Origin of the sequence: Acinetobacter sp. BWR-L5 (genome assembly GCF_039655985.1) — a bacterium.
Classification (GTDB): Bacteria; Pseudomonadota; Gammaproteobacteria; order Pseudomonadales; family Moraxellaceae; genus Acinetobacter; species Acinetobacter johnsonii.
Genome location: NZ_JAGFEV010000001.1, coordinates 57,672 through 112,013, shown reverse-complemented (window position 1 = coordinate 112,013; position 54,342 = coordinate 57,672). Strand labels below are relative to the sequence as shown.

General features: G+C 40.1%; 75 protein-coding genes and 1 tRNA gene. 59 read left to right on the top strand and 17 right to left on the bottom strand.

Annotated elements, in window-relative coordinates:
• Positions 1-369 precede the first annotated feature (369 nt).
• Positions 370-1,593, top strand: coding sequence for a site-specific integrase (locus JZ787_RS00625; RefSeq protein ID WP_339400584.1), 1,224 nt, complete (start codon positions 370-372; stop codon positions 1,591-1,593).
• Here the strand turns inward: JZ787_RS00625 and JZ787_RS00620 are convergent.
• Genes JZ787_RS00620 through JZ787_RS00590 form a run of 7 tightly spaced genes read right to left on the bottom strand, consistent with a single transcriptional unit; the run spans position 1,582 to position 4,599 of the window.
• The gene (locus tag JZ787_RS00620) at positions 1,582-1,833 is read right to left on the bottom strand and encodes a hypothetical protein (protein WP_259233548.1); all 252 of its coding nucleotides are present in this window, start codon (positions 1,831-1,833) and stop codon (positions 1,582-1,584) included. The genes JZ787_RS00625 and JZ787_RS00620 overlap by 12 nt on opposite strands.
• Positions 1,830-2,018: a hypothetical protein gene (locus JZ787_RS00615; protein WP_259233549.1), complete on the bottom strand. Its 189-nt coding sequence runs from the start codon at positions 2,016-2,018 to the stop codon at positions 1,830-1,832. The genes JZ787_RS00620 and JZ787_RS00615 overlap by 4 nt, the downstream gene beginning before the upstream one ends.
• The gene (locus tag JZ787_RS00610) at positions 2,015-2,164 is read right to left on the bottom strand and encodes a hypothetical protein (RefSeq protein ID WP_346311409.1); all 150 of its coding nucleotides are present in this window, start codon (positions 2,162-2,164) and stop codon (positions 2,015-2,017) included. The genes JZ787_RS00615 and JZ787_RS00610 overlap by 4 nt, the downstream gene beginning before the upstream one ends.
• Positions 2,161-3,138, bottom strand: a complete 978-nt coding sequence (locus tag JZ787_RS00605; protein WP_346311408.1) for a hypothetical protein — start codon at positions 3,136-3,138, stop codon at positions 2,161-2,163. The genes JZ787_RS00610 and JZ787_RS00605 overlap by 4 nt, the downstream gene beginning before the upstream one ends.
• Positions 3,139-3,156: 18 nt before the next feature.
• Positions 3,157-3,852, bottom strand: a complete 696-nt coding sequence (locus tag JZ787_RS00600) for an ERF family protein (RefSeq protein ID WP_346311407.1) — start codon at positions 3,850-3,852, stop codon at positions 3,157-3,159.
• Positions 3,853-3,865: 13 nt separating this feature from the next.
• The gene (locus JZ787_RS00595; protein WP_346311406.1) at positions 3,866-4,171 is read right to left on the bottom strand and encodes a hypothetical protein; all 306 of its coding nucleotides are present in this window, start codon (positions 4,169-4,171) and stop codon (positions 3,866-3,868) included.
• Positions 4,171-4,599, bottom strand: a complete 429-nt coding sequence (locus JZ787_RS00590; protein ID WP_346311405.1) for a hypothetical protein — start codon at positions 4,597-4,599, stop codon at positions 4,171-4,173. The genes JZ787_RS00595 and JZ787_RS00590 overlap by 1 nt, the downstream gene beginning before the upstream one ends.
• A gap of 187 nt (positions 4,600-4,786) precedes the next feature.
• Between JZ787_RS00590 and JZ787_RS00585 the strand changes: the two genes are divergently transcribed.
• Positions 4,787-5,029, top strand: a complete 243-nt coding sequence (locus JZ787_RS00585; protein ID WP_346311404.1) for a hypothetical protein — start codon at positions 4,787-4,789, stop codon at positions 5,027-5,029.
• Here JZ787_RS00585 and JZ787_RS00580 read toward each other — a convergent pair.
• The 5 genes from JZ787_RS00580 to JZ787_RS00560 form a co-directional block, all read right to left on the bottom strand.
• Positions 5,026-5,226, bottom strand: a complete 201-nt coding sequence (locus tag JZ787_RS00580) for a hypothetical protein (protein WP_346311403.1) — start codon at positions 5,224-5,226, stop codon at positions 5,026-5,028. The two genes, JZ787_RS00585 and JZ787_RS00580, sit on opposite strands and share 4 nt — an antisense overlap.
• Positions 5,227-5,359: 133 nt before the next feature.
• On the bottom strand, positions 5,360-6,307 hold the full coding sequence (locus tag JZ787_RS00575) for a hypothetical protein (protein WP_346311402.1): 948 nt from the start codon (positions 6,305-6,307) through the stop codon (positions 5,360-5,362).
• Positions 6,308-6,510: 203 nt separating this feature from the next.
• Positions 6,511-6,819, bottom strand: coding sequence for a hypothetical protein (locus tag JZ787_RS00570; RefSeq protein WP_346311401.1), 309 nt, complete (start codon positions 6,817-6,819; stop codon positions 6,511-6,513).
• 27 nt (positions 6,820-6,846) lie between these two features.
• A complete protein-coding gene (locus JZ787_RS00565) occupies positions 6,847-7,062 on the bottom strand; it encodes a hypothetical protein (protein WP_346311400.1) in 216 nt (71 codons plus the stop codon).
• Positions 7,063-7,064: 2 nt separating this feature from the next.
• On the bottom strand, positions 7,065-7,775 hold the full coding sequence (locus tag JZ787_RS00560; RefSeq protein ID WP_346311399.1) for a S24 family peptidase: 711 nt from the start codon (positions 7,773-7,775) through the stop codon (positions 7,065-7,067).
• 116 nt (positions 7,776-7,891) lie between these two features.
• On the opposite strand from JZ787_RS00560, the gene JZ787_RS00555 reads away from it, so the two are divergent.
• The 45 genes from JZ787_RS00555 to JZ787_RS00335 all read left to right on the top strand — a co-directional run bounded on the left by JZ787_RS00555 (position 7,892) and on the right by JZ787_RS00335 (position 41,397).
• Positions 7,892-8,140, top strand: a complete 249-nt coding sequence (locus JZ787_RS00555; protein ID WP_346311398.1) for a hypothetical protein — start codon at positions 7,892-7,894, stop codon at positions 8,138-8,140.
• Positions 8,141-8,198: 58 nt separating this feature from the next.
• Positions 8,199-8,699: a phage regulatory CII family protein gene (locus JZ787_RS00550; protein WP_346311397.1), complete on the top strand. Its 501-nt coding sequence runs from the start codon at positions 8,199-8,201 to the stop codon at positions 8,697-8,699.
• A 230-nt stretch (positions 8,700-8,929) separates the two neighbouring features.
• Positions 8,930-9,379, top strand: a complete 450-nt coding sequence (locus JZ787_RS00545; protein ID WP_234951820.1) for a hypothetical protein — start codon at positions 8,930-8,932, stop codon at positions 9,377-9,379.
• Complete coding sequence (locus JZ787_RS00540) at positions 9,376-9,684, top strand: hypothetical protein (RefSeq protein ID WP_346311396.1); 309 nt, start codon at positions 9,376-9,378, stop codon at positions 9,682-9,684. Before JZ787_RS00545 ends, JZ787_RS00540 begins: the two co-directional genes overlap by 4 nt.
• A complete protein-coding gene (locus JZ787_RS00535; RefSeq protein WP_346311395.1) occupies positions 9,681-10,628 on the top strand; it encodes a helix-turn-helix domain-containing protein in 948 nt (315 codons plus the stop codon). Before JZ787_RS00540 ends, JZ787_RS00535 begins: the two co-directional genes overlap by 4 nt.
• A complete protein-coding gene (locus JZ787_RS00530) occupies positions 10,625-10,882 on the top strand; it encodes a hypothetical protein (protein ID WP_339400589.1) in 258 nt (85 codons plus the stop codon). The genes JZ787_RS00535 and JZ787_RS00530 overlap by 4 nt, the downstream gene beginning before the upstream one ends.
• Entirely contained in the window at positions 10,879-11,094 is a 216-nt protein-coding gene (locus JZ787_RS00525) for a hypothetical protein (protein ID WP_346311394.1), read from the top strand. Before JZ787_RS00530 ends, JZ787_RS00525 begins: the two co-directional genes overlap by 4 nt.
• Positions 11,091-11,279, top strand: a complete 189-nt coding sequence (locus JZ787_RS00520) for a hypothetical protein (RefSeq protein ID WP_259233564.1) — start codon at positions 11,091-11,093, stop codon at positions 11,277-11,279. The genes JZ787_RS00525 and JZ787_RS00520 overlap by 4 nt, the downstream gene beginning before the upstream one ends.
• A 28-nt stretch (positions 11,280-11,307) precedes the next feature.
• Positions 11,308-11,685 carry a DUF559 domain-containing protein gene (locus JZ787_RS00515; RefSeq protein ID WP_346311678.1) on the top strand — a complete coding sequence of 126 codons (378 nt, stop codon included), beginning with the start codon at positions 11,308-11,310 and terminating at the stop codon, positions 11,683-11,685.
• Positions 11,682-12,170: a hypothetical protein gene (locus JZ787_RS00510; protein ID WP_346311393.1), complete on the top strand. Its 489-nt coding sequence runs from the start codon at positions 11,682-11,684 to the stop codon at positions 12,168-12,170. Before JZ787_RS00515 ends, JZ787_RS00510 begins: the two co-directional genes overlap by 4 nt.
• 153 nt (positions 12,171-12,323) lie before the next feature.
• Positions 12,324-13,784 carry an AAA family ATPase gene (locus tag JZ787_RS00505; protein ID WP_346311392.1) on the top strand — a complete coding sequence of 487 codons (1,461 nt, stop codon included), beginning with the start codon at positions 12,324-12,326 and terminating at the stop codon, positions 13,782-13,784.
• A gap of 1 nt (position 13,785) precedes the next feature.
• Positions 13,786-14,343: a hypothetical protein gene (locus JZ787_RS00500; protein ID WP_346311391.1), complete on the top strand. Its 558-nt coding sequence runs from the start codon at positions 13,786-13,788 to the stop codon at positions 14,341-14,343.
• Between the two features lie 141 nt (positions 14,344-14,484).
• The gene (locus JZ787_RS00495; RefSeq protein ID WP_346311390.1) at positions 14,485-14,961 is read left to right on the top strand and encodes a hypothetical protein; all 477 of its coding nucleotides are present in this window, start codon (positions 14,485-14,487) and stop codon (positions 14,959-14,961) included.
• Positions 14,921-15,562, top strand: a complete 642-nt coding sequence (locus JZ787_RS00490) for a putative metallopeptidase (RefSeq protein WP_346311389.1) — start codon at positions 14,921-14,923, stop codon at positions 15,560-15,562. Before JZ787_RS00495 ends, JZ787_RS00490 begins: the two co-directional genes overlap by 41 nt.
• Before the next feature lie 59 nt (positions 15,563-15,621).
• The gene (locus JZ787_RS00485; RefSeq protein ID WP_125273674.1) at positions 15,622-16,098 is read left to right on the top strand and encodes a DUF2280 domain-containing protein; all 477 of its coding nucleotides are present in this window, start codon (positions 15,622-15,624) and stop codon (positions 16,096-16,098) included.
• A complete protein-coding gene (gene terL / locus JZ787_RS00480) occupies positions 16,076-17,602 on the top strand; it encodes a phage terminase large subunit (RefSeq protein WP_346311388.1) in 1,527 nt (508 codons plus the stop codon). Before JZ787_RS00485 ends, terL begins: the two co-directional genes overlap by 23 nt.
• A 10-nt stretch (positions 17,603-17,612) precedes the next feature.
• Positions 17,613-18,887: a DUF1073 domain-containing protein gene (locus JZ787_RS00475; RefSeq protein WP_346311387.1), complete on the top strand. Its 1,275-nt coding sequence runs from the start codon at positions 17,613-17,615 to the stop codon at positions 18,885-18,887.
• Positions 18,868-19,752, top strand: coding sequence for a phage minor head protein (locus tag JZ787_RS00470; RefSeq protein ID WP_346311386.1), 885 nt, complete (start codon positions 18,868-18,870; stop codon positions 19,750-19,752). Before JZ787_RS00475 ends, JZ787_RS00470 begins: the two co-directional genes overlap by 20 nt.
• Positions 19,753-19,855: 103 nt before the next feature.
• Positions 19,856-20,284, top strand: coding sequence for a hypothetical protein (locus tag JZ787_RS00465; RefSeq protein WP_346311385.1), 429 nt, complete (start codon positions 19,856-19,858; stop codon positions 20,282-20,284).
• A gap of 53 nt (positions 20,285-20,337) precedes the next feature.
• The gene (locus tag JZ787_RS00460; protein ID WP_346311384.1) at positions 20,338-21,516 is read left to right on the top strand and encodes a DUF2213 domain-containing protein; all 1,179 of its coding nucleotides are present in this window, start codon (positions 20,338-20,340) and stop codon (positions 21,514-21,516) included.
• Between the two features lie 15 nt (positions 21,517-21,531).
• Complete coding sequence (locus JZ787_RS00455) at positions 21,532-22,002, top strand: hypothetical protein (protein ID WP_346311383.1); 471 nt, start codon at positions 21,532-21,534, stop codon at positions 22,000-22,002.
• Positions 22,003-22,008: 6 nt separating this feature from the next.
• Complete coding sequence (locus tag JZ787_RS00450; RefSeq protein WP_346311382.1) at positions 22,009-22,965, top strand: DUF2184 domain-containing protein; 957 nt, start codon at positions 22,009-22,011, stop codon at positions 22,963-22,965.
• 12 nt (positions 22,966-22,977) lie between these two features.
• The gene (locus tag JZ787_RS00445) at positions 22,978-23,346 is read left to right on the top strand and encodes a hypothetical protein (protein WP_346311381.1); all 369 of its coding nucleotides are present in this window, start codon (positions 22,978-22,980) and stop codon (positions 23,344-23,346) included.
• A 15-nt stretch (positions 23,347-23,361) separates the two neighbouring features.
• Positions 23,362-23,841, top strand: a complete 480-nt coding sequence (locus JZ787_RS00440) for a hypothetical protein (RefSeq protein WP_346311380.1) — start codon at positions 23,362-23,364, stop codon at positions 23,839-23,841.
• Entirely contained in the window at positions 23,802-24,242 is a 441-nt protein-coding gene (locus JZ787_RS00435) for a DUF1320 domain-containing protein (protein WP_346311379.1), read from the top strand. The genes JZ787_RS00440 and JZ787_RS00435 overlap by 40 nt, the downstream gene beginning before the upstream one ends.
• A 2-nt stretch (positions 24,243-24,244) precedes the next feature.
• Positions 24,245-24,685, top strand: a complete 441-nt coding sequence (locus JZ787_RS00430; protein WP_346311378.1) for a hypothetical protein — start codon at positions 24,245-24,247, stop codon at positions 24,683-24,685.
• Between the two features lie 7 nt (positions 24,686-24,692).
• Positions 24,693-24,872: a hypothetical protein gene (locus JZ787_RS00425; RefSeq protein ID WP_346311377.1), complete on the top strand. Its 180-nt coding sequence runs from the start codon at positions 24,693-24,695 to the stop codon at positions 24,870-24,872.
• The gene (locus JZ787_RS00420; protein WP_346311376.1) at positions 24,865-25,608 is read left to right on the top strand and encodes a hypothetical protein; all 744 of its coding nucleotides are present in this window, start codon (positions 24,865-24,867) and stop codon (positions 25,606-25,608) included. The genes JZ787_RS00425 and JZ787_RS00420 overlap by 8 nt, the downstream gene beginning before the upstream one ends.
• Positions 25,609-25,677: 69 nt before the next feature.
• Positions 25,678-26,244 carry a hypothetical protein gene (locus JZ787_RS00415; RefSeq protein WP_346311375.1) on the top strand — a complete coding sequence of 189 codons (567 nt, stop codon included), beginning with the start codon at positions 25,678-25,680 and terminating at the stop codon, positions 26,242-26,244.
• Between the two features lie 70 nt (positions 26,245-26,314).
• Positions 26,315-26,593 carry a hypothetical protein gene (locus tag JZ787_RS00410; RefSeq protein WP_346311374.1) on the top strand — a complete coding sequence of 93 codons (279 nt, stop codon included), beginning with the start codon at positions 26,315-26,317 and terminating at the stop codon, positions 26,591-26,593.
• A gap of 13 nt (positions 26,594-26,606) precedes the next feature.
• The gene (locus JZ787_RS00405) at positions 26,607-26,834 is read left to right on the top strand and encodes a hypothetical protein (protein WP_168159650.1); all 228 of its coding nucleotides are present in this window, start codon (positions 26,607-26,609) and stop codon (positions 26,832-26,834) included.
• A gap of 83 nt (positions 26,835-26,917) precedes the next feature.
• Positions 26,918-30,028, top strand: a complete 3,111-nt coding sequence (locus JZ787_RS00400) for a tape measure protein (RefSeq protein ID WP_346311373.1) — start codon at positions 26,918-26,920, stop codon at positions 30,026-30,028.
• Complete coding sequence (locus JZ787_RS00395) at positions 30,028-30,441, top strand: hypothetical protein (protein WP_346311372.1); 414 nt, start codon at positions 30,028-30,030, stop codon at positions 30,439-30,441. The genes JZ787_RS00400 and JZ787_RS00395 overlap by 1 nt, the downstream gene beginning before the upstream one ends.
• The gene (locus JZ787_RS00390; RefSeq protein WP_346311371.1) at positions 30,431-34,042 is read left to right on the top strand and encodes a hypothetical protein; all 3,612 of its coding nucleotides are present in this window, start codon (positions 30,431-30,433) and stop codon (positions 34,040-34,042) included. The genes JZ787_RS00395 and JZ787_RS00390 overlap by 11 nt, the downstream gene beginning before the upstream one ends.
• A gap of 67 nt (positions 34,043-34,109) precedes the next feature.
• Positions 34,110-35,414 (top strand): hypothetical protein, encoded by a 1,305-nt coding sequence (locus JZ787_RS00385; protein ID WP_346311370.1) that lies wholly within the window; start codon positions 34,110-34,112, stop codon positions 35,412-35,414.
• Positions 35,415-35,696, top strand: a complete 282-nt coding sequence (locus tag JZ787_RS00380) for a carboxypeptidase regulatory-like domain-containing protein (RefSeq protein ID WP_346311369.1) — start codon at positions 35,415-35,417, stop codon at positions 35,694-35,696.
• Positions 35,693-36,082 carry a hypothetical protein gene (locus tag JZ787_RS00375; RefSeq protein WP_339400688.1) on the top strand — a complete coding sequence of 130 codons (390 nt, stop codon included), beginning with the start codon at positions 35,693-35,695 and terminating at the stop codon, positions 36,080-36,082. The genes JZ787_RS00380 and JZ787_RS00375 overlap by 4 nt, the downstream gene beginning before the upstream one ends.
• A gap of 9 nt (positions 36,083-36,091) precedes the next feature.
• On the top strand, positions 36,092-37,987 hold the full coding sequence (locus JZ787_RS00370) for a hypothetical protein (protein ID WP_346311368.1): 1,896 nt from the start codon (positions 36,092-36,094) through the stop codon (positions 37,985-37,987).
• The gene (locus JZ787_RS00365; RefSeq protein ID WP_346311367.1) at positions 37,980-38,210 is read left to right on the top strand and encodes a hypothetical protein; all 231 of its coding nucleotides are present in this window, start codon (positions 37,980-37,982) and stop codon (positions 38,208-38,210) included. The genes JZ787_RS00370 and JZ787_RS00365 overlap by 8 nt, the downstream gene beginning before the upstream one ends.
• Positions 38,211-38,274: 64 nt before the next feature.
• Positions 38,275-38,646 carry a hypothetical protein gene (locus JZ787_RS00360; RefSeq protein WP_279687474.1) on the top strand — a complete coding sequence of 124 codons (372 nt, stop codon included), beginning with the start codon at positions 38,275-38,277 and terminating at the stop codon, positions 38,644-38,646.
• A gap of 11 nt (positions 38,647-38,657) precedes the next feature.
• Positions 38,658-39,236: a lysozyme gene (locus tag JZ787_RS00355; RefSeq protein WP_346311366.1), complete on the top strand. Its 579-nt coding sequence runs from the start codon at positions 38,658-38,660 to the stop codon at positions 39,234-39,236.
• Positions 39,237-39,896: 660 nt separating this feature from the next.
• Positions 39,897-40,112 (top strand): cold-shock protein, encoded by a 216-nt coding sequence (locus JZ787_RS00350; RefSeq protein ID WP_004693381.1) that lies wholly within the window; start codon positions 39,897-39,899, stop codon positions 40,110-40,112.
• Positions 40,113-40,218: 106 nt separating this feature from the next.
• Entirely contained in the window at positions 40,219-40,446 is a 228-nt protein-coding gene (locus JZ787_RS00345) for a hypothetical protein (protein ID WP_004693379.1), read from the top strand.
• Between the two features lie 44 nt (positions 40,447-40,490).
• The gene (locus tag JZ787_RS00340) at positions 40,491-40,688 is read left to right on the top strand and encodes a hypothetical protein (protein WP_119062840.1); all 198 of its coding nucleotides are present in this window, start codon (positions 40,491-40,493) and stop codon (positions 40,686-40,688) included.
• 412 nt (positions 40,689-41,100) lie between these two features.
• Positions 41,101-41,397, top strand: a complete 297-nt coding sequence (locus tag JZ787_RS00335; protein WP_346311365.1) for a hypothetical protein — start codon at positions 41,101-41,103, stop codon at positions 41,395-41,397.
• A 96-nt stretch (positions 41,398-41,493) separates the two neighbouring features.
• Here JZ787_RS00335 and JZ787_RS00330 read toward each other — a convergent pair whose 3' ends face one another.
• Positions 41,494-41,814: a GrlR family regulatory protein gene (locus JZ787_RS00330; protein ID WP_346311364.1), complete on the bottom strand. Its 321-nt coding sequence runs from the start codon at positions 41,812-41,814 to the stop codon at positions 41,494-41,496.
• 483 nt (positions 41,815-42,297) lie between these two features.
• On the opposite strand from JZ787_RS00330, the gene JZ787_RS00325 reads away from it, so the two are divergent.
• Complete coding sequence (locus tag JZ787_RS00325) at positions 42,298-42,483, top strand: hypothetical protein (protein WP_259234275.1); 186 nt, start codon at positions 42,298-42,300, stop codon at positions 42,481-42,483.
• Between the two features lie 119 nt (positions 42,484-42,602).
• Here JZ787_RS00325 and JZ787_RS00320 read toward each other — a convergent pair whose 3' ends face one another.
• Positions 42,603-43,022 (bottom strand): hypothetical protein, encoded by a 420-nt coding sequence (locus JZ787_RS00320; protein WP_346311363.1) that lies wholly within the window; start codon positions 43,020-43,022, stop codon positions 42,603-42,605.
• A 767-nt stretch (positions 43,023-43,789) separates the two neighbouring features.
• Positions 43,790-44,005 carry a phage protein NinX family protein gene (locus JZ787_RS00315; protein WP_346311362.1) on the bottom strand — a complete coding sequence of 72 codons (216 nt, stop codon included), beginning with the start codon at positions 44,003-44,005 and terminating at the stop codon, positions 43,790-43,792.
• Between the two features lie 332 nt (positions 44,006-44,337).
• Here JZ787_RS00315 and lepA point away from each other — a divergent pair, with 332 nt between their 5' ends.
• From lepA to JZ787_RS00270, 9 genes are read left to right on the top strand one after another with little or no spacing between them, the layout of a single operon-like run.
• Positions 44,338-46,155 (top strand): translation elongation factor 4, encoded by a 1,818-nt coding sequence (gene lepA, locus JZ787_RS00310; protein ID WP_346311361.1) that lies wholly within the window; start codon positions 44,338-44,340, stop codon positions 46,153-46,155.
• A 20-nt stretch (positions 46,156-46,175) separates the two neighbouring features.
• Complete coding sequence (gene lepB, locus JZ787_RS00305) at positions 46,176-47,003, top strand: signal peptidase I (protein WP_183176183.1); 828 nt, start codon at positions 46,176-46,178, stop codon at positions 47,001-47,003.
• A gap of 21 nt (positions 47,004-47,024) precedes the next feature.
• Entirely contained in the window at positions 47,025-47,399 is a 375-nt protein-coding gene (locus tag JZ787_RS00300; protein ID WP_183176184.1) for a DUF4845 domain-containing protein, read from the top strand.
• Positions 47,371-48,063, top strand: coding sequence for a ribonuclease III (rnc, locus tag JZ787_RS00295; RefSeq protein ID WP_183176185.1), 693 nt, complete (start codon positions 47,371-47,373; stop codon positions 48,061-48,063). The genes JZ787_RS00300 and rnc overlap by 29 nt, the downstream gene beginning before the upstream one ends.
• A gap of 6 nt (positions 48,064-48,069) precedes the next feature.
• Complete coding sequence (gene era / locus JZ787_RS00290) at positions 48,070-49,098, top strand: GTPase Era (RefSeq protein ID WP_168159045.1); 1,029 nt, start codon at positions 48,070-48,072, stop codon at positions 49,096-49,098.
• Positions 49,099-49,133: 35 nt separating this feature from the next.
• The gene (locus tag JZ787_RS00285) at positions 49,134-49,331 is read left to right on the top strand and encodes an NF038104 family lipoprotein (protein WP_004693662.1); all 198 of its coding nucleotides are present in this window, start codon (positions 49,134-49,136) and stop codon (positions 49,329-49,331) included.
• A 10-nt stretch (positions 49,332-49,341) separates the two neighbouring features.
• A complete protein-coding gene (recO, locus tag JZ787_RS00280) occupies positions 49,342-50,052 on the top strand; it encodes a DNA repair protein RecO (protein ID WP_234965875.1) in 711 nt (236 codons plus the stop codon).
• 13 nt (positions 50,053-50,065) lie between these two features.
• A complete protein-coding gene (gene pdxJ / locus JZ787_RS00275; protein ID WP_004980400.1) occupies positions 50,066-50,791 on the top strand; it encodes a pyridoxine 5'-phosphate synthase in 726 nt (241 codons plus the stop codon).
• Between the two features lie 23 nt (positions 50,792-50,814).
• Positions 50,815-51,468 (top strand): tRNA-(ms[2]io[6]A)-hydroxylase, encoded by a 654-nt coding sequence (locus JZ787_RS00270; protein WP_279735878.1) that lies wholly within the window; start codon positions 50,815-50,817, stop codon positions 51,466-51,468.
• 746 nt (positions 51,469-52,214) lie between these two features.
• On the opposite strand, the gene JZ787_RS00265 is transcribed toward JZ787_RS00270, so the two are convergent.
• Positions 52,215-52,290: transfer RNA gene (locus tag JZ787_RS00265), tRNA-Asn, on the bottom strand.
• A gap of 251 nt (positions 52,291-52,541) precedes the next feature.
• Here JZ787_RS00265 and JZ787_RS00260 point away from each other — a divergent pair.
• Positions 52,542-53,000 carry a hypothetical protein gene (locus JZ787_RS00260; protein WP_234303722.1) on the top strand — a complete coding sequence of 153 codons (459 nt, stop codon included), beginning with the start codon at positions 52,542-52,544 and terminating at the stop codon, positions 52,998-53,000.
• A 69-nt stretch (positions 53,001-53,069) separates the two neighbouring features.
• On the opposite strand, the gene JZ787_RS00255 is transcribed toward JZ787_RS00260, so the two are convergent.
• Entirely contained in the window at positions 53,070-53,504 is a 435-nt protein-coding gene (locus JZ787_RS00255; RefSeq protein ID WP_168159039.1) for a PaaI family thioesterase, read from the bottom strand.
• 340 nt (positions 53,505-53,844) lie between these two features.
• Between JZ787_RS00255 and JZ787_RS00250 the strand changes: the two genes are divergently transcribed.
• The gene (locus JZ787_RS00250; protein ID WP_004693653.1) at positions 53,845-54,267 is read left to right on the top strand and encodes a GFA family protein; all 423 of its coding nucleotides are present in this window, start codon (positions 53,845-53,847) and stop codon (positions 54,265-54,267) included.
• The last annotated feature ends 75 nt before the right edge of the window (positions 54,268-54,342 follow it).

The following is a 54,342-nucleotide window of genomic DNA, read 5'->3' as shown; positions in this document are numbered from 1 at the left end:
CCATCTGTTATAATCCTTCGCAATTTCTATTCGGCTTTTGTTGTGCATCGAAATTTGTCTGCATAACGCTTCATTTTGTTCAAGGTAGCCCATGGCGCAAGCTAAAAAATCTGTTGATATTAAAAATATCCGTAATTTCAGTATTATTGCTCACATTTATGACTGACATTAAGAAGCTATAAGACACAACTCGACGCATTAAGCCATGAAACTCAATAAAAGCCTTTAATTAGGCTTTTTTTATGCGTCACTATAAGACACAATGAAACACTAATGGAAACTATGAGCCAAGCTAAATATGTACACAAACGTGTACATAAATAGGAATATGGCACAAGTTTGATGGGTCTAGTGTGTACATGGTGATATATGGCGATTTCAGAAGCTTGGCTAAAAGCTCAACTTGGTAAAGACAGAGAAAAAATAGAAGAGTTCGCCGATCGCGATGCCATGAGTGTTCGTATTACTCCAAAAGGTAAAATCGTCTTTCAACTACGCTACAGGTATAACGGCAAGCAGCATCGACTAGATCTTGGCTCATATCCAAATTTAACATTGAAAAATGCACGCGTAGAATCAGATCGTCTTAGAGCAGAACTTGAAAAAGGGCTTGATCCAAAACAGGTAAGACTGAAAGAGAAGGTGAGTATTAGAGATGCATACACACTAGAGACTTTGTTTTATGAATGGTATGAGAAATTCTGTGTACCCAATAAATCTAGTCATAATGAGATAAAGCGCTCTTTTGAGATATACGTGCTTCCAAATATTGGAAAACAGAATAGTGATGATATAAGCGCATATCAGTGGCTTTCACTACTGGAGGATGTAGCAAAGAAATCACCTTCCATTTCTGCCCGTCTTTTGATTAATGCAAACCAGTGCCTCAAGTGGGGGCAGAAGCGCGGTTTAATCTCAGTCAATCACCTAATGAATGTTTCAGCCAAGCATGACCTGCGTATTGAAAAAGGCGTAAAAGAACGAACGCTGAGTGACAAGGAAATCTATTTAACTTGGTATGCCCTAAAGCGAACCAAGATGACTTATAAAAATAAGCTGTTTCTAACACTATTGGTTATCTACGGCTGCCGTGTGGGTGAGCTTAAGCTTGCTAAAAAATCTCATTTTGATTTAAAAGAGATGATATGGACCGTTCCTCCTGAAAATCATAAAACAGGGAAGAAAAGTAAAAAGCCGATCTTAAGGCCAATTACGGAAAATATTAAACCCTACTTACTAGAAGCAATGGAATTCAGCCAAGGTTCTGAGTACTTGTTTACAATTGATGGGACTACAAGGCCGCTAGGTGAGACATCCCATCTCACAATGCCAAACAACATTTTCCAATGGCTTAAGAGGCATAAAGGTGTTGATCTGGAGCACTGGTCTGTACATGATCTTCGCAGAACTATGCGTACCAATATGTCAACGATTGCACAGCCTCACGTTTGTGAAATCATGTTGGGGCATGCGCTTCCAAAGATATGGGGTACATACGATAAGCATGATTATCTATCTGAGCAGACTGAAGCGTACGAGAAGTGGGTGGATAGGCTGGAATCGATTTGGAAGAATGAAGCGCTAGATAACTAGCGCTTTTTTTTGTAGTGGCCACGACTCATACCAACCCAAAAGTTTGCCAGAATCATAGTTATTTCCTGCGCCTCTGCATTCAGAAAACGGTTTAGGCATAGGGTTTTCGTAAAGTTTGCCATCTTGCCAACGGTTTAGAGTTCGTGACGACCTACCAAATATTTCCTCTAAGTCGGGAGTTTTTAGTACTGGGCGTGAACGAAGTGCCTCCTTAATAGTCATTCCTTCAAACTTATTCATAGTCCCTCCTTATGTTTAACTGTTACTTGATTTGCAATTTTGTCTTGATATCCGAAATGAACAAGACTGTGATAAAGGGCAGAGGCTTGCTCCGCCGTGAATGTTTTGGTTGTACCTGTCTGGCCTATAACGAGTGGAGCAAATTCTTCGGCAAGGTCTTGGGCGATGTGTTGGAGGTTAGTCATTTTCTGTCTCTCCAGCGTGCTTCTTTTAGCTTTGCATTAATAACTAATGCATCAATTTCACTGGCGTTCACCTTGTCAAAAATATGCGTCATTTTCACCCCGAACACTGTGAGTGTTCGGGTTAAGGTGGAGTATTCATACTTCATGAAGCCACCTCACTAGATTGATTCTCCAGCTCAAATCGACGTCGCTTCACAGAGCCCATCAACTTTGGTTGGATCTCAGGGTGGCGGCTATACACCTTAATTTCCAAACAATCTAATTCAGTTAAATCTTTGGCATTTTCGATTTGTACCATCAATGATGGTGGTTGCTCTTCACTACCTGCTGTGGAAGCGCTGAGCTCATTTAAACGATTGTGAATAGCAGTTAGCAGAGGTTTACGTTGCTCTTCTGACCATTCACTGGTGTATCTAACTAGTGCATTTGCTTCTGCAGGTGATTGAGCACTTGCGGCACGCTCCAGTAATCCGTTTAATAGACTTTGATGCTGTTCATTATTGCTATTTTGAGTTTGAAGTAGTTGCTCGGCATTTTGCTGTAATCGCTTAAGTTCACCCACTTGTAGATCATTAGATTCATCTGATGTCTTTTTTTCTACAGGAATTGAGGCTGTATCCGCTGCCTCGAGTTCAGGTTTACTTTCCTCTGCATCCTTTTCTTTGGCTTTACGTCCACGTTTTTGTTTTGGTGGAGCATTCATTTCAGTAAATTCAACAATATCGGCTTGGCGATATTCACGGTCAAAGAGTTTACAGAATGCCTCTGCCTGTAGCTGTGCGTTAGCTAGATCGCGTTGCGCAAAGCCACGTGCGACAGATTGATTTATTGCTTCATGACAGACTTGGTATTTATGGTGATGTATCTCGCCATTGGCCTGAACAATATAAATATCATCACCATGCTCAACTTCATCATCATTTAGTGGTTTTGTAAAAGTAATGCCCGCAACTTCGATAGTGTCGATCTTGATGCAAAACTCATAACCCGGTTTAGCAAAAACAGTGGCAGGGAACTGGTCCAAATCATCAAAAGCGATTAATTCACCTGCAGCGCGGCACATGATATTTCGCCCAGCCATCATTGCTTCAAAAGCTTCAGTACCATTTAAAATGTTCATATTCTTATCCTTCTAAATTTAGTGGTGTAAAGCTTGCTGTTGGTTTTGATTCGCTGGAGTCCAACCCATTTGATCCGCTCTTGCTTGGCAAGCTTTTGAAATACCTGCAAAGTACTGAGTGCCATTAAAGGTCTCTAAAGCTTTATCAAGAGTGGCTGCTTTCTTGGCATGACGAATGGACTCTAAGGCTGCGTTATAGCGATCGTGCAAGCTCGGTTGCTGAGTGTTGTTATTCTGCGACTGGTTGGCTTGTTGTCTGTTTTGGCCTTGTTGCTGTGTCCGCTGCTGGTTGTTGGACTGATTTTGATTTTTGGTGCTGTTGTTGACTTGGTTGTGATATTCATCCGAGTCATAGTCTTTAGTGTCGTCAATCAGGAATAGGCCATTCAAAGCATACTTCCGAGCATATGAACTTGAAGCACCAAAGGTCTGTGCTACATCCATACCTTTCTTGCTAATTTCCACACCTGCATGGGCTTTAACAATGGTCTGTTTGCCGTCTGCATCAGTAAAAACTACATTGGCAGTGACAATCACTACACCGCCAACCTCAGTCACGTCATCGGTGATGACCAGTGTGGCATTATGCTTTTGAAGTAAAGGCTTAACTGCTTCAAGGATGTCTTCGCAGTTTCGGTAGTTGTAGTTACCAAAAGTATTGCGTTTGCTCTTTGGCGCTTTAAGTTCAAGTTGAATCTGTTGAAGTGTAGACATATCAAATTTCCCCTTATGCCCAGAACAGTGAGCCTTTAGCTCGTTTAAATGATTTTGGATAAGTACGTGTGAGTGATTTCTGAAGACGAATAGCCATGGTTTTCCTTTGCTGAAAAGCTCGTTCACGTTCAAAGTTTTCACGGATCCAAGGTTTAGCAGCATGAACCTCAAGCGTGATTAACTGTTCGGTACCATCCTTATTGGCCACATAGATATGGCGACCTTTTTCAAAGTAGGTTGAATGACCGAGACGCATACGAATGTTGCCTTCGTCATCTTGGCTGATGAACTCAGAAAACTTTTGAGTAGAAGTAGTCATTAGCCTGCCTCCACTAAACGGTGTTTTTCGATATAGCCTTTGATGAGGGCATTGAAGTTCTGATGGTCAATGTGATCTGTGAAGTCGTTATATGGATTGCCTAAGGCATCTGAAACGGTCACTTTGTCTAGATTGGTTACGTCTACAGCAGTGAATTCACTACCCGGTACGCCGTAGCTGTCTTCAAATGCTTCAACTTCAAAGCGTGCAGTAACACGGAAACCATCTAAACGAATAACAGCTTCGCCGTGGTTTTCACCAGTCATATGTAATGCAAGGAGTTGATATTCGGATGGGGCTACGTTGGCAACTATTGGTTGTGCAGCTTGTGGTGCTGTTTTAAACCCACAGCTAAGCACGCCTATTGTTACCGCAGCTACACCAAGAGATATCTTGATGGTATTGAAAGGGGATAAGGTTTTGTTCATAATTGATCTCGCAATTTGCAAAAGCCCTGATAGCCGTCCAAAGTCATCGGGGCTTTTTAATGTCTGTGAGATATAATTTAGTATTTACTAAATAATTAGTCAATAGTTATGCTAAATAAAATTAGTAAAAAATTTAGTAAATGATAAGATAGACAAAAGAAAACCCAACATCAAAAAGGTGATGAAAATGAATCTTTCAGATGAGCTACTTGAATGGCGCAAGCAATTTGTTGAAAAACTATTGCTGAATGGCGTGAAGCCTGAGGATTTAGAAAAACAGGTGGATGCGGCAGAAATAGCAATATATGGAAAACAAATTGCTGCCGTAACTCTTGAGGTGCCGTTTAAATACGCAGCAGAATTAAAAGCCATTCTTCAAGATTTCTCAAAGAAGAATGGTTGCTATGTTACAGCTAAGACTTGTGATTAAAACGTGCGCGATCCAGCTGTGGATGGCTTTAAGGGCACTCGATTTTTACTAAGCTCAGCCTTAATTTCAGCAAGGCTTTCGTTGTATACCTTGATCCAAGTTTCAGCACTTGTTTTATCAATAATTAATGGGTCAAAATTTTCAATTGTGGCTTTTGTAAGCTCTAACGCTAGGGCTTCTATAATTTCAGGTTTCATATTTTCTCCGATATTTATGAATGATTGAGAACAATGTTGGTGCAGAGTCTCAACTTCATAATATCAGGGAAAGTATGGATTTTTTAAAAAGAAAACCCACCGCCGGGGTGGGTTGGGAGGAGTTAATAGATTATTAAATTCCTAAATTTTCCTGCTCTTTTTTTATTATTTTGTGTTCAATAACTTTAATTACTTCATAGTCTGATTTGAGTTTGTTGTGAGCAATTGTTTGCACGGTTTTTAACTTAACTTTCAAAATATCACCTTTTCCAAATCTCAACTCTCCAGAATCAATTTTTGCAAGGAAGTCTTCATCCGTAATGTTTGCATTGAAGAAAAATTTACCGTTACTGAATTTCCATTTGTTCTTTTCTTTAAACGAAACTGATTCAATTTGAATATACGTTTCTGAAATTTCAAAATTCAAATCATCTTCAATTTCTTGATACTGGAAGAAATCAACATCAGCTTTGTCGATGAGTAATTCAACCTGATCTTTGTCTTCATCTCTGACAACGTAAAAAGAATCAATACCATCTTTTGATAGCGGCTCAAGCATTTTATTAATGTCGGACGCTATAGCCTTATTTCGATATAATCTCAATACGCGCTTATCAACTAATTCAAATTCAGTTTCAGAATAATAGACTTTAACACCATCTACATCCTCCTCAACTTTAACCGGTGGTTTTCCTTTTAGGTTTTGATAAAGCTGTATAAGCCCAGACTTAGACCCTTTAAACATTCCAATTAAAGCCAATAATCCGCCAGCATTTGCAAGTGCTGTAGCATTTGGGCCAGTAAGAATGTCTCTAATTTGGTGATACCAAGTTAAAATCTCATGAAACTCAATACCGAAGCTTCCAGCTTTAAAATTAGCTTTAACTTTTAGCTCTATTTTTAGCTTATCACCATTGATTTCCTGATTTGCATGAATAAGAAGGTCGCTAATAGCCATCATTGCAGGTGCAAGATCTCGCACATCCATGAGATGCTCATCTAAGGCACTACCATCATAAACAACATGGAATTTCTCTGTCATATCTTCATCATCAATCAGTTCTGCGCTGGTTATTGTCATAGTTTAACAGTCTGCATTTTTAGTTTCATTATGAGTTTGACAACAGTTGTCGCACCCTTTCATCCGATCTCTTCTAAGGAGCTGCGTCGGGTTCGCAATTTAAAAAATCATTGAAGCCCAACAAAGGGTAACAGCAACAAGGAGCATACCTAGTTTCATGTAGTCAAATTTATTCATCTTAGGTTCTTCTTATTAACCTTAAATCACGCTTGGGTTTCAGAATATTTTCCTAAAAAGTCATCTATCCAACCTTGCGCCGCTTCAAGATTGGTTATATCAGCTAGTTTTAGATTAGTGCTTTCTGCTTCGTTAAAGCCTTCAATAATCGCTTCAAAGATATTCACTTCACCAATGACCTCGTGTGCTATTTCCGCAGGGTCGTAGCTTTGTTTGGCTTTTTTGAGCGAGGCGATTTGTTTATCAATTCCTGCACCAATTTTTTCTAATGCTAATTTAAATTCTTGACGATTAATTGTTAGCGCAGTTTTGGATTTATTAAGTGTTCCGATCATTATGCTTTCCTTCTTTAAGGGTTTTTATTACACAAAAAGCTGAATTCTTTTAAATTTCTTATTCATCTCAATTTGGCTTTTATAGAATTTATCTTTATCAATTGCTTCAATAAAATCTTTAAAGGTACTAGCTTCAAGAAGTCTATAAATAAACCTCTCACCAGTCCTAAGCACTACAGTTAATAAGAAGTGTTGATAAAGCACGTAGCTGATATTGCGAGAATTTACTTCAATTCTTTGCATGTTTAGTATTTGAACTTCCTATTGTGAGCGACAACAACGCCAATAATTGAGATATCTATTTGATTTGAGTTAAGCGTTGGGAAGTCTGGATTTAATGGAACGAGCTCAATGACATCAACGCCAAACTCATTGATACCAATTACACGATATTTTTTAAAGGTTGTTCTTGCTTCGCCGTGTTTTATCTCTTGAGCAATGACAAGGGCACCCGGTTTAGCTTCAAGAGAACCATCTACCACAATCTCATCACCTGGTTGGAATTCTGGAGACATGCTTGTCCCTTCAACCTTTAGAGAAAACACACACTCAGGACGCGCACTCTTATATGTTGTCCAGCTAGTACCTAATGGATTTAAGCCATCATAACCAACATCATGTAACAAACCAGCCTGAACATAATCCAACAAAGGAATTGCCTGTAAAGGGGTATCGAGTGGGGAAACATTGCTCTCAAATTTATTACTTATAGCTGAACTCGTCTCAAGATCTTCTGAAATTTCATCAAGTAACCCCTCAGCCCATCCCACCTTTTTTTCGAGGTTTCTCGCTGCGCGTTCCCCAAAGCTCCCATGCCCATTTATGAGCTGAGAGATATGACTAGCATTTAAATCATAATGCTCGCAAAAAGAGACATCTGACTTAAAACCTAATTTTTTATTAGCAGCGTCAATAGCTGTGCGCAAGTTTCTGCGTCTAAGTGCAATTTTATCCATATTTAGTATTTCACATAGTTTTTAGTAAAAAGTAAATTCGTAAAAACTAAAGATTCATTGACAGGAGTAGTAATTAAAATTAGTATTTACTAAATATATTTATTAAGGAGATTATTATGTCTTCCTCAAATGTTGTGCTGCTTAAAAACTACCTTTTGGGACTCACATCCGAAGAACGCGAAGCATTTGCCAAAGAGTGTTCAACAACTGTTGGAAACCTTCAACAAATTATTTACGTGAACAAAAAATGTGGCGCACCTCTAGCAATTCGCATTGATAAAGCTAGTAAGGGAAAAGTCCCTTGCGACTTGTTATGCCCAGAAGCTGACTTCGACTATTTAAGAAATCAACCTATTTCTGCATAACCAATTATCACTCGGTTAAAGTTTTATAGAAACGTGAAACAAATCAAGGATTTCACAAATGCAAGAAATAACACTAAGCCGTGAAGCTCAAACGGCAATTTTTAAAATGATTAACCAGACGCAGGGGATTTCACCAAAGGAAATTGCTCAGGTCACTGGTGATTCGCATAACACCATATGCAACTACGGAAACGTTGGGATGCCAAATCACTTACCGAGCTTAAAGAAGCTTGAAACTATCATGATGTATACGCAGAACCCTGAAATTTTAAAGGTGTGGGCGCATCAGCTGGGTTATGCACTTGTGCCAGTGGATTGTGATGCCAGCAAACATCATGAACTTTCAATCTTTGAAGCAATGATGCAGCACAACATTAAGAGTGGGAAAGCAAACCGAGTTGTGTATGAGGCTTACGAGGATGGGGTGATTACACCAGCGGAATACGAAGAGATCCACCAAATTACCCAGGGCTTGATCGAGTTGATTACCGCCGTGGATCAGGCAGCACTTAAGCAAATGCAGAAGTACACGGCAAATGCTCAAAAAGAAAAAGCCTGATCTTGGGGACCAGGCTTTTCATATTCATCAACTTTAGAGGTGTTAAATGAATAGTTTAAACTTAGCACAATTTTTAACCAAAAAAAAGCCTGAGTTTGACGTCAGGCTTTTAAAGATATCCAACCATGCGGAGTCAGATATGTATTTGAATCTAGCACATAAATTGGGCAAAAAAAGCCTGATCTTGGGGATCAGGCTTTTTCAGCATTCATTACTCTAGGATGGAATAAATGAACAATCAAAATTTAGCACAAGATTTAACTAAAAAAAAGCCTGAGGCTCGACTCTCAGACTCTCTAGTTCAAAAACATTCTAGTGGAATTGAACATAGATCTGAATCTAACACACCAAACAGGCAAAAAAAAGCCCGAGAGTTGAGATCGGGCTTTAGTATTCAATTCAGAGGGTACACTTTCATGAATGACGCGAATTTAGCACAACAAGCCCTTGAAGACAATATAGATTTTTTAATCGGTGATGCTGTTGTACTTAATGAAGTCATAGGTAACTTCGATGAAATTTATAACGTTGTGGAAGTCTATGAAAACACCGTGGATGTGTATATCGGTATTGGCATTTTAACCCTAAACAAAAAGCTTGTTCGTAGTGCTTCAACTATTGAGCTCAATGCAAAACGCCGTCTCACTCTAGCTGAACAATCCTTAGCGGAGGTTCCATGATTACCAACAAGGCCATTCAAAAGAAGCCTGAGCATAAACAGGTGATTGAGCTCCAATCATGGTACGAGCCAGCACTACGTACATTAGATGGATTGTTGGAGATCCGTAGGGCGAACCTACGCAAAATCAAAGGTGATGAAAAGAATGCTGCCGTCACCCGTGACGAATTTATAGAAATGCTGATCAATGAACATCGCATTTCAGCTTGGTATGCAGGTGAAATCATTTCAAGCCTGCATCGAGCAGGACTGATTTTTATGTTTGGGCGATTCATTCAGATGAATGAAGAGGTAGGTGAATTGTGAGCTTAGATGCAACGATTTGGGTGTGGAAAGTACGCCAGAAACAAAAGAAAGGCGGCAGTTTAAAACCACTTAAAAAGCTCGTTCTTTTATCACTTGCCGACCGAGCAAGTGAAGATCATTGTGCCTATCCAAGCATGGCGCGGTTGGTGGAAGATACCGAAATGGACCGTAAAACTGTGCTTAAAATCATCGAAGAGCTGATAGAAGATGGCTTAATAGTCGATACAGGTGAGCGAAAAGGGCGCACAAAACAGGTCAAAGTTTATCAATTATTGGGTGTAAAGGGTCGGGAAACTATCCCAACAACGGTAATCTTAAACACTGAAGATAGTGATTTAAAGAGTCCCAACAGTGGAACAGTTCCAACAACGGAACAGTTCCAACAATTCCATGAAAGAGTCCCAACAATTCCGCTAAACAGTCCCAACGTTGGGACACGGAATCTTTCAAAGAATCTCTCATTAGAATCTAAAAATAAAAAAGACTGGCTTTGCTCAAAAAAACTTCGTGAAGAAATTACTTTGGCCGATGACAGCATCGAACCAGAAACCCTCATGACAGCGAAATGGGTGGAACGAGAAAAACGCGCCTTTGAGATTTACAACCAAGATAAAACCATTTGCGATGAACTTTTGAATTTCTACTTTGCCGATTGGCTGCTGCATGCATACCGAACCAAGTACTCCCAAGAAACCAAAACGGGATACGGTAAAACACCTGCAGCAGAACCTAAGCAGCTCACTGAAAAACAAATCTCGGCGTTTGCACAGAAACTTGCCCATCACCCAGAGTTTGCGAGTAAGCACAGCGCACCGGGTGATTCATACGAACAACTGGCATCACGAATCAAAATCAAGTTGATGAACCCAGCACAGGCGAAGAAATGGGAAACATACCTCAAGCAGGTTGGCTTTACTGGAACGCTTATGGGGGCTACAGCATGATCAAGCCTATTCGCAAAAAGCTGAAGTTTGTACACGCCTTTGATTGCTTTGCTCAAATCATTGGACTAGCACTTAAAACAAATGGGCGAATTTGGTCAAAGGAAGTAAGTGAGCAAACGGGTGTATGTATTCGCTCAGCACAACGTTATTTGGCTCAACTTGAAGATTATGGATATTTGTACAGCGATAAAAATACGCCATGCGGATATCGGCCTACCGCGAAAGCCAAACAGTTGTTTGAGGTGAAGGGATGAAATTAAAAGTTGGTGATTTGGTTGTTCCTTATGACGAGGCTGAAGCAAAAAAACTAGCTAATTGGAATCCTCAAGGTGATTTGAAAGTCATTTTAATAAGTATTGGTAAACGGTCTAAAGAAACGATTGTAACGGCAGCGGATGAGCGAGGCGTTCGATATTACTCATTACATATGGCGTTCAAAAAAGTAAATGTTGCGGGTGGTGTATGAGCGAATTCGAAGAAGTTGGGAAATGGTCGTGGGAGGTTCAGGTGGAACAACAAGCCAGAATTGATGAGTTGCAAAAGCGGATTGATTCAGCATTAAAGATTACATCAAAAATGGCAGCTGCCACTAATGCTACAGCTCTGTGGGCATATGACTTGGATAAAGCCCTCCGAGGTGCCAGTGAGTAGCAGCTACTCCATTGCTGAATACAAAAAGATGATCGGTGCGAATAAACCTAAAAGAGGCTCTAAGCGCCCAAAGTTTAAAGGTGAAAAGGTACAGAGTGAGGGTGAGGTGATATTGGCCACAGCCCTGAGGGCTTTAAAGATTGAGTTTGAGCAGGAGTTTAAGTTTCACCCTACACGTAAATGGAGAGCTGATTTTCATTTGAAGGGTAAAAAGATATTGGTCGAAGTGGAAGGCGGGATCTGGAGTAATGGTAGGCATACAAGGGGAAAGGGGTACTTAGCAGATTTAGATAAATACAACGCAGCAACAATGATGGGTTATCAGGTAATACGGTTTAGCACCGAGCAAGTGAAAAGCGGCAAAGCGATTGAGCAAATAGAGAAGATGGTAGGGGATTTGGGATGACGGCAGCAGTAACGATTATGCAAGCGACAGATTGGTCGAAATACAGTTTTGAAGAATGGTGTCGTCAGCTTGGAGCTTGGATAAATGGCGACAATGAAACCTTGGTAATGGTTGTTAAAACTATGCCAACAAAAAGAATAACGCAGCAACAGCGTGAACGTCTGCTTGCAATGTATATGTCCGATGAGACTCTTAGAGATCGCCTATGCGTACGCCGTAAAGGAACATGCTGCCAATTAGACTGCAACGAAGCACGTGCAATTCAAAGACTCTTTCTTGATATTCAACTTGTAGAAGATGTAATCCTTCAGGAGTGGATATCATCAATTTGGTCTCATCATGTGATAGGCAATTCATTGCGCGATATAGCTGTGAGTAATGAGACATCAGTGAACCAAATTCGCCAAGATTTAAAATGTGGACTTGCTTATATCAAAAGCAGACACCCGCATTTTGTATTTGAAACTTTTAAAAAAACCGCTTGAGTGTGCGCACGGGGTATGGCATATTTATGATACGTTGGAGAATTTATATATTTTAAATAGCTTCAAAAGCTCCAATTGGAGCTTTTGTTTTGACTAAAATAGAGACTATAAAATTATTATCATAATCTAGAGTAATGTTATCGGAATTTTTTTATGGTAGCATCACCTATATGCAAATGGGTGTTTTTTAAAAAAATTATGAAATTTCAAGTTGAAGTTAAAAATTTCGGTAAAATTAAGGATGCTCGTGTCAATTTGGCTCCTTTTACTGTAATTTCTGGAACTAACTCTTCAGGTAAAAGTTTTTTGTCGAAAGCTTTATACACATTTTTTAGTACTATTAATAAAGATTATGTGACACTTGAAGTTAAAAAATTATTTAACTCAATTTATGGTCTTTCACACTATGGTTTCCATGTCACAAAAGATCCAAGTTCTAGAATTAAAGAAATTAATGAAATTTTGGAAAGTCAACTGTTAGCCTTAGATAATTCAATTAATTCCACTTTTGGTGGAGCAACTTTTTTGGAGCAACATGCTAATAATTTAAATATTGCTAGCAAGGTTGAGTTAATTGAAGACACAATACAAGAATTGCAGCTAGAGTTAAAAGATAAAAAGAAATATTCTGATTATTTGGAAAGAGTTTCTTTATCATTAAAGCAAATAAAAACCCTTAAAGAAGCTGTAAAAAATCCAGCAAGAATTCTTACAAGAAAGCTTGATGAAGAATTTAAAAATAATTTGAAAGAAAACTTTCAGGTTTTATCGCTTATAGACTTGATATCAAATAACTCAAAAGATGAATTAATTGAATTTAAGATTGATGGATTGGGTGAAATTAAAATTGATAAAGAAGCTATTAACTTTAATTTAAAGTCTGATGCAATTGCGGAATTTCAATCTTTACATAATGTAGTTTTTGTTGAGTCTCCAATATATTGGAAGTTGCGCAAACCCTTGATGGAGATTCAAAGACGAGCAAGAGGAAATTCATTATTTAGCTTTAAACAACCTCAATCTGAACTAACAGGTGTTCCAAAGTTTTTTTATGACCTTATGGAACTTTTGAGTTTAGATATCAAGGCAAATGAAGAGGTTTCCAGCTTTTCTAATGTTATCCAAGATAAAATAAATGAAACTTTATCAGGAGAGCTTATTATCTCTGATACAGGTGAAATTTATTTTAAAGATAAAGGGTGCTCTAAAAATATTAATTTAAACCTAACCGCAACTGGTGTTACTAATTTAGGCATAATTGGTTTGTTGGTAAAGAAGAATATTATTGCTAAGGGCAGCTATGTTTTCATTGATGAACCTGAAGTAAATTTACATCCAGCTTGGCAAAAAATAATGGTAGAAAGCCTTTATGATTTAAGCACAAATGGAATAAATGTAGTTATCGCTACTCATAGTATTGATATGATTAAATATATTGAAAATATTATGGGTGACTTGAGTGATGAACAGATTAATAAGCACTTTGCAATTAATAGGTTGTCTAATGATGGGATATCTATTTCAGAAAATCTAACACCCAAGGACTCACTTTTAAAAATTAAAGATGATTTGGGTGAATCATTCTATAATATGGTGCTGGAGTCAGGGTGGTAGTATGCGTTGCATTAGCACTTTTTTAGAAAGTATAGATCATGAAATGCCTAGATTTAATGAACTCAATGTTAATAGGGAAGCGTTTAAGATTGATGGGAATTGCGGGATTAAAGTTCATTGTGAGAAGAGGGAGTTAAAATCTGTTGATTATTTTGATAACCACCCAAGAAATGGATTTTTGTATTTAGAGTTTAGCGATTTAGTGGCTAACGATGAGTTTATTGCTAGTAAAATTCAATCTATTGAAAATGCTGAACTTCCATTAAAGTTAACAAAAGAACTTAGAAAAAATTATTGTAATGCAATTCACAGAGAGTTGGTTCAGAAAATCAAAGATACACTACATTTGAAAACATTAATGAATACTTATATTGAGAATATTCCCGATTATTTTCAAACCTTAGGAAAATTTGTAATTGTAATAGCTCCTGTGGAAGAGGGAAAACGGGCTGATGTAGCGATATGTGTTGATCGATGGAAAACAGCAATCATGACAAGCATGCCAAAAGGAATGTTTGGTGAGGTTATGTTTGTAACATTAGATGATTTCTGTGCTTAAATATTAAGAGTTACTCTTTAGTATAGTTTTTACTTTTTTATTTTCAATATTTAGGTTTACATTGACTAGCCTGAAATAACTTTAATAGTAAGAATTTTTAATAAAAACCACCTTCGGGTGGTTTTTTAATGGGCGCAACACATGAACGCAGACGACTATTTTTGGAAAACCAAAAAGCGCCCACCTAAAACGAAACCACGCTCTAAACCTTTACCTAAGGCAAAAGATGCATATTTAGAAGCGGAAGAAGAATTTGAACATGCTTTAGGTGTGCTAGGCATCAAATATGAAAAGAAATTCCAATTTAAATCTACCAAGCACTGGCGTTTTGATTTCCATTTAATTGAACATCGAATCTTAGTTGAGATTTCGGGCGGGCCTTGGTCTGGTGGTCGTGGTGGGAAATTGGCGAATAAGGCTTGGAGTTTAGACCGATACGATGACGCTGCCGAGATGGGATATACCGTAGTTCGTATTGAGTCAGCCAATCGTTACAAAATTGATGAATTTGGGCCGCTTCAGATTGAATCTAATTTCTCATCGCAATGGCTGAAAAACTTAAAGAGACAGATATTCAATGGAACAGATCAGACCATTCCCACCGACGGATCTCATTGATCAGGCTGAGGAAGAAGAAGCAATTCGCCTTGCGCCCGCCGTGGAATTAAAAGAATGGGTGATCAAAAACTATTTGACCATTGGTGGCCAGCTCCACAATCCAGATCATGACCATCTCTCTGAGTTACTTCATGATGATGAAACTTTTTTAGCATTTGCTTGGGCATCATCTGCATGCATGGCTAAAAAGCGCATGGTACTCGGTCAATGTGAAAAAGTAATGTTTAACCAAGGTGGTTGGAAGAAAGCCCGGCAGGAACAGCAGATGCGCGACTGGTTTGGTTGTGTGCCTGTTTATCTAATCACTATAGATGCATCATTCTGTGAGCAAGCTTCAGATCATGACTTCTGTGCCTTGATAGAGCATGAGCTTTATCACATTGGTGTAGAACGTGATCAGGACGACGAAATCATGTATAGCGAAAATACGGGCTTACCTAAACATTACTTAGCTGGTCACGATGTTGAAGAGTTCTATGGTGTCGTCAAACGCTGGGGTGCAAGCGAAAGTGTTAAGCGCTTAGTTGAAATCACAAAGAATGCGCCGTTTGTATCTGATTTTAATGTGTCTGCGTGTTGTGGGAACTGTGTGATTAATTGAGCCTTTGGGCTCTTTTTATTTGGCCGTCTTCTTTGACGTACTTTGACGGATAGAAGGAAATGGCTACTTTAAATAAAAAGCAAAAACTCTTTATTGTGCGGTCACTTGCACAGTTTAATACACCTCAGGAAACCGTACTGCTCGTCAAAGAAGAATTTACGATTGATGTAAGCCGTCAGCAGTGTGAAGCTTATGACCCAACCAAGCGCGTTGGCAAAGACTTAAGCGCTGAACTAAAAGCTGAATTTGAGGCTACCCGTAAAGATTTTTTAGAAGCGCCGCAAAACATTCCAATTGCTAACCTGACTGTTCGATTGCAGAGATTGGAAAACCAATACCAAAAGCATGGCAAAAACCGAGTAGCAGCGCTAAGCATTCTCAAGCAAGCAGCTGAAGATATGGGTGGTAAATATACCAATAAGCAAGAAATTACAGGCGCTGGTGGTGGCCCATTGCAGAGTGAAAACGTCACTCCTGTGACCGCTACTGATGAGCAGATAAGGCAGGCAATAAATGAACTCGAGAGTGAATATTGATCCTGTAAAACTTAAAGCAAAGCGTATGAAGTGCGAGGATGAGCACCTGTTTTTTACACGTGCATTCTTTAAGCCCCGCATGGGATTTAAGTTCTCAGTCAATTGGCATCATGAATATATGGCTTGGGCGATTGATGAGGTTATTGCGGGGCGGATTGAAAACCTCGTAATTAATGTTCCTCCTGGTTCAGGTAAAACCGAACTGCTGACCAACTTGATCCCGCGCGGTATTGCACGGAACCAGCGTTCAAGATTCTTATATTTGTCATTCTCGCAATCACTTGTAGAGGATGTGTCATCTACAGCACGAAACATCGTTAAATCGGCAGATTTTCAAGGCTTATGGCCAGTGAAGATCTCAACCAATACCGATGCTAAGGCCAGTTGGAAAACGACTGTAGATGGCTATGAAGCAGGGCATGTTTATTCTGCTTCGATGGGTGGTCAGGTTACGGGCCGCCGTGCAGGTACATTGGCTGATAATGGATTCACAGGTGCAATTATCCTAGACGATCCGCTCAAGCCTGAGGATGCATTCAGTAAGACGGCACGTAACAAGGCTAATCGTAAAATCCTAAACACGGTCAACTCACGTAAGGCTAAGTCATCAACACCAATTATTTTGATCATGCAGCGTCTACACGTTGAGGATCCGACTAACTTTGTGATGACGGGCAACGTGCCAGGTAAATGGCATCAGATCTCTATACCGGCATTGATTGATGACGATTACATTGAGCGTCTACCTGAGCACATTCGCAAAAAAGTTCCATTAGATGTTGAGCGTGATGAAAAGGGCCGTCAAAGCTATTGGCCACTGAAAGAATCACTGCAGTCACTGCTGCAGTTAGAGAAAGGTGGACAGGACAAAGACGGTGCTACGGTATCTCGTTACACATTCAGCAGCCAGTATCAGCAAGAGCCTAAAAAGCTCGGTGGTGATCTGATCAAGTCTGAATGGTTTGGGCGTTATGCTGAATTGCCACCATTGCGCTGGCGTGCGATTTGGGCTGATACCGCGCAAAAGGTTAAAGAGCATAATGACTTTTCAGTGTTTTTATGTGGTGGTCTTGGTTATGACGAGAAGTTCTACATCATCGATGTACGCCGTGGTAAATGGCTAGCCCCTGAGTTGATTGAGGAAGCTGAACGATTTATCAAGAAACATCACGTAGATACGCCAGCACTCGGTGCATTGCGTTATATGGCTATTGAAGATAAAGCCTCAGGCACAACGCTAATTCAAACTGTATCCCGTAAGACTACATTACCAATTCGTGCCATTCAGCGTAATACAGACAAGCTCACTCGAACTATGGATGTTCAATTTTATGTTGAAGATCAACGTGTAGTGCTGCCTGTTGATGCGCCGTGGTTGTTGACCTACCTTGAAGAAGTTGAGGGATTAACAGCGGATATGACACATGACCACGATGACCAGTGGGATCCAACCATTGATGGTATCAATGACACATTGGTGAATGGTTACTCGCTTTTAGATTAGGAGATTCAAATTGACAGAGCAAACAACTCAAGTTGATGTGATCGATGGCGCTTATGTCAATTTTGTATCTAATTTAAATACAGATCGGGACAAAGCAAGCCATGGTACATTCCAAAAAATTAGTGTACCTGATGACCAAATTGAAGCGGTTTATCAAGATTGGTTGGCTAAGAAGATTATCAATCGCCCTGTGCAGGATATGCTGCGAGCAGGGTGGTATTTCACTGGAATTGATGAGGACCAAAGCCTTACTTTACAGGCTGAAATGGCACGGGTGAAATTGGTTGATCGCCTATACAAAGCGCTTATCTGGATGCGTAAGTATGGAAAATCTTATTTATTGCTTGGTATGGCAGATGGTAAGCCATTAGATCAACCTTTAGATTTAAGTGTCTTGAGTCGCGGACAATTACAGTTCATCACAGTACTGAAGCATAGCGAGGTAAGTGCGTTGACCCACGAATACTTACCACTCGAATTAACTGCAGGTGAGCCATTCCAGCCGAAATACTTTGAATATAAGCAACGAAACAACAGCAAGATCAAAGTACATTCTTCACGCTTGATTAAATTAGCCAACGGCGAGGAAGAGGAATCAGCGCTATTGCCGATTTACTACACACTAAGAAACTTTGCTTCGACGAATGCTGGTGCAGCAAGTTTGGTGCATGAAGCTAAGATTGATGTGATTAAGTTCCCTGGTCTGATGGATGCTATTAAAACCCGAGCCAAGGACGTCTTGGAGCGTTTTGGTGCGGCAGCATTAATGAAAAGCTTAAACGGCATGCTGGTGATTGATGCAAACGAACAGTATGAATCCAAGTCATACACCTTTGGTGGTTTGCCTGATCTCATGCGCGAATTCTCACAGCAGACTGCAGGCGCAGCCGACATGCCTTATACGATTCTTTTTGGGCAAACCACATCAGGTCTAAACAATTCCGGTGAATTTGATTTACGTAGTTACTATGACCGTGTAAATACCGAACAAAACTGGATGTTGACGCCTTTGTTGGATCTGTTAATGCCGGTGCTATATCGAAATATTTATGGTCAAGCACCATCAGGTATGAAGATTCTATTTAACGCTCTTTGGCAATTGGATGCTAAAACACGGTCTGAGATCGAGAAGAATAATAAGGAACGTGATGAGGCTTATTTAGAGCGTGGAATCATCACAGATGCACAGGTTGCTAAGCAGCTTCGAGAGGATAAGGTGTATGACTTCCTAACGGATGAACACATCAAAGCATTGGAGCTAACGAATGAAGATCCATCTGATTAGCCCATTGCTCACGCAAGCAGCTCAGAAGAAAAAGGGACGTAAGGCCAAAGCAAAACCAATCATTCGATCTAAGAAGATTGAAATTGAATACTTAAGCCAGTTATTGGGAATCACAAACCAATGCCATAAAAGCATTATCGATTCAATTGTCCCAATCCTGAGGCAACAAAGAATTAGCGATAGTCAAAATATCCAAGTGTCTGATGGCATCTTGGATATTTTTTTAAGTGCTATGGCTGCGCTACGCTCAAAAATGAGTAGTGTGGTCGATACCGTTGCATTGGACATTGCTAGACGTGTAGTGGAGCAGAATAAGGCCAGCACAGACAAGCAATTGGCTTTGATTATCTACAAATCAACAGGCATTGATCTATCAAGCCTGATGAATAGTGAGGATTTAGCTGAAGCAGTTGTAGAAGCCATTGCTGCCAATGTTGCTTTGATTAAATCACTACCATATGAGCAATTAGATCAGGTAGAGAAGATTGTTTTAAATGGCCTGCAATCAGGTCAACGTGCTGAAAGCATGGTTGAGGCTATCATGGCACTCGGAACCAAAACTGAACGCCGTGCTGCGCTAATTGCACGTGATCAGGTGGGTAAGATCACCAGTCGTTTAACGCAGATCCGTCAGCAGAAGATGGGGATCACGCATTATTACTGGTCATGTAGTCGAGATGAGCGTGTTCGTCCGTTGCATTATGCGCGGCATAATAAGTTATTTGCGTGGAGTAACCCACCAGATGATGGACATCCCGGTATTCCTATCAATTGTCGATGTGTAGCGATTCCATATATTGCACACTTGTTTAATCCAAATGCACCAACACCTGAAGAGATCATGGAGTTACAAATAGCGGCTTAATGATATAGGTTGGTACGATTGAATTGATCAGTATTATCGACATAAGCTTCAGAAAAAATAAGTTATTATTGTTTCAGGAAAAAAATTAACCTAAGGATAAATAATGAAATTAACTGAAATAAAAGACCTATTGACATTAAATGACCAGTGGCACCAATTTGATGACTCTACGTTATATCACCCAGATGATATTTATCTGGGAATTAAATTAAAAGATCTAAATGATGGGGAGCCGGTTTCTGAAGTCATTAGGGGATCCACAATTAATTTGATCAAAGAGAGGGTTAATTACAGAAGAATGTCTAAAAAGATGGCTATAGTCGAATATGATGGTCGGCCACTTTTTCAATTCAAAGTGTTCATTATCCATATTGAAGGAAGAGATAAGCACAAGGGAGTTTTCTCTGAGATCTATATTCCCGAATCTGAAGACAACGCAAATTATAAACGACCAGAAATATCCAATGCTATTTTAAACATTAACACGTCAGAACTAGCGGAATTGGTTTGGGCGCATCTCAAATATAAGTAACATTCAATTGAATAAAAAACCCACCATCTGGTGGGTTTTTTATTGGGCAAAATATGAAAAAACTCTTTCATTTAAAAATTGGTGACTTTGCTCCCTCGCAATCATCCCGAACCCTCTCTCAAGAGGGTTTTTTATTGTGTGTTGGAGCTAAATTAGCCAAGGCACCACAGGTTCGCAATTATTACCCAGAAGAATTTGGCGGTATCGAAGGCTTTAAAGAGGGATTTGCCTTTGGGGTATATACCTCAGCAGAAGAGCTCTTTAGTAAAGCAACGATTTCAAGTGCTGAAGGTAAAGACGCAACAAACTCACATCCACCTGGTAATCAAGTCAATGCTGCAACTTGGCAGGGCTACAGCATTGGGGATCTAACCAATGTTCGTGAGGAAGATGGCTATTTGGTGGGTGATTTACTTATCAAAGATAAGAATGCCATCGAGCAGATTCAAACCAATGAAAAAATTGAATTATCACTTGGTTATGCAGCTGAACTGATTATTGAAACAGGTGTGGCACCTGATGGAACGCCGTACCACGCTGTATTTAAAAACATACAAGTCAACCATGTTGCGCTTGTTCACTATGGTCGATGCGGTGGTGATTGCCGTGTTGGCGATCACAATCCAAACCCGGAGAAAACAATGAAAATCATCGTTGATGGAATTCCATTTGATGTTGCAGACAATGAAGCATTAGCTGCTGCACTCAAGAAAGAGCAGGATCAATTGGCAAATTTAAAAGCGGCCAAATTAAAAATTGGTGATCAGGAGTTTTCAATTGCGACCGAGCTAGATGCCGTACAAGCTGTGGCCGATCAAATGGTCACATCCAACAAACAGATGGCTGAAAAAATTCCAGAGCTCGAAGCCAATCAGGCAACACCTGAAAAATTGGAAGCAATGGCAGCTGATCGAGCAGCCGTGATTCAGGATGCTAAAAAGTTAGATCCAAATATCAAAACAGATGGTTGCACGTGTGAGCAGATCAAGCGTGAAGTGATCAAAGCGAAAGCAGGTGATGCACTTGTGACTGCAGTACTCGGTGGTGTTGCTGTAGGAGATGCAGCAGTTGATCGCATTGATACCGCTTTCCGCGCGTTAGCTGCAACTACAGGAACGATGAATCCCGCAAATCAATTGTTCCAGCCAACATCAACACCAACACAAGTTGGTGATGAAAACAAAAACACTCAGCCAAAATTAGAAAAATGGCAACAACCACTTTCACCTTAAAAGAGGGAGCCTGATATGGTTCAAAAAATTACCTCACGCCCAGGTCAAGAGGCGTATTTAACAGGGCCAAATGAAACCCTTTCCATCCCAATGATTGGCGCCAGTGTTATCTCTGATGGTGATGTGGTTGTTCGTACCACTGATGGTAAATCAGTTGCACTAGTTTCAGGTGCTACACCGACACGCTTCGGAGTAGTTGTGCGAAATGGTGTAGGTAAATCAGGAAAAGATACTGCTGGAAATGAGGCCTATCAATTAGGTGACATTCTACCTATTAAAACCATTGGAACGATTTGGGTGAAGCCTAACGCTCCTGTAACGGACATTACCGCAAAGGTATATGTCAAAACAGCAAACGGTACCACTGGTGCACCTTTAGGTTCGCTTTCAAGCACAGCGGCAGATGGTACCGAATTTCCTAATGCATCATGGGAAACCGTGACTAATCCTGAAGGTTTAGCAATTCTTCGTCTTCGCGGGGCATAAGACAATATGAAAAATTTACAAGCACGTTTATCGCCAGTTGCTGGTGTGATTCAGGCCTATGTTGGTGATGCATTTAATCTGCAAAATTTGGTCAACTTGTTTACTCAGGTTGAGACCATTAATGAAACTGATGCCCAGCTTGCTGAGGCTTCAGAGTATGAAAAATTCATCCCTACCAAGCCCACTAATAATGTTGTGGGTGGTGGTGAGGTCCTAAAGCGCCAGCGTGGTATCGGAAAAGGTAAACGACACGCGGGTACAGGTACTGATATTCCTTTGGCAGAGGTTGAATACGATAAGGTATCGCTTGAGGTTATTGGCGGTACGATTGGCTATCAGTATTCAATCTTTGAAATTGAAACCGCGCTTAAAGCAGGTATTCCACTAGACTCAGATAAAGCGCAAGCAGCTCAACTCGCATCTAAAAAGCACTTAAGCGATGTTGCTTGGGAGGGTGAGGGTCAAGCGAAAGGGTTTTACAACCAAAGCGGTGTAACAGTGATTGCGGCTCAGCACGATTGGGCAACAGCGACAATTGATGAAGTGCTTGAAGATGTGAACGCTGTGCTTACACCAGCGCTTACTGCTTCACAGTTTGATGATCCCGCAACACCGGACACATTCTTGTTACCAGCTGCTCAATTCCTCATTCTTGCAGGGCGTTTCCGCTCAGCAACTTCTGATAAAACCTTCCTTGAGGTTGTAAAGGAAAAGAATGTCTTTGCGATTGCGGGTAAAAAGCTCGAATGGGGCTCAACAGATCGTATTGACGGTAAAGGCTTAGCAGGTGCTGACCGCGCGATTATTTATCGCCGTGATCCATCATGCATTCGTTTTCTTGCTGATGATGTGCAGTTCTTGGCTGCTCAACCTGTAGGTGTCGATATCAAGATCCCTGGTCATTATAAATATCAAGGCGTTTGGTTAAAGCGTATTGATTCAATGAAATACTTGGACATTTAAGGAATTAATCACATGCCAAAATATACATACAGCGATATGTTAAAAACCTCTGATCCAGCTGCATTGGTACTCCCAACCAAACCACGCATTGTTTTAGACAAAGGCGTAGAAACCGAAGTTTCCCAGGAAGATCACGACAAGCTTGTGAAGCATAAAATCATTGGTGCGCTGATTTCATTGGGTGAAATTAAGGTGGAAGGCGCGAAAGCGCCAAAACCTGAAAAAACAGCCGAAGAAATCACTGCTGAAGCGGCTGCAAAAGAGTTAGCCAAACAGTTAAAGGCTGTACGTACTGCCTTGACGAAAAAAGGTGTTGAGTTCTCTGAAGATGAAACATTGGAAGAACTTGAAGCCAAACTTGCTCAGTCAGATACCGCTTAATAACAGGCAGTTCATATGGTCACTATAAAGACAAGCATTGATGTGAGTGACGATGGTTCGTTAGATCGATTTATTAAAAATGCTGAAAAGATTGGTGGCCATGTTGAGGTTGGTTGGCTGGGCAATAAAAACCACATCAGCAAAGGTGATGGAAAGCGAACCATTACCATGGCTGATTTGGCTGCCATACATATCTACGGCACTGATCATATTCCAGCACGTGATCCTCTTACACCTGCCATTGAGCAAAACCAAGATAAGTACCGCAACATGATTGAACGTAGCGTAGTACCAATTCTGGAAGGCGCGATGGATATCAGTAGTCTATGGCAGTTCATAGGTATGGAAGCACAAGCGGATATTCAGCAGTACATGGTCAACGGTAAATTTGCACCGCTGAGTCCAAAGACTATTAAACGTAAAGGTAGTAGCAAGCCGCTCATTGATTCAGGTCAATGGCGTCAGGGTACAACCTACATTGTATCGAAGGATTAATCATGACTTACATTGACCGAACGGACCTGGTAAATGCTTTTGGCGAGGTGGAGATCTCACGTTTGGAGTTCAACATCACCAAGAGCAATGAACAGGTTGAGCAGGCAAAGGCTTCTACAGCAGCAATTATTTCAGCCTCTAATGAGGCTGATAGCTACTTGTCAGTTAGCTACGATCTGCCTTTACCCAGTGTCCCAGATTCACTTAAAACCAAAGTGTGCGATGTGGCTCGTTATTTGATGTACAAAGATAGGCCCACTGAAGAAGTTGAAGCGCGGTACAACAAGGCAATTTCTTACTTTAAGGACTTGTCTGCAGGCCGAGCTAAACTTGTATTCCCAATCCCACCTGCAGGTGATCAAGGTAAACCTTCGTTCATCTCAGGCATTTTTGTGGTGTAACTATGAGTGAAAGTTACTTTGCGCTTGAACCAGTAATTGTGAAAGCGCTCCAGGACAACATCCCTGAAATCAAAACAATCCATACACCATTCAATATTGAAGAAATGCTCGGAATTACCAACGAAGAGGTTGCTCTGAGCGTTATTTATTTTGATGACCGGGTTGCTGGGAATGCAGGTCAAGGGCAAGTAAGTACGATTTATCAGCAATGGTTAGTCGTATTGAGTGTTCGAGATGCTTCATCGCAATTGCAGCAAACAAATGCAATTCGTGAATTAGCAGCTCCGCATATCCAAAAGGTTTTAAAGGTTATGAGTGGCCTTGATCCTGAAATTGCTGGATTTGACGTTTTTAAGCGTACTAATAGTCCTGTGCGTAGCGGCGGCCAAACTGGTCACTTTTATTTCCCTATGATGTTTGAATGCTTAATGTTTAACAATTAGGAACCTTATGAAAACGCAATATAAAGCCCTAAAGCCGATTGGTCCTTGGGTGAAAGATCAAATTGTGGGCGATCTTCCACAAGAAAAAATTAAACAGCTTTTAGAGGATGGCGTGATTGAAGCAATCAAACCTGAGGCAAAAGTAGAAGCTAAACCAAAAACAAAAGAGGTGCCTGCGAATGGCTAAGAAGTATATTTCATTGCGTGGTAAATTCTCTCTTGCCCCAATTGTTGAAGGTGTTGTGGGCGCAATGCGAGAGCTTGGCAACATCCCTGACTTTACGCTCGAAATCACTGCTGACAAAATTGAGCATACCGAGTCCATGTCAGGTGATGATACGACTGATTTAGTGCTATACAACACTACCGCAGTTTCGTTCAGTGGCACACTTGAGCAGGTTGATGCTGATAACCTGGCATATATCCTGTCAGGTAAAAATGTCGAAGTTACGACCAAAACCGTAGCTGACCATGATTTAGGTGCGGTCACCAAAGGTCAGAAGATTAAGCTTGATGGTTTTAATTTGACTGTACCAACCGTGACTGATGGAGCATCAACACCAGTTCCTATTGAATCAACGAAATATAAGCTAGATGCGGTTTATGGCACTATCGAATTCCTTGATGATCTGCCAAAAGTTGTGATTGGCTATACCACTGGCGCCGTGACACATACTACGATCGCATCTGACTTTGGTGCTGAATATGCATTGTTCTTTGAAGGTATTGATAAGATCAGCAAAGACAAAGTGTTCTTAGCTCTACATCGCACAGTAAAAACACCAGATTCAAGCTTTGGCTTGATTCATGAAGAATTTGGTTCTTACGAAATCAGCGGTGATGCCTTGGGTGATCTGACCAAAGACAAAGATGGTGCACTTGGCTTATATGGCTATTACACCCAAATCCCTAAAGCTGCATAAACACATACAGGCACTTAAACAGGATGTATTAAGCATTTTTTTTGTGCCTGTACTTTTTGAGATTTCATCATGAATGATTTTTTTATAGCTTCAAATCGGCCTGTCAAAGTAGGTGAGCTACCCGTGCACCAGCTGCAGATGCATAACTTTGATGAGTGGTCGGGTGAAGCGCAGGTCATTAAAGATTTTTTGAATAATCATCCAGATGGAACCACACAAATGATCTTTGATGCTCATTCGTTTGAATCGACTCAATTGATAGCCCATTGTTTGCAATACAGTATTGAACAGGTCATCGATCTATTTAAGAAAGAGGGCTCACTCAATGTCTTGTTGTTGGATGCTGTGATCAAAGTGAATGATGCATTCTTCACCGAGCCGAAACCTAAACATCGGGACGATGTAGATCCGCGTAAAAAGAGTAGTTGGTTTGATGTATTTCAGCTTCTCGTATCCAATGGCCACTCACATGAAAGCATCATGCAAATGAGCTATGGTTCATTCCGACACTACCTTAAAGCAGCTCAAAAAGCCGAAAGAATTAAGATGCGTAATTTAGCGATCGCAACTAGGGCGCAGAACGCAATCAATAAGAAGTTCAATGAATTCATTAAGAGTCTTGAGAAAGAACAATAATTTTCACATTGTGATGTGAATTTGAGCACGTTATGATTTAGCCGTTAAATATAAATAACTGGGTAAATTCATGAAAAAATTACTAATTACAGCTGCTTTGATGTCTGTTTGTACATTAGCAAATGCGAATTTAGCAGGGGCAAGCATTAACGGTAAGCAAGTTCGTAAAGGCCAAAGCTATGGCGAAGTCGTTGCAGCCGCAGGCCAGCCAGTATCACATTTTGATTATGTTAAAAATGTGGGTGGTAAAGACGTTTCAGTGCGTGAATTAAGCTATGTCGATGGTAGTAAAACTTTCACTGTTGTAATTGAAGATGGCAAAGTTACTACTATTCGTAGTGGGCGTTAAGGGGAATACTGAAATGGCAACTAAAGTAGCCCAACAAATGATGTTTTGTAAGTCATGCGGTAAGCAAACCCTTCATCAAAAGAACATCAAAGAAATGAGTTGGCTGATGCATCTAGTCTTAACAATATTTACCGGAGGGATTTGGTTAATTATCTGGGTATTCATACTTCTATGGCATATGATTGCCAAACCAGCTTCAGCCGTAGCAAATCGTTGGGTTTGTTCTCAATGCGGTAAGTAATCAAGGCACCTCAGGGTGCTTTTTTAATGCCTATATTTAACCACCTCAAGGTGGTTTTTTTATACCTGAAAATTGAGGTCATGATGTCTGGAAAAAACTTAACTTTTAAACTCATCATGGATGGTGATAGCAGGGGGCTTATTGCTGCTGCCAAGCAGTCTGAAAGCGTTACTAAAAAGGTTTTTGAATCGATTAAAACTGAGGCAGATCAATTGAAGCAGTCCAGTGCTGCTACTGCTCTTGCTCTTGGGAATATTGTTCCAGAGAAAAGTAAAGAATTGGCAGATGGCCTAACCAAATCTTTAAGCGGTGCAACCCAGATTATTCGTGATGCTGGAGATAACGCTAAAAGTGCTGCAAGTAACTTTACTGATTTTGGTAATAAGTCTGTAAAAGCTTTGGCATTCTTAAAATCAGATTTAGAAAAAGCAAAGATTAGACTTGAGGCCTTTTCAAAAACAAAAGCTACTCCTGCAGATATTGAGATTGCTCAAAAAGAAGTAGATCAACTTGAGAGAGAGGTTCAACAAGCTGAAAGTGCATTTATTGATTTTCACACAGAAGTAGGTAAGGCAAATAATTCTTTAAAGCATACGGATATAGCAGCGCAAACCGCACAGAAGGGATTGAATGGTGCAAAGTTTGCTGTAAATGCTCTTGCTGCAGGTATGGCTACGCTAGGTGTTGGGGTTGGAATACGTGAATTAAGCCAAGTATCAGACTCCTACACCAATCTTTCTGCAAGAATCAATATTGCGACTAAGGATGGTGGTGACTTTAGGTCTGCAATGGTTGGCGTGCACCAAGTTGCTTTGATGACAAACTCAAGCTTGAGTGCTACAGGTGACTTATTCACGAGATTAAACGCTGTTGGCAAAGACTTGGGGATGACCCAGCAGAGTTCCCTTGATTTAACCAAGACCATCAATCAAGCAATTCAAATCAGTGGTGTATCTGCACAAGCTAGTGAGGCATTTACACAGCAATTCATCCAGAGCATGCAGCAAGGTACGCTTCGTGGTGAAGAATACAACTCCATGATGGAAAATGGTTTTGGAGTTGCGGAGGCGTTAGCCAAGGGTTTGGGTGTCACCACTGGTGAACTTAAGAATATTGCTGACAATGGAGAGCTTGGCGCAGAGCGTGTCTATAAGGCCCTTTTGAGTCAAAAGGATGCAGTTCAACAAACCTTTGATCAATTCCCAACAACTATTGGAAATGCGTTACAGCGTATCTCCACTAGCTGGGAGATCCTCATTGGTAAGATGGATCAGTCTAATGGTGCGAGTGCAACAGTTGCGGACTGGTTAGTCACTATCGCAGACAATATGGATGTTGTTGAAAGCTTATTAAATGATATTGGGATAGGATTTATTTGGGTTGGTAACCAATTTAAGAGAATTGATACAACTACGATTATTGCCTTAAAAACTGCCCTAACCAGTATTTATGAAGCAATCAAAACACTAGGTGAAACCTTGGGTGAAGCTTTTGTTATGACTCTCGATATCCTAAATGATGTACTAAGCGGCTTATATGATTTCAATAACGGAATCGATGAGGCAAGTTCTAAAACGAATGGCCTTACCAAGGTACTTCAAACTTTTAATGTTGCCATTGGTTTTGTTAGTGATGGGTTTAAAGGAATTCAAATTGCTGCAAATCTATTTGTTGGAATTATTTATGATTTAGCAGCTGCTTGGGTGCAGTTAGTTTCAAAATTCACATGGGGTGATGTTAAGCAGCAAGCTATTGCTGATATGGATGCAATGGCGACTAAGGCTCAGGAGTACTACAAGAAAGCTTCAGATGGTGCCTTAGAGTTTAAATCCAAAGGTGTGCAAGCTCTTGATGAGATCGGTAAAACCCAAGATCAGAAAAACGCAGAAAATCTGGCTCAATCCAAAGCAACCTTGGATCAAATGCTTGCTAATCAGCAGTCCGACTTGATTGGCAAGAAAGTCACCGAAGATGAAAAGTTAAAGGCCGTTACGGCTTATGCTGAAGCTGCTATTGCTGCGAATAAAGGTGTCATGGATGGCATGATGCAGGCGGATCTAATAGCGAAAGGCTATATGGTCACCATGGATCAAGCTGGAAAAATTTCAGTACAAGCGTTCAACCAAGCCGCTGATAGTGCGAATAACACTGGTAAAGCACTCGTACAAGCACGTAAAGGTGCTGAGGCTTTGGGTGTTGATCTTGATATTGCCCTCAACCGTGTTTCTGAAAAATTTGCTTCTAACCAAAATCACTTGACCAATTACGCAAATGGATTTGATGAGCTAGGTTTAAAAGGCGAGCAGGCAACCAATGCACTTTACGCAGGTTGGGAAAAGTGGGTAGCGGGTGCTAAATCACAAGTCGAGCTTGATGCAGCCAAAGCTAAGCTTCAATCGTTTGGCGAACAAGGCAAATTATCAACATCACAAGTTGAGATGGGCTTGCAAGCCATTAAGCGTGCTAGTCAGGAATTGCCTGCCGCTCTAAGTCCTGCTGAAGCAGCAATGGAGCGACTTGGAATTAAATCCAAAGAGCAACTGAAATTGGCTGCGGAAAATGCCTTAACTGACCTCGATACCGTAATGAAAAGCGGTGAAGCAACTCAAGAGGGTTTGCAAAAAGCTTATGAAGAAACTGTGCGATTGGCTCAAGCATCTGGTAATGCTCAAGTCATGGCTGCTGCGAATGCCAAAGCTGCTTATTTAGGTCTTGAAGTCCAACTAGATGCCACAGGAAAAGCCACGGTTACTAAACTGGGTGAGATCCAGAAAGCAGCAATCGAAACTCAGCGCACTGTGAGTCAAGTCAGCCAATCTACCGCACGGGAGCAACCGGAAATCAGTGCTGAGCAAAAAGCTACCAATGACCACTGGGATGATTTCAAAGCCAAGATGAAAGCGCGTACGGATGAGCTGAATACCAAATCACAAGCTCGTGGTTCAGGTGGTGGTAATGCTTCATTACTGTCGAACGGTGGTGATCCTGTTCAGCAAATTCCATTAATGCCTGATGCCCCACTTATTGCGACTTCATTCGATATACAAGGAATTGAAAACATGCAACCGACTGAGAAGAAAGTGCTTGAATTGCAATCTGGTGGTAAAGCGGCAGAGCTACAAGGTACGCCTGAAGCAGTAGATAGTGTTGAAGAGATGCTTCGTGAATTTGAAATGCTTAAACGGAGTATGTAATGAAGTTAATTCGTAAAACTACAGGAGAAACCATCCAACTTGAGGATGGTTTTTTTTGGTCTGATGAAAACTGGTCTGAGATCGAGCAGAACCAGGAGTATGCCATCAGTGGTGCCTTGATTATTCAAGAGGGGCGCAAGCAAGCAGGTCGACCAATCACATTGCAGCCAGCCAATAAAACTAAAGGCTGGATCAAGCTGGTCGACCTGAACACGCTTCGTTTATGGCAGAACCTGCAGGAGCAATTCAAGCTTCAGTTTGAGTGGCCACATGACCAGCGTGAGTTCAATGTGATTTGGAATCATAAAGATGGTGCGCTTGAAAGCTCTACAGTCAAAGGCACCCCAGCAACATCACTTGATACTTATTTTAACGTCACCATGCGATTCATTGAGGTAAGCGATGACAATTGAAACCAATAATTTAAAGCTCCTTGAGTCAGAACGCATTCGTACAGATGCCGATGATGGCGGGGGTAAATACTCAGGCCGTGAAATTGTCGACGGTCAGAGTAATAACCTATTCAATGATATTTCAGAGATGGATCGAACCACGGGCCGTACTTCTATCCAAAAGATCTATGCTGCGGTGGATACTGCTGATACCGATGCATTGATGGGGGCGACAGTATTCATCTCTCAAAATGCGCAAGATCCGAATGTGTCCGCCGTGTTATTCAGTACGGATAGCTGGACGGATGAGCGTAAAGAGGCGCAGAACCGCATTGAAAACTATAATGCCAAGGGTGCACAGATTGCCGGCACACCGTTGGACACGCATTGGAAAGGTATGAAGTCACTACAAGTGGCCATGTTTCCCCAGGAAGCGGAAAGCGCTATAGGTACATCAATTGTATTGATCTCAAATGAGGGTAAAGCCTTAGAGATTGAGCAATTCCTGCGGATCACTGAGGTGTCGACAAGAACAGCTTATGTGATGGTCGATGGCAAACAAGTGGAATATAAGATTGCCACTTATGGCCTCAGTGATGCATTGAAAGCCGATTTTCTGGGGTTATCTGCGAAGCAGTGGTATAGCGGGGAAAAGAGCACTACCATCATCCGTGACACCATTGTGGCCGATACAGGTAAGTATTACTCCAGTGCGAATCTCAAAGAGACAGCACAAGTCGGTGATTATTCGGTGGTTGCAGAGGATGTGTATACGCAGTTGGTTCCCTCGGCTCAGACTGAAACCCCCATGGTGAATATCAATGCCGCAGGTGATTCTGTGGCATTTGTTAAAGCTAAAGATGGGGTTCTGTCCAAGACTTTTAACAATGTCACCATTAATACTCTGTCGAGCCTATATCTCGGCTCATCCATCATGCCGAAGTCAGTAGAGTTTACTTTATTTGGCTCAGCGATTAGCGACGTCGGTGGTGAACTTAAAAATGCCGCAGGTACATCCATTGGTACCATCAACTATCAAAACGGTTCGATTGCGTGGAATGCAAGCGCGGGGACAGGAACTACCAACCTCACGATTAACTTTATGCCTGCAGCAGCGGTGACAGCCCCTGTTGAGTCTGATCTGATTTATGTGAATCAGGAGAACATCGGTTTTAACTGGATCCGTAACCTGGTCCCATTGCCATCACCGGGTAGTTTGCAAGTGTCGTACCTGGTGCAGAATCAGGTCTACACGCTTCGAGACAATGGTGCAGGGCAATTACGCGGTGCAGATTCATCCTTCGGATCAGGCAGCATTGATTACGATACCGGTACCATGTCACTCACTACGGGTGAACTTGCAGATGTCGGCAGTTCAATCTTGATGACGTGGAGCAATATGATCACGGCTCAGGAGCGCTCAGGATTAACCATCAACAAAGCCTATATTGAGATCCCTGTGAATGACTCGATTGTGGCAGGCTCCCTAACCGTTGACTGGTTATTGAATGGGGTGACTAAGACAGCAACGGATAATGGCCAAGGGCAATTTACAGGTGATGCCACAGGGACCATTGATTATGCGGATGGTATCGCCAAGCTGATGCCGACCTTATTACCCAATGGCGGTACCACGTTTAATGTATCAGGTCAGAAAGGCACTAAGTCTTCAATTCAAGTGACTGCAGTACCCACCAGTGGCAGCATTTCAATTGAATTGGACAATGGCTCTGCTGCGTTGATCCCTAAGTCTGTGAAAGTCCGTGTACCTGTCAAGTATATGAACTATTTAGGTGAGGTTGAACTGCGTGATATGCCGATCAATGCGACCACAGGGCGTTTAATCAATGGTGCAGGTCAGCAACAAGGCACGATCAACTATGCGTCTCGTAGCATGAGTATCACTCCAAGCACATCACTTGAAGCGATTGAGCGTGAGAAGATTATGCAGCCGTTTTATGGCAAATATAATACCTCTCAAGAAGCGATTGCCGCAGGTATGTTGGGGATGACCATTAAGTATGAAAATACCAGTGAGACGCATACCCTAAGCCTGAATGAAGTGGCGACTGCGGTGACAGTAAGCGTCTCGTATCGAGATAGTTCAGCGGCTCAGTCGTGGTCGGATACCGTCATTGGTTCTGTGCTAAAAACGGATTTAACAGAAGGCTTTGCTGAGCAGATTCTTGCAGGTTCGGTTCGCTTTACACTGGCTGATTCAACCTATGTCGATAAACTTGGATCACTGTATCGTAATCCATCAGTGACCACGGGTGCGGGAACAGTAGCCGGCCAGATCCACTATGGTAATGGTGCGGTCGAATTATCCGCTTGGGATGTGGGCGGGGCGAATAATCCAACCTTAGAGACCTTGGTGACTCAACTTGAAAGTGTGCAGACTAACCAAGTCTCATACCGTGCACCAATGATCCCGATCCGAGCGCAGTCCTTAACGCTGTCTGCAACCAAGGTGGAAGGTGGTGTGTTGAATATCATCCCTGATGGCTCGGGTACCATTGATACAGCGGAATGCGATGGCTTCTTTAACTTTGACCAAGGTTATGGCCAGTTTGTTTTTCGACAAAAGATTGAAGTGACCAGTGCTAACCGTGCTGAAATTATGGCGCAGGATTGGTATGTAGCTGAGCTGGAATATAGCAAGGATGCCAAGCAGTGGATTCATAAGCCTATCATGGTTCTACCTGAATCCATCAAATATAGTGCAGTCGGTTATAGCTATATCCCAATTGATGCTGAGTTGTTGGGCCTGTCTGCTGTACGTCTGCCGATTGATGGTCGAGTACCAATTTTTCGATCAGGAGAGATTGGGATTGTGAGTGCAAGCAAGTCGCAGGAATTACCTGATTATATTGCTGGCCAAACCTATCCATTGAATGATGCACGGATCTCTTGGTGTGAACTTGAAGATGCCGATGGCATTAAAATTCCATTTGATATGTACACAGTGGACTATGACTACGGCAAAGTGACTTTAAATGGTGATTTTGCCTTAGGTAATTTAACCCCACCCATTTCAATACTATATCGCTATCAAGATATGGGTTTAGTTCGTGATGTCAAAATTAATGGTCAAGTGACTTTTACCAAACCACTAACCCACAACTATGATCCAGATCACACCATCGTCGGATCAGCACTGGTGATTGGTGATATGCAAGCGCGTTACACCCGTAAGTTTGTGCAATCGACTTGGGATAGCATTTGGACAGATGAGGCGGTGGGTGCAGCTATCTCAGCCAACTACAACGACACACTTTATCCGATTGCCGTCACCAATCAGGGCAATATTCAGGAGCGTTGGGCGATTGTATTTACAGGTAATACGTCCTTCCGAATCATTGGTGAAACTTCTGGCCAGATTGCTACAGGAGTCACGACTGAAGACTGCTCCCCAATCAACCCCGTCACTAATGCACCGTACTTCACTATCAAAAAGGAAGGTTGGGGCAATGGTTGGGCAAGTGGCAACGTACTGCGTTTTAATACCATTGCAGCCAATCACCCGATTTGGGTGATTCGCACGGTGAAGCAATCGGAACCTACCGTATTGTCTGATTCCTTCCAGATCATGCTGCGCGGTGACATTGACCGCATTATTTAAAGTATAGCTGCTTAACTTTTAATTCAAATATGACCGCTTTGGCGGTCTTTTTTTATGGGTAATCATAATGGTCGCAAGTACAGATATTAAGTTTTTCGTACATAGTAATAACAATGCACCACAACTACAAAATGCCTATGGTTCAATGATTGGTGTTTTGGATGCATGCTTGGTCAATGGGTTGAGTCTTGGACCAGTGTCGACACTGACAGCGGTTGGCACCACAGTAACAGCAGTATTTAGTACTGCTCACAACCTCATGCAATATCAGGTACTTAAAATCACTGGTGCGAATCAAGCTGAATACAATGGAGAGCATCGAATTTTAACAGTACCGAATGAAACGAGTGTGACCTTTCAATTGGCAACCGCTCCCAGCTTAACAACAGCTACAGGTGCAATGACTGCAACACTGCCGCCATTAGGTTGGGAAAAACCGTTTAGTAGTGTGAATGAAGCAGGTGGTGGAAAAGCAGCTTATCGCTCGAAGAATGTATTGCTGGCTAGTCGACCTTATTTACGCGTGGTAGATGAGCTGGATTCTGCATATTCAGCTACCTATGCCAAATATGCCAAGGTGGGCATTGTTGAGGATATGGCTGATATCAATACCTTGCTTGGGGTTCAAGCTCCGTTTGACGCAACCAGCCCTGATAAAAATTGGCAAGGTATCAATGGTGGCACAACTGCGACATCCTTTAATGGCTGGGCAAAGTGGTACTATGCCAGAGGAAATCATGCGGGCGTGTCTGGGAATCAGTTTGATATTACAGCACCTATTACAGGCATTCGATCATGGATGGTGATTGGAACTAAAGACTATTTTTATATCTTACCTTCACTGACTGGAGTGAATACCAATCAGGTGCTCTATGGCTTTGGCGCATTTGAATCACTCATAAACCCAGATAGTGCAAATAACTTTTTAGTTTGTTCAGATCGATATTTTTCTATATCAACATCTAATGGACCAGCAGCAAGTCTAGGAATGTATGCAACAAATACCGTAAATCAAGATTATTCTAATTTGCTGGTCCAACGTAAATATGACAATTCAGCAAAATACAACAATGCTCGATGCGGAAGCTTTTATGCACTCAATAGCTCATTTTACTCAGCAAGCCAAAACTATGTGGAGCCGTTTAATGGCGACGTCATTTTTTCACCCATCTATATTTTTGATTATTTTGAATATGGTGGAAACAAGGTTGTCACAAGAGGTAAGGCTCCTTTAATTAACTGGATCTTTAATACGAGTCCATATGTTGATCTTAGCTTTATTGAAAAAAATGGGAAAACCTATATGGCGAAGAGTCTTGCTGTGTCAGGTAGTACGCTTGGCCAAATCTTATTTGAGATTGGGGAGGTGTAAATGCTGGATCTAATACTCAGCTCAGCAAAATCGCAGAGCATTAACTACAGTCAACTCAAAGGACTCAGTATAAGGGGACAAGTAAAGAAAAAAAATGTTCCCATTCCTTGCCGAGTTCGCTTGCATGAAAGGCTCACAGGTTTGCTACTTCAAGAAAAAGCTACGGATCAAAATGGATATTATGAATTCGACCATCTGGTGAATATCAAATATTACCTAACGTCTTTTGATCCTAATGAGCAATTCAATGCCGTTATTCAAGACAATGTGGTGCCGAAATGACAGAACCCTCACATATTGTAAAAATGGTCATGCTACAGGCGATGGCGGCAAACTTAGATCAAGGCGATGGACATGCAACCATGGTGTATTACGATGGGGTTCGACCGGCATCTGAAGAGGTAGTTACTGATCCATCGGCACGTTTGGTTACGTTGACCTTGCCTAAGCCCTGTGTAAAGCAAGTCAATGAAAATTCAATTGAGCTCTACCCAAGCAATACAGCAATGGCAATTAAGACCTCCACCACAACTTGGGCACGTTTATACAATGCAGCAGGTCAAGCGGTAATTGACTTGGACATGGGGGGCGAGATTGAGCTAGATAGTTATGAGATTGTTTTGGGATCTACCCAGCAATTGGATGCGATATTTATTGAACCTGAGTAGAGGTGGTCAATGTCGAACTACACACCACCTGATGCACACAATCTAGAGTTAAATTTCACAGACGAGCAAAGTCCAATTGATAGCCATCATTTGGTTTTAAATTTTGGTGCTGACACGACGTTTTCAATTGCTCGAATCAAAGTCAAAACAGCTATTAAGTTTAGATCTACAGGAACCAATCTACGTCCAGTTGATAATCATGGCCGAGCAAAAATTCCAATCAGTTGCCGACTAAATCCGCGAATCTTGGGTTCATTTGATATCAATCATCTTCTAGGTGTGTCAAAAGGATTTCAGCATGTTTTTAAAAAGGCAGCACTTCGATTAATAAACGCAGAAACACCTTGGTTTAAATCAATTTTAAGAGTCTCAAATGAGGCTCTTTTTTTTGATCAAGGATTAGTGGTCAGTCATGGCAATGACATTGGCTTTCAGCGTGGACAAACTTTATCTGAATCCATCCATGCGGCGTTTGACCAGGGCGCGAATCTCAGTCGCAACCAAAGTGTGCGCTGGGAAGAAAACCTGAAGATTCGAATTGCGTGTGATGTGTATTTTGATGAATCGATCAAACTTCGATTGAACCGTGAATTCTCCCATCAGGAGATGATCCGAAAGCGGCGCAACATCTCTTATTCACACCAAGTCGCACATGTGTTTGAAAAGCATTTTAGCTTTGATTGGGATAAAGGCTTAGAGCTGGTCACGCAGGACGAAATTCCTTGGGATAAGGCCAAATCCATTCATTATCGCAAGCATCCGATTGAACCATGGCCAGAGCCTGAAACTCCTGAATATGAGGGTACAGGAGATCTTAATTTCATATGCCTATGCCATGAAGTGGATTCGCATGATGTTGTTCTCAACTTTGGTGCGGATGATTGCATCCCTGGCATACCAAATCGTAATTGGTGGTACATATTGAATAGTTTATCTGTGACACGCCTAGACAATGGCGTAGAGATTGAAGTTTATGACGGGAATTACAGTACCGATCGCAGTTGCTGGTGCTGGTCCTATAGTTTGACCGTACCGGCTGCTGAGATTGGCAAACTTGAGCCGATCAATGGCCAGCCTGTGATTTTAAAAATTATCGTGAATGGTACTGAGCATCAAATGTTGCTTGAGAACCGCCGCCGTTCTCGTAAGTTTGCCCAAGACACCTATACCTTAATTGGCCGCAGTCAAACCGCACTGCTTGCGGCACCCACTGCACCTTTACGCTCATTTTTACAAGAGAACGATCGAACCTCAGTCCAGTTATGCCAAGCAGAGCTTGATCGCGTGTTTAGCGATACGGTGCTGAATTGGCAGTTGATCGAAGCGCTGGGCTGGATTGTTGAGCGTGAATGCTTAAGTTATTCCAATTTAGCGCCGATGGATGCCATCAAGATGGTGGTTGAAAGTGGTGGTGGGTTTATTTATAGCGAAAAGGGCAGTAATACCCTGGCCATTAAACCGCTTTACAAAAAGACCTTCTGGGATGTGTTGTCGATCGTTGAATATGATCGTTTATTGCCTGAGTCTGTGGTAGTGAGTCAGTCCACGGATTATCAGATCTATCCTGATTACAACGGCATTACGCTGACCAATGACCGAAAGGCGCTGGTGGCTCAAGTGAAACGTACTGGAACCAGTGCCGATACCTTACTTCAGCCTGAAAACAATCCATTGTTTAACCATGTCAGCATGGGGGCATATGGCAAAGCCAAGCTTGCCAAAGCAGGGATGGTTGAAACTCATACCTACAGCATGCCGATTTCACCTGAAGTAGGTGAATGTGTGCCAGGAGAAGTGCTTGCCTTTAATACAGAGTGGTGGGGCATTGTAGATAGTGTCAGCGTGTCGTTCAGCCATGCGTTGGTCAATCAGACTGTGAAAGTGGAGCGTGTGAATCGTGAGTAATGCATTACAGCGTTTAATTGATTTACTGCCTACAGCTGCAGAGTTTGTAGGAACCATTACCAGTGTGGATCATCCCAATTACAAAGTGTTGGTAGTAGGTGGGTCAGGTTTAAACCTTGTCACCAGCTCAACACGTTACAACTTAGGAGCAACCGTATTTGTATCTGATGGTGAGATTAAACGACTCGTACCATTGGGTGAAGTGATTCAAATCGAAGTTTAAGTTTAGAAAAAGTGTATGGCGCTCATTAGAGCGCTTTTTTATTACCAAAAATTAGGAGTGGTCTATGAATGACCCATTAAGCATCAAGGGCCTACCATGGCTTTTTAAAATTATAGCTGCAGTGGTTGGGGCAATCTTTGCCCTGACATTATCAGGGGATATCGACACTGAAGGACGAATTAAAATCACCATGGGTGTGATTATGAAGTTCACCTTTAGCGTAGCAATTAGTCTGTATGGTGGTTCAGCATTCATTGAATATTATGGTTGGCATATCTACTCACATATGACGCAAGGTTTTGTGATGTTGATCTTTGCAATCTTCGGAATGTTGTTGATTGGCATCTGGTATCAAGCAATCCAGCTGTTACGTGGTAAAACCATTGGTGAATTAATCTTTGAAATTCGATCAGCTTTTAAAGCAATGTTTAAGTGAGTAAGTGAAAAATGAAACAGATATTTGATTTTTTAAGAAAGATCAGCGGCGGGACACTTACACAAAAACAAGTTGATGCTGCGAATCAAGTGATTGCAACGGCTACAGATTCAGTAGTGGCAGATATGTTGGGGCTTGCTATTGACCAGATGGCCGTTAGTCCTTTTGGTGTGGATCTCATCTGTGGTTTTGAGGGAAAGCGGCTTACTGCCTATGACGATGGGGTGGGAGTATGGACGATTGGTTTTGGTACCACGGTTTACCCGAACGGCATTAAAGTCAAGAAAGGTGATACATGCACTGAAGCACAGGCTAAGGCATACATGGCGTATGATTTAAAGAAATTTGAATCATCTGTAAATAATGCGGTGACTTTACCGCTTAATCAAAATCAGTTTGATGCACTGGTATCACTTGCTTATAACATCGGGACTAATGCATTCAGAGAATCGACTTTAGTTAAAAAGCTGAATGCCAATGATATTCGCGGTGCTGCGGATCAGTTCGATGTATGGGTGAATGCGGGCGGTAAACGCATGCAAGGGCTTGTGAATCGTCGAGTTAGAGAAAAGGCTTTGTTTCTATCATGATCAAAGTCTTAATGCTGTGCATCCTGCATTCAGGCTGCACAGCGCATTCGATTTCGACAAAAGTGTATGTCACTGCTTGTGTGCGGTGTGTGAATTGAAAAAGCTCTCTATCTAAATGATGGCTTTGGTATAAGTTTTATCGTGAGCGAAATAAGCGTTCTTAATTAATATATTGATACGACTAAAAATGTTTAAGCATCTGATTGATTTTGAATTTAATTACTTATCAATAGATGCAGTAATAAAGTTTGCAGGGTGGTAGGAGCTTTGTATATGGGAAAAAATCATCATTCCCGAAACTAAAAAAACTAGAATTGTTATTACAGAGTTATAAAATCGCATTCATTACTTATCAATATTGCTGAGCTTCAGAGTAACAACATCTTACTGTATTTACAATAAAGGTTTAATTTTATTGTAAAAATCAAGAAATATAAGGCAAATAAATATATATATAAGAAAACTTGATTAAATTAATTTTTAGTGTATAGTTAACTTAACTAGAAAAAAGTCTTGTTTCGGTAAATCTTCTTTAAGCATCGCAGTTTTAGTCATAATCCTTCGTTTTTTCAGATTTTAAGTCTCAAAATTTATTATTTTCAAAGTTATAAACAGTCAATCAAATGACTCACAATTATTAAAAAATCAGTAGGATTTATTATGTCAAACTCGAATGTTGTTAAAGGTACTGTAAAATGGTTCAACGAAACTAAAGGTTTCGGTTTTATCCAGCAAGAATCAGGTCCAGATGTTTTTGCCCATTTTAGCGAAATTGCTAATTCAGGTTTCAAAACACTGTTTGAAGGCCAAATGGTTGAGTTTAGTGTAGCTCAAGGTCAAAAAGGACCAAATGCTGTAAATATTGTTGCTATCTAAGCAATAATTGACAGTAATAAAAAGCACTAAACAGTGCTTTTTATAAATTGAAAGTTAGTTTTAAAGTTTTTTCAAATCGAGAAAACCTCCAGAAATAGGATACAAGTTGTTAAAAATAAACGATTTAATTGCAAAATCAAAAAATGGTACAGAAATTATAGTGTCGCTCATCCCTTTAAATAAAATACAAAATACTCGTAATGGGTTAAAAACTATAGAAGTGGGTAAGCGAATACTTCTTCAATCAGGTAAAGAAGTTGATTTGAACCTAGATGGAAGAACTTTTTATACGTCTTTAAATCAGATGTTTAAGTTAAATTATAAAGTAATTTAATCAAGTTATATAATTTCTAAATAATTTAAATTAAGGATCCATCTATGTTAAAAAAAGAAGTCACCGTAAAAGATCAATTTGGTACTGAATATAATATTCAAGCAACAGTTGATAAGTCTATTGTAGACCTACAAGATCACTCAAATTTAAAATATATTACTTTTGAAGGTGAGGATATTCGCCCTAGTTTTGAAATGTTTTTTCAGAGCCTTGAAAGTAGTAAGATTTTTAAGTTAATTTAATGGTTATGAACAAAGAAAATTTGAATTTTTTATTTGATTTGAAATATATGAAAGCTGTTTTTTGCATTTTAAAATCATATATTTGGGTTTTTGTTTTATGTGTATCTATTATTTTAACTAGTATCATACACAATGATGTTGTTGATACTATTTTGACTATTTTAAACTTTTTTATTGTTTTTAGAGTTATTTTTGTGCTGCATGTAAAAATTATAAAGTCCATCTTCGAAATTTGTAGCCCTTAAAAAGCTCCTGTTTTCAAGCATCAATAGAATCACGAAACCATGACATATCACTCCCTCTGTCATGGTTTTTTGTTGCCTCTTCATAACTCCTATACATGTTTATTATTATATTTCACTTCCCAATTTTTAGAAGTTTACGCACATAGACTTATCCCTGTTTATTCTTTATGATCATCGCTCAAATAACAACCCAACTAAGAATAAAAATGATTTCAAAACAGTTTAGGATCGTCAACGCGGTACTCGCAGTCATTGGCATTGCTGCCTTCATCTTTTTCCAGTATCAAATGAGACAAGACAAACTTGGTGGCTTTAAGGAAGGCACAAAAGAGTATTACGGCTATCAATACGCACATGATAACAACCTGAAGAATGTGGATCAGTGCGATGACGAGAAAGATGATCCTAAAATGAATATAAATGAAGCATTTATTAAAGGGTGTAGGGCATACTTTAAGAAATAAGTGTCTGCCGTACTGTAGTAATGTAAAAGCCCTTCAAGTGAGGGCTATTTTTTATAAGTATTACGATTTCAAATTGCATGTGTGATGATTTAAAAACTATGGTATTTGGCCAATGAATTTAGCCTTGACTACTAATGGGACTGTTTGTAAATTCTCAACATTTCCTGTTAGTAGATATCCTCCCGATGCTGAGTGAGAGATCAAATTTAGTTTAACTTTATCATGATCTCCAAAAAATGAATGTGCTCTAGAAGTATGTTTAAAAAGATTTATAATAATTCTATTGGATTCAATTACCCCCTGATAAGAATAAAAAGAATCACCTCCATAAACTACTGGATCGTTCAATATTAATAGTCCAGTGCCAAAATCTTTATTTTGGCTTTCAAATATGAGAAAATAAATACCATTATTCATAATATACTCAATATGTTGGGGCTGAATTAATCGGTACAAATATAGTGATTTATTAACTAATATCTTAATTGTGCAATATTAGTAATAATCCATAATGCTACTTATTCCTGAAGTTTTTTTTCACTTTCAGGTAAATTGACATTGGAATTTTTAATATTTTCTAGATTTCATGGTTTTATAGCAGTAGTGAGCTACCAAGCCAATACCTATTAATGTTAATATTTTCATGGGATTTCTCGAATTTAATAAAATACTAATCTCAATTGATAACAGTTATTTTTATTTATTAGTATGTTTTTTTGTAATTGGCTAATGGTGCTTAAAAAATAATTATATGTGTTTTATAAGGCTATATTAAATATAAATATTTAACTTTATTTATTGTTTAAATATGTTTTGATACATTATGGGTGTATCTTAATTAGTATTATAGGCACATGATGTATCTGTCATTAATACTAATGACAAATAAGGATTATAATTATGTCAAATACTACTAACCAACCTGGCTCGAATCAGGGTCAGCAAGCACCAAAACAGCCTGATAGTGATCAGGGAAACCAAACCCAGAAACAGCAACAAGGCGATCAAGATCAGGGTAAAAATGGGTCAAACCAGAAACAACCCAATCATAATAAAGAACAACAGCAAGATCAAAAAAATAACTAATACATCTGCTGACTTAAGATCTTGATTGTAATTAAAGGGGGGAACCCCTTTAATTTTGTTATTTGGAATTTAGTTTGTAATTAATATGTTGTTTTTCAATTATGATTTAATTTAAAAAATCATATAATATCAGAATCAGACAGATCCTTAGAAATGTTTAGATTTATCTGAAAATTCCCATCAATATCATCTGTACCCCAATCGCCATATATTAAGGCTTGGACATTAATACCTGATTCCTCCTTCAAATTATTTAACTTTAAAAGTCTCATAAATTTAATCGCATCTTCATCAGAAAGGTATCCTAATTTTAAATCATTAACTAAAACCATTACCGCACATTTTTGGTCTTTACTATTGAAGTCTCTAACTAAAAATGCAGTTACTACCTTTTCTACAGAACTGTCTAATTTAGGGCCAATGATTTCGATGAAAGATCCCTGATAAAATGCACCATCATGAATTTCATGTTGAAATTTATTTTTTTTTAAATGTTTGAATTTGCCAGATAATTTGAAATTTTCGTTCGAGTTAACCATAACAAAAAAAAGTAATTGCTATAATCAACAGGATAGAAAAAAATAACCACATTGTTTGCTCTTTACTAGATATTGTGGGCTTCCTTTAATTTTATCACTAAAATGCTATAAAAATTCAAGTTTACCAAGATCAGCCATTTGTTGAATCACAAACACCAAGAATATGTGTTAAGCAAGGGATACTTAATTTCTAATTTAAGAGCTATTCGGAATATCTTATATAAACCTCATTGACCAGCCCATTCATTCACCATATCAGCCTATTCATAAGCAAATCATTTTCTGTTTTTTTTGATGTAGGACATTAGATTTCAATTCCCAGTTTCTTAGACATTTGAGCACTTAGACTTATCCTTTCCAATTTTTATAACCAATGCTTAAATATTAGTCTAACTAAAGACATTGGTCATCTTCAAATTTCTCTTGAAAATCAATGTATTTTGAATAAAATAAATTTTAGTGAAATAATCTTGCGATATAGGTATTCAAAAGAAAGGGGTAATAGAGAACATGGAATTTTCCGGGGTGGAATGGAACAAGCGATTACAAGTTGTTAATATACAAAAAGAAATGAATAAAAAATACAATTTGGAGATTTCCTATAAGCACGAGGTTCTTTATCAACGCTACCTGACAGGTCAGATAGACCATGAAGAGTTCAAAGAAGAAGTAATGTCGTTAAATAAGTAAATAGATCTTAATAAAAGTATTATTACATGAGCTATCTAGCCATTACTTCTTAATGGCTTTTTCAAATGATCAAAATGTCAATTGAAATCAGCTCCCAATTTCTTCTCAATGTAGCACTTCACTACAGCTTCAATTGCAGTATCACCAACTTGTTCCGCTTCTCGAATGTCTGCACGTGGGCCAACATAAAAAGCAGTCCACCTTGAGTACGAACGCACCAAGCTAATTTTTTCATTTTCGATTAGCTTTCCACATAACTCCCAATCAATGACTTGTGTTGATTTAACTTTCATTGCTTGAGCGAGAGCGTACGGTCATTGACCTGGTGTTAGATCTGATACATTCATATTTAATGAGTTCCATTTATCAACCACAAAAATTACGATGACATATAAGTAAAATCAAAACGAAAATTGCATGCGGACGTGTGGATAAGGGCAAAGCTTTAGCTTTTGGTCAGAGTTGTATTCAGTTTGTTCTGTAAGATAGTTTTTCTCAATCACAATATATATTTTTAACACTTATCTGCTTATACTGTGCGAAGTTTTTAGCAACATTCTTTTTGCACGTCGTTTGTACTTTTACAGTTGAGTACATGATTGTGTACATATTTTTAGAGTAGTTTATGGCAGTTGTAAAAAAGTCTGTAAATATCAATAACATACGAAATTTCAGTATTATTGCTCACATTGACCACGGGAAGTCAACGCTCGCTGACCGCTTTATTCAAACCTGTGGTGGTTTGCAAGATCGTGAAATGCAAGCACAAGTACTTGACTCCATGGAACTTGAACGTGAGCGTGGTATTACCATTAAAGCTGCGTCGGTTACTTTGTATTACACCCATCCAAATGGCCAAGAGTATCAATTGAACTTTATTGATACACCAGGGCACGTCGACTTTTCATATGAAGTGTCACGCTCATTGGCGGCTTGTGAAGGTGCATTGTTGGTTGTAGATGCAGCACAAGGCGTGGAAGCACAGTCAGTTGCGAACTGTTATACCGCAATTGAGCAAGGCCTCGAAGTCCTTCCTGTACTAAATAAAATTGATTTACCACAGGCTGAACCTGAACGTGTGATTCAAGAAATTGAAGACATTATTGGTATTGAAGCAACTGAAGCGCCAACCTGTTCGGCAAAAACAGGTCTTGGGATTGATAGCGTTTTAGAAACCCTTGTTAATGTCATTCCTGCACCTACTGGTGATCGTAATGCGCCATTACAAGCTTTAATTATCGACTCTTGGTTTGATAACTACTTAGGTGTTGTTTCTTTGGTGCGCGTGAAAGAAGGTCGTGTGCGTAAGGGCGACAAGATGTTGATGAAATCAACAGGCCAAACACACATCATTACTTCTGTGGGTATTTTCAATCCTAAGCACACAGAAACAGACATCCTTGAAGCGGGTGAAGTTGGTTTCGTAATTGCAGGGATTAAAGACATTTTTGGTGCGCCAGTCGGTGATACGATTACCCTTGCAAGTACACCAGAAGTTAAAACCTTACCGGGCTTTAAAAAAGTGAAGCCGCAGGTTTATGCTGGTTTGTTCCCAATTGATTCAAGTGAATTTGAACCGTTCCGTGAAGCTTTGCATAAACTTCAGATCAATGACTCGGCGTTATTCTTTGAACCTGAAAGCTCAGATGCTTTAGGTTTTGGTTTCCGTTGTGGTTTCTTAGGCATGCTACACATGGAAATCGTGCAAGAGCGTTTAGAGCGTGAGTATGATTTAGACCTCATTTCATCTGCACCGACCGTGATTTATGAAGCGGTGATGAAGAATGGTCAAACGATTTATATCGATAGCCCATCTAAAATGCCAGATGGTTCAACAGTCGAAGACTTACGTGAGCCGATTGCTGAGTGCCATATCCTTGTACCGCAAGAGTATTTGGGGAATGTCATGACTTTGTGTGTGGAACGCCGTGGTGTTCAAAAAGACATGAAGTTTATGGCGAACCAAGTTTCAATTACCTTTGAAATTCCAATGGCGGAAGTGGTGATGGACTTCTTTGATAAATTGAAGTCGTGTTCACGTGGTTTTGCATCGTTAGATTATAACTTTGTACGTTTTGAAAGTTCATCATTGGTAAAAGTCGATGTTCTAATCAATGGTGATAAAGTCGATGCTTTGGCAATGATTTGTCACCGTCAAGATGCGCGTCACCGCGGTATTGCATTGGTTGAAAAAATGAAAGATTTGATTCCACGTCAAATGTTTGATGTGGCAATTCAAGCAGCGATTGGTGCGCAAATTATTGCTCGTTCAACCGTAAAGGCAATGCGTAAAAACGTATTGGCGAAATGTTATGGTGGTGACGTTTCTCGTAAGAAGAAACTGCTATCGAAGCAAAAAGAAGGTAAGAAACGCATGAAGCAAGTGGGAAGTGTAGAAATCCCACAAGAAGCGTTCTTGGCTGTGTTGAAAGTAGAAAGATAAAAAGGTAGGAATATAAGCCCATGGATTTTGATTTTAATTTGATACTTGTTCCTGTCACACTGATTTTCTTTTTGGTGTGGTTGCTCGATAAGTTTGTATTTAAACAACGAGCGACAAAAGGCAAGGGAAATGAAAATTTTGTCATTACTTGGGCTTATGATTTTTGGCCAGTCCTTGCGATTGTTCTATGCTTACGTTCATTCTTTTATGAACCTTTTAATATTCCTTCCGACTCGATGGTGCCGACATTAGAAACTGGTGACTTCATCTTGGTCAACAAGTTTGACTATGGTGTACGCCTGCCGATCGTGAATAAAAAAGTGATTGATGTGGGTGAGCCTGAGCGTGGCGATGTGATAGTCTTCCGTTATCCACCGCAACCGACGATCAGCTATATCAAACGTGTAGTTGGTATTCCTGGCGATCACATTGTTTTTGATCATGGCCAATTAACCATTAATGGTCAAAAAATTGCTAAAGTGTCTGTAGAGTTTAGCCGTGAAAAAGACAGTTTAGATACGCCTACTTCGATATATCATAAAGAAACCATTGGCAAGCATACCTTTACCATGCGTGAGTTAGAAGGTGTTAATGTTGCACGCCAAGCACCGTACATTAACTTTGTAGAAAATGGTAAATACTCTGCTGAAAATGGTTTATATTGGGAAGTGAAAGTAAAAGAAGGTGAGTACTTTGCGATGGGGGATAATCGCGATCAAAGTGCTGACAGTCGTTTCTGGGGAATGGTTCCTGAACAGAACCTAACAGGTCGTGCATTTTATATTTGGATGCATAAAGAACCTGGCTTTAAGTTGCCGTCATTTAACCGTAACGGTAGCATTGACTAATATCGATTCGGAAAATAAAAAATGCGCAAGAATCAACAAGGGGCATCTTATATCGCCATTTTATTTGCAATCATGGGGTTTGCATTTATGGCGAAAGTGGCAATTGCAGTTTGGGCTCCCTATTTTGATGATCGGATGATCAATAGCCAAATTGAGGAAGTGTTTCAAAGCAGCCCGAAAAATATTCAGCCCGCGGAGTTTGAAAAGCAACTTTCAAAACGTCTGGAAATGAATGGTATTCGCGATGTGAAGATTAAAGAAATTATGCAAGTCACCAATACCGAAGGGTTGCAGGTGAAAAAGGAGTATGAGGTAAGAAAACCCTTCTTGCTGAATATAGATTTAGTATTAAAGTTCGAGAAAAGTTTTGATCAAAGCTCAGTCCAAGCTAAGTGAAGCCCGCTTAGCGAGCCGTATCGGTTATCAGTTTAAACAACCTGAGTTACTTCAGCTTGCACTGACCCACCGATCGGTGAGCCACAAATACAACTATGAGCGCCTAGAGTTTCTAGGCGATTCTTTGTTAGGGATGATTATTGCAAATTATCTCTATAAAGCTTATCCAACTGAGAACGAAGGCCGTTTGACGCGTATGCGTGCAACCTTGGTTCGTCAGGAAGCTTTAGGTAAAATTGCAAATGATTTAAAACTGAGCCAGTCACTCATTTTAAGTACAGGCGAGTTAAAATCAGGTGGACATCATCGCGAGTCCATTCTTGCGGATACAGTTGAATCGATTATTGGTGCAATCTATATGGATTGTAGTGATTTAACGGTGTTGGAGCCGATTGTGTTAAAATGGTACGAGCCATATTTAGACCATATCGAGCCAACCGATCAACTTAAAGATCCTAAATCTCGTTTACAAGAATATCTTCAGGCACGAAAAAAAGCGCTCCCTGTTTATGATGTAGTGGATATTCAAGGCGATGCACCCAATCAGCATTTCAAAGTGGAATGTAAAGTGGATGGATTGTCTGTTGTAATGGGTGAGGGCACCAGCCGTCGTTTTGCTGAACAAGCTGCCGCGGCGGACATTTTAAAACTTTTGGAGCAGTAATCTGCCATGTCAAATTCTTCCGATCACATCGATGCTGATCACGAGTCGCAAAGCGACAGTAATGATTTAATTAGCCAGTTTTTTAGCGAACAAGGCACAGAAATTCCAACGGATTTTCGTAGCGGCTTTGTAGCAATTGTCGGTCGTCCAAATGTAGGTAAGTCTACGTTGATGAACCATTTATTGGGTCAAAAATTATCGATTACTTCACGTAAGCCGCAAACTACACGCCATAAGATTGTGGGAATTGATTCACGTGAAAAATCTCAAGCGGTATTTGTTGATACGCCAGGGATGCATAAAAAAGAAGTACGCGCCATCAATAAAATGATGAACCGTGCTGCGTCTTCTGCATTGCGTGATGTCAACTTGGTATTGTTTGTTCTGGATGCAGACAAGTGGACTCAAAACGATGAGCTCGTTTTGGAAAAACTCAAAAATGCTGAGATGCCAGTGATTCTTGTGATCAATAAAATTGATACACTTGAAAATAAAAATCATGCACTACCGTTAATTCAAGAACGTGCAAAATTAATGAATTTTGCTGAGATTGTTCCTGTTTCTGCACTCCGTGGTGCAAACTTAGACCATCTGCGCGATACTATTGAAAAATATTTACCTTTCCAGCCACCGATGTATTCATTGGATCAACTGACAGATCGTTCTGAGCGTTTTTTGGCATCAGAAATTATCCGTGAAAAGATTATGCGTCAGTTGGGTGAAGAGCTACCTTATGATTTAACCGTGCAAATTGAGTCGTTTAAGACTGAAGAAGCAACGGTGAATGAAAAAACAGGTCGTCCAAAACCAGCGTGTACATACATTGATGCAACGATTTTTGTAGACCGTCCAGGCCAGAAAGCGATTGTGATTGGTGAAAAAGGCGCCAAGCTTAAAAAAATTGGTATGGATGCCCGTATCGATATGGAAAAAATGTTTGAACAAAAGATCATGCTGACGCTTTGGGTTAAAGTGAAAGGTGGCTGGTCTGATGATGAGCGTGCATTGAAAAGCTTAGGTTATAGTGATATCTAAGTTTTAAGAAAACAAATTTTTATAGGGATGGTGTTATGGTCAAAGTGTTCGCAGTAATGGCTTGTATGTTGTTTTTGCAAGGTTGTATACACAAGATCGTCACTGTTCCTGTAAAGATTGCGTATAAAACCACAAAAGGCGTGGTGAAAGGAACCGCAGCAGTGGTTGGTGCTGTTATCCCAGATGGGGATGATGAAGACAGCGAACAGAATGATAAAGATAAAAAAGATTAGTTAATTTCTCATGCGCAATGAAGTACTGCATGGTTATTTAATTCACCATAGAAAATACCGTGAACGTAGTCATATTGTGCATTTATTTACCCAAGAGCATGGGCGAGTTGATGGTATTTTAAGACAAACCCCGCCGCCACAATATCAGCCGATTTGTTTACAAGCTTCGGGTAAATCTGAACTCAAAAATTTTACAAAACTTGAAATTGTCAATCAGCCGATTTTTTTCTTCGGGGATGCTTTTTTTTCAGGTTTTTATCTCAATGAGATCCTGCTCAGGCTGTGTCCGCTCGAAGTACAAATGGGGCAAAGTTTTGCTCAATATGCGCATACGCTAACGCAATTACAGCAACTGGCGCAGCAAGCAAATCCTAATCTGTTTTTAAAACAAATTCTAAGGCAGTTTGAGCACGAACTGCTGGAAGATTTGGGCTATGCCTTAGATTTTTCGACCGATGCCAATCAACTTGAAATTCAAGCATCGCTCAACTATATATTCCAGTTGAATGAAGGCTTTATTCCTACTGCACAAGCTTCGCGAGCGACCTTAAATGGACAGCAAATTTTAAGCATGTGCCAATATGAAAAGGGTAGGGATTTTAGTTTGGAACAGTTACAATTGCTGACTAAGTTGTATCGACAAATGATCAGTTCATTGTTGGGCGATCGCCCCTTAAAAAGTCGTCAGTTGTGGATTCAGAACACTCAAACTCAATCGTAATTAGGAAATGAATATGGCTGCATTACTTGGTGTAAATATTGACCACGTGGCGACTTTACGACAAGCGCGTGGAACGTCTTATCCAGATCCAGTCAATGCAGCACTGATCTGCGAACAAGCAGGTGCAGAAGGGATTACTTTGCATTTACGTGAAGACCGTCGTCATATTCAGGACGATGATGTGCGTCGTATGCGCCCAGCGCTTAAAACACGTATGAATTTGGAACTTGCAGTTACAGATGAAATGATTGCATTTGCCAAAGAAATTAAACCGCACCATGTATGTTTTGTTCCTGAAAAACGCCAAGAGGTGACGACTGAAGGTGGTTTGGATGTGGTTGGACATTTTGACGATGTTAAAGCGGCAACTCAAGCCTTGTCTGAGATTGGTTGTGATGTGTCCTTGTTTATTGATGCTGACTTTGCACAAATTGATGCAGCGGTTGCTTGTGGTGCACCAACCATTGAAATTCATACAGGCGCTTATGCTGATGCAGAAACACCTGAAGCTCAGCAACATGAGCTTGAGCGTATTGTCAAAGGTGCCGAATATGCAGCATCGAAAGGTTTAGTGGTGAATGCTGGTCATGGGCTCAACCTTGAAAATGTGACCCCAATTGCGCAAATTCCACAGATTCACGAATTAAACATCGGCCATTCACTGATTGCCGATGCCATTTTTGTGGGCTTGGAACAAGCTGTACGCGAAATGAAAGCAGTGATTAAAGCTGCACGTTAATTTAAAGTTTTTAAGATTTGAATATGTCGAATATCAATTATGATGAACTCATGAAGCCCGTCATGGACTTCTTGGGCTGTGAAACACCAAAAGCTTGGTTGGCTGAAGCACTGACTAATCTTGATGTGCTGATGCAAGATCACGCGAATTGTGAGAAAAAAGCTGCAGGTACAGCGATGAACCTGATGTTTCGTTATAGCTTTTTTACCGATTTACAGGTCAAGCTTGCGCAACTGGTTCGTGAAGAAATGCTGCATTATGAGCAAGTGCTTGAATTTATGAAAAAGCGTGGGCTAGAGTGGAGTAATCTGAGTGCAGGTCGCTATGCGGGTGGTTTACGTAAAGAAGTACGGACTTATGAGCCTGAGGCTTTAATTGATATTTTAATCATTGGTGCCTTTGTAGAAGCGCGTTCATGTGAGCGCTTTTACGCGTTAGCACCCTTGGTTGATGATGAATTAGGTCGTTACTATCGTTACTTGCTGAAGTCTGAATCACGTCATTTTGAAGATTATTTGGCTTTGGCTTTAGAGGTTGCGCAAACGGGGAAATTGAAAAATCCGAAAGAAGATATTCAAGCTCGTATTGAACATATCCGTAACGTCGAAAAAGAGCTAATTAGTACACCTGATGATGTGTTTCGTTTCCATAGTGGTGTGCCTGCGGAAGCGGCTTAGGAATATACGGGTGAATGCTATAGTTTGTAGACTGTTCGAAGTTGTAGATCCTCAGTGTAGATAACCCTGACTCATTAAAAGCCCAATCTTTATCGATTGGGCTTTTTAATTAGAGATGGGTAGATATGATGTATTGAGAGCTGTAATTCCTTTCCACAAAATCGCGAAATATGAGTCAGTGGAATGAGTTATTTGAGTAGGTGTGCTTAGAATTTTGACGATGATTTCTTGTACTTTTTTATATCTTCCACGTTCCACCATTGCACATCATGAAAAATGGTTACATCAGAAAGAGTATTTTGCAAAGTCTCAGAGACATGACTTAATTGGGTGGAAAAATCTATTTTCTTAAAAAATATTTTTAATGATTGGCTGTGGTGGGTGAATAAAAATTAAAAATAAGCTGTCATTTTACTCATAATGATTACATCCAGTAGAAATATCTTTATAAGCAGGATCACTAAAACTAAGCTGGTATTCCCAATCTTTTTGCCCTTTCTATTTTTTCATTTCAGTTGTTGTGATCGGGAAGTGATCTGGACGAACATCCACATGTGTTTTAAATGTGCTCATGATTTTTCTTGTGAATCATTTTTTAGTGTTTTTAAGATAAGTTATTTTTCGAGAATAGTTTAGTTCTGGCTTTCTGTTGAACTTAGCTGGAGGATTTACACCTTAAGCGGTAAAACTTTTAATGTGTAGAAAAGAAGAAAGCCCACAACTTATAGTGTGGGCTTTCTTGAATTTGGCTCTCCAACCTGGGCTCGAACCAGGGACCTGCGGATTAACAGTCCGTCGCTCTACCGACTGAGCTATTGGAGAATCTGCATGCGATTATAAGGACATTTCATAGTGGGTCAAGTCTAAAATGTCATGTTGCTGTGATTTTTATATTGGATGCTTTTTATTTGAACAAAAAAATCATTTTCAAAAAAAATCGTATTGAAGTGCTTGCAATGTTGAAAAGTCGTTGATAGTCTGACTTTAACAACAGAGCGTTTAAGTGAAAACTTAAACAGTGTGGATTTATAACCAACTTGCCAGCACTAAAATGGCTAAACAGGAGAAAGCGAATGAATACGCTTACTATTTCCGATATTTTTGCAAACCTAGCTGATTATCAAGATCAGTATCTTTCTATTATTTCAAACCCTGAACAATACTATACCCCTGTAGAGTCAGCCTATATTGATGTTTGGCCTGTCGGTTATACGGACTTGTATTTGGGTGATTTATTACAACTTTGGTTTAGTGAGCGTTGGCTGGTCAACAGTCCTTGTCAGCTCCTTTCCGAACAGTCAACCAGTACTCTTAAAAAGACTGTGCAGCGAGAACATGATCTGTATTTGTATCAGTTGTCAGGCAGTGCTTTATCAGGTAATAATCGTTCAAAAGTCTGGTCTGCTGCTGAAGGCAAAAGTTTAGACGTGAGTTTAGACAGCGCATTTAAATATTACTGTATTTATAAAGGGGCTGAGCGTCCTGATGCCTCAAAATTGCAGACGCTGAAGACGTTTAAAACCGCAATTTGATCTGTCATGCTGAAGTAAAGTTTAATTTGGCATAAAAAAGGCACTGAAATTTATCAGTGCCTTTCGTTTTTAGGGACGAATAATCATACAGGTGGCTGTGGCATGGGCATAGAGCTTACCGTCTTCATCTACAATTTTACCTTCAGAAATACCTAAGTTCTTACTGATGTTGATCACGCTGCCGATGGCAAGTAGTTCTTTGTCTCTTGGAATTGGTCGGCACATTTTAATATTCAGATCAATGGTGCCATAGCCAACACCAGCTTCAAGCATAGTATGTATGGCACAACCCGTCACTGAGTCGAGTACTGTTGCTGCAAAGCCACCATGCACGCCACCAAGCGGGTTTAAATGACGATGATCTGCTTTTGCTTTAAAGCTAATTTTCCCTTCAGAAACTTCAAAAGGCTGCATGGGAATGGTTTCACTGATACTTGCAGGTGGAATTTTTCCTGTACACATGGCTTCTAAGAGTTGTAGTCCTGTCATTTCTTTGGGATTCATCTTGTTCATTCCTATATTTATCTATGAGTTCCTTTTTGGAACTTGTTATATAATTAAGCAAAATTCAGTCTTCTCGTCAATATTGAGCATTGGATTGATCAGTACAAAATCAACGAAATCGTAATCACGGATTGAGATGATGTTGCGAACGGATTGCATGTAAAGAGTGTAAGCGTATTCATGTTGATAATTTGAGTGTTGATAGAACGGAGTAACCTAAACGTGAGCATTATTTTAATGTGGTGCACAAAATTTATACACTCTTTATTTTTTATTTATATATAAGATAAACAAGGTTTTAGTAATTTTATACAGTCTTCACATGAAGAAGGAACTCACAATGAACGTGTCCTGTTTATGCGGTAAAACTAAGTTCCAAGCCGCACTCAAAAATCATGATGTGCATGCTTGTCATTGTTCGATGTGCCGCCAGCAGTCGAGCGGGGTACTCATGAGTATTGATGTCGAACCCAGTAGTTTAAAGTTTGACAATCAAGAATATTTAAAATTATTCAAGTCATCGGATTGGGGGGAGCGTGGTTTTTGTAGCGAATGTGGCACGTCACTTTTTTGGCGAACTCAGGACGGCAGCTATTGCAATATCAATGTGTTTGCGATGGAAGAACAGCCAAAAGATTTAAAACTTACAACAGAAATTTATATTGATAATAAGCCTGATTTTTACCAATTCAAGTATTCTACAGAGCAACTCACGGAAGCTGATGTGATTGCTTTATTTTCACCAGATGATGCTAAAAAATAAGATATTCAGGCTGAATCATCTGAGTTGCACATCGAGATTATTGATAAATTGTATGAGAAAAACTCTCTAGATTTA

Bases quoted from the DNA above. Each gene is read 5' to 3' on its own strand.
- JZ787_RS00625 (WP_339400584.1), top strand. From the start codon at position 370: ATGGCGATTTCAGAAGCTTGGCTAAAAGCTCAACTTGGTAAAGACAGA.
- JZ787_RS00620 (WP_259233548.1), bottom strand. From the start codon at position 1,833: ATGAATAAGTTTGAAGGAATGACTATTAAGGAGGCACTTCGTTCACGC.
- JZ787_RS00615 (WP_259233549.1), bottom strand. From the start codon at position 2,018: ATGACTAACCTCCAACACATCGCCCAAGACCTTGCCGAAGAATTTGCT.
- JZ787_RS00610 (WP_346311409.1), bottom strand. From the start codon at position 2,164: ATGAAGTATGAATACTCCACCTTAACCCGAACACTCACAGTGTTCGGG.
- JZ787_RS00605 (WP_346311408.1), bottom strand. From the start codon at position 3,138: ATGAACATTTTAAATGGTACTGAAGCTTTTGAAGCAATGATGGCTGGG.
- JZ787_RS00600 (WP_346311407.1), bottom strand. From the start codon at position 3,852: ATGTCTACACTTCAACAGATTCAACTTGAACTTAAAGCGCCAAAGAGC.
- JZ787_RS00595 (WP_346311406.1), bottom strand. From the start codon at position 4,171: ATGACTACTTCTACTCAAAAGTTTTCTGAGTTCATCAGCCAAGATGAC.
- JZ787_RS00590 (WP_346311405.1), bottom strand. From the start codon at position 4,599: ATGAACAAAACCTTATCCCCTTTCAATACCATCAAGATATCTCTTGGT.
- JZ787_RS00585 (WP_346311404.1), top strand. From the start codon at position 4,787: ATGAATCTTTCAGATGAGCTACTTGAATGGCGCAAGCAATTTGTTGAA.
- JZ787_RS00580 (WP_346311403.1), bottom strand. From the start codon at position 5,226: ATGAAACCTGAAATTATAGAAGCCCTAGCGTTAGAGCTTACAAAAGCC.
- JZ787_RS00575 (WP_346311402.1), bottom strand. From the start codon at position 6,307: ATGACAATAACCAGCGCAGAACTGATTGATGATGAAGATATGACAGAG.
- JZ787_RS00570 (WP_346311401.1), bottom strand. From the start codon at position 6,819: ATGATCGGAACACTTAATAAATCCAAAACTGCGCTAACAATTAATCGT.
- JZ787_RS00565 (WP_346311400.1), bottom strand. From the start codon at position 7,062: ATGCAAAGAATTGAAGTAAATTCTCGCAATATCAGCTACGTGCTTTAT.
- JZ787_RS00560 (WP_346311399.1), bottom strand. From the start codon at position 7,775: ATGGATAAAATTGCACTTAGACGCAGAAACTTGCGCACAGCTATTGAC.
- JZ787_RS00555 (WP_346311398.1), top strand. From the start codon at position 7,892: ATGTCTTCCTCAAATGTTGTGCTGCTTAAAAACTACCTTTTGGGACTC.
- JZ787_RS00550 (WP_346311397.1), top strand. From the start codon at position 8,199: ATGCAAGAAATAACACTAAGCCGTGAAGCTCAAACGGCAATTTTTAAA.
- JZ787_RS00545 (WP_234951820.1), top strand. From the start codon at position 8,930: ATGAACAATCAAAATTTAGCACAAGATTTAACTAAAAAAAAGCCTGAG.
- JZ787_RS00540 (WP_346311396.1), top strand. From the start codon at position 9,376: ATGATTACCAACAAGGCCATTCAAAAGAAGCCTGAGCATAAACAGGTG.
- JZ787_RS00530 (WP_339400589.1), top strand. From the start codon at position 10,625: ATGATCAAGCCTATTCGCAAAAAGCTGAAGTTTGTACACGCCTTTGAT.
- JZ787_RS00525 (WP_346311394.1), top strand. From the start codon at position 10,879: ATGAAATTAAAAGTTGGTGATTTGGTTGTTCCTTATGACGAGGCTGAA.
- JZ787_RS00520 (WP_259233564.1), top strand. From the start codon at position 11,091: ATGAGCGAATTCGAAGAAGTTGGGAAATGGTCGTGGGAGGTTCAGGTG.
- JZ787_RS00515 (WP_346311678.1), top strand. From the start codon at position 11,308: ATGATCGGTGCGAATAAACCTAAAAGAGGCTCTAAGCGCCCAAAGTTT.
- JZ787_RS00510 (WP_346311393.1), top strand. From the start codon at position 11,682: ATGACGGCAGCAGTAACGATTATGCAAGCGACAGATTGGTCGAAATAC.
- JZ787_RS00505 (WP_346311392.1), top strand. From the start codon at position 12,324: ATGGTAGCATCACCTATATGCAAATGGGTGTTTTTTAAAAAAATTATG.
- JZ787_RS00500 (WP_346311391.1), top strand. From the start codon at position 13,786: ATGCGTTGCATTAGCACTTTTTTAGAAAGTATAGATCATGAAATGCCT.
- JZ787_RS00495 (WP_346311390.1), top strand. From the start codon at position 14,485: ATGAACGCAGACGACTATTTTTGGAAAACCAAAAAGCGCCCACCTAAA.
- JZ787_RS00490 (WP_346311389.1), top strand. From the start codon at position 14,921: ATGGAACAGATCAGACCATTCCCACCGACGGATCTCATTGATCAGGCT.
- JZ787_RS00485 (WP_125273674.1), top strand. From the start codon at position 15,622: ATGGCTACTTTAAATAAAAAGCAAAAACTCTTTATTGTGCGGTCACTT.
- terL (WP_346311388.1), top strand. From the start codon at position 16,076: ATGAACTCGAGAGTGAATATTGATCCTGTAAAACTTAAAGCAAAGCGT.
- JZ787_RS00470 (WP_346311386.1), top strand. From the start codon at position 18,868: ATGAAGATCCATCTGATTAGCCCATTGCTCACGCAAGCAGCTCAGAAG.
- JZ787_RS00465 (WP_346311385.1), top strand. From the start codon at position 19,856: ATGAAATTAACTGAAATAAAAGACCTATTGACATTAAATGACCAGTGG.
- JZ787_RS00460 (WP_346311384.1), top strand. From the start codon at position 20,338: ATGAAAAAACTCTTTCATTTAAAAATTGGTGACTTTGCTCCCTCGCAA.
- JZ787_RS00455 (WP_346311383.1), top strand. From the start codon at position 21,532: ATGGTTCAAAAAATTACCTCACGCCCAGGTCAAGAGGCGTATTTAACA.
- JZ787_RS00450 (WP_346311382.1), top strand. From the start codon at position 22,009: ATGAAAAATTTACAAGCACGTTTATCGCCAGTTGCTGGTGTGATTCAG.
- JZ787_RS00445 (WP_346311381.1), top strand. From the start codon at position 22,978: ATGCCAAAATATACATACAGCGATATGTTAAAAACCTCTGATCCAGCT.
- JZ787_RS00440 (WP_346311380.1), top strand. From the start codon at position 23,362: ATGGTCACTATAAAGACAAGCATTGATGTGAGTGACGATGGTTCGTTA.
- JZ787_RS00435 (WP_346311379.1), top strand. From the start codon at position 23,802: ATGGCGTCAGGGTACAACCTACATTGTATCGAAGGATTAATCATGACT.
- JZ787_RS00430 (WP_346311378.1), top strand. From the start codon at position 24,245: ATGAGTGAAAGTTACTTTGCGCTTGAACCAGTAATTGTGAAAGCGCTC.
- JZ787_RS00425 (WP_346311377.1), top strand. From the start codon at position 24,693: ATGAAAACGCAATATAAAGCCCTAAAGCCGATTGGTCCTTGGGTGAAA.
- JZ787_RS00420 (WP_346311376.1), top strand. From the start codon at position 24,865: ATGGCTAAGAAGTATATTTCATTGCGTGGTAAATTCTCTCTTGCCCCA.
- JZ787_RS00415 (WP_346311375.1), top strand. From the start codon at position 25,678: ATGAATGATTTTTTTATAGCTTCAAATCGGCCTGTCAAAGTAGGTGAG.
- JZ787_RS00410 (WP_346311374.1), top strand. From the start codon at position 26,315: ATGAAAAAATTACTAATTACAGCTGCTTTGATGTCTGTTTGTACATTA.
- JZ787_RS00405 (WP_168159650.1), top strand. From the start codon at position 26,607: ATGGCAACTAAAGTAGCCCAACAAATGATGTTTTGTAAGTCATGCGGT.
- JZ787_RS00400 (WP_346311373.1), top strand. From the start codon at position 26,918: ATGTCTGGAAAAAACTTAACTTTTAAACTCATCATGGATGGTGATAGC.
- JZ787_RS00395 (WP_346311372.1), top strand. From the start codon at position 30,028: ATGAAGTTAATTCGTAAAACTACAGGAGAAACCATCCAACTTGAGGAT.
- JZ787_RS00390 (WP_346311371.1), top strand. From the start codon at position 30,431: ATGACAATTGAAACCAATAATTTAAAGCTCCTTGAGTCAGAACGCATT.
- JZ787_RS00385 (WP_346311370.1), top strand. From the start codon at position 34,110: ATGGTCGCAAGTACAGATATTAAGTTTTTCGTACATAGTAATAACAAT.
- JZ787_RS00380 (WP_346311369.1), top strand. From the start codon at position 35,415: ATGCTGGATCTAATACTCAGCTCAGCAAAATCGCAGAGCATTAACTAC.
- JZ787_RS00375 (WP_339400688.1), top strand. From the start codon at position 35,693: ATGACAGAACCCTCACATATTGTAAAAATGGTCATGCTACAGGCGATG.
- JZ787_RS00370 (WP_346311368.1), top strand. From the start codon at position 36,092: ATGTCGAACTACACACCACCTGATGCACACAATCTAGAGTTAAATTTC.
- JZ787_RS00360 (WP_279687474.1), top strand. From the start codon at position 38,275: ATGAATGACCCATTAAGCATCAAGGGCCTACCATGGCTTTTTAAAATT.
- JZ787_RS00355 (WP_346311366.1), top strand. From the start codon at position 38,658: ATGAAACAGATATTTGATTTTTTAAGAAAGATCAGCGGCGGGACACTT.
- JZ787_RS00350 (WP_004693381.1), top strand. From the start codon at position 39,897: ATGTCAAACTCGAATGTTGTTAAAGGTACTGTAAAATGGTTCAACGAA.
- JZ787_RS00340 (WP_119062840.1), top strand. From the start codon at position 40,491: ATGTTAAAAAAAGAAGTCACCGTAAAAGATCAATTTGGTACTGAATAT.
- JZ787_RS00335 (WP_346311365.1), top strand. From the start codon at position 41,101: ATGATCATCGCTCAAATAACAACCCAACTAAGAATAAAAATGATTTCA.
- JZ787_RS00330 (WP_346311364.1), bottom strand. From the start codon at position 41,814: ATGAATAATGGTATTTATTTTCTCATATTTGAAAGCCAAAATAAAGAT.
- JZ787_RS00325 (WP_259234275.1), top strand. From the start codon at position 42,298: ATGTCAAATACTACTAACCAACCTGGCTCGAATCAGGGTCAGCAAGCA.
- JZ787_RS00320 (WP_346311363.1), bottom strand. From the start codon at position 43,022: ATGGTTAACTCGAACGAAAATTTCAAATTATCTGGCAAATTCAAACAT.
- JZ787_RS00315 (WP_346311362.1), bottom strand. From the start codon at position 44,005: ATGAAAGTTAAATCAACACAAGTCATTGATTGGGAGTTATGTGGAAAG.
- lepA (WP_346311361.1), top strand. From the start codon at position 44,338: ATGGCAGTTGTAAAAAAGTCTGTAAATATCAATAACATACGAAATTTC.
- lepB (WP_183176183.1), top strand. From the start codon at position 46,176: ATGGATTTTGATTTTAATTTGATACTTGTTCCTGTCACACTGATTTTC.
- JZ787_RS00300 (WP_183176184.1), top strand. From the start codon at position 47,025: ATGCGCAAGAATCAACAAGGGGCATCTTATATCGCCATTTTATTTGCA.
- era (WP_168159045.1), top strand. From the start codon at position 48,070: ATGTCAAATTCTTCCGATCACATCGATGCTGATCACGAGTCGCAAAGC.
- JZ787_RS00285 (WP_004693662.1), top strand. From the start codon at position 49,134: ATGGTCAAAGTGTTCGCAGTAATGGCTTGTATGTTGTTTTTGCAAGGT.
- recO (WP_234965875.1), top strand. From the start codon at position 49,342: ATGCGCAATGAAGTACTGCATGGTTATTTAATTCACCATAGAAAATAC.
- pdxJ (WP_004980400.1), top strand. From the start codon at position 50,066: ATGGCTGCATTACTTGGTGTAAATATTGACCACGTGGCGACTTTACGA.
- JZ787_RS00270 (WP_279735878.1), top strand. From the start codon at position 50,815: ATGTCGAATATCAATTATGATGAACTCATGAAGCCCGTCATGGACTTC.
- JZ787_RS00260 (WP_234303722.1), top strand. From the start codon at position 52,542: ATGAATACGCTTACTATTTCCGATATTTTTGCAAACCTAGCTGATTAT.
- JZ787_RS00255 (WP_168159039.1), bottom strand. From the start codon at position 53,504: ATGAATCCCAAAGAAATGACAGGACTACAACTCTTAGAAGCCATGTGT.
- JZ787_RS00250 (WP_004693653.1), top strand. From the start codon at position 53,845: ATGAACGTGTCCTGTTTATGCGGTAAAACTAAGTTCCAAGCCGCACTC.